This window comes from Staphylococcus sp. AtDRG32 (assembly GCF_004365845.1).
Lineage (GTDB): Bacteria > Bacillota > Bacilli > Staphylococcales > Staphylococcaceae > Staphylococcus > Staphylococcus hominis.
Genome location: NZ_SODE01000004.1, coordinates 1 through 57,671, shown reverse-complemented (window position 1 = coordinate 57,671; position 57,671 = coordinate 1). Strand labels below are relative to the sequence as shown.

Below are 57,671 nucleotides of genomic sequence, written 5' to 3'. Positions count from 1 at the left end.
AATTAACATTAAAAATATATAGTTGCAATTTCAAAATTCATTACTCTCTATATCTATTATAAAGGTTTATAGAAAAAAGGGAAAAAATTTACTCAAAATGGTTGAACTACATAAAAATTTTCAGTAAAATAATTAAGTATGTGTTAGACGTAAATAAAAAAGTTAAAGAAAAACCTTGATTTATTAGTGTTTTTCTTGTAACATATTTAATGTTGGACTTGAAGAAAGCGATGAAGCGAAAGGTTACTGACACACCCGGCCGCTTTGCCATGGCGTTGTGTGAGATAGTTTTCGTGGAGAAGTCTATCACTTCAATGTAGACGAACAAGGAGGGAAAATTATGGCAAAACAAAAAATCAGAATCAGATTAAAAGCTTATGATCACCGTGTAATTGATCAATCAGCAGAAAAGATTGTTGAAACTGCTAAACGTTCTGGTGCAGATGTATCTGGACCAATTCCGTTACCAACAGAAAAATCTGTTTACACAATTATTCGTGCGGTGCACAAGTATAAAGATTCTCGTGAACAATTCGAACAACGTACACATAAACGTTTAATCGACATTGTTAACCCAACACCAAAAACAGTTGATGCTTTAATGGGCTTAAACTTACCATCTGGTGTAGACATCGAAATTAAATTATAATAGATCAATTTAGGAGGTGGACTTTCGATGACCAAAGGAATCTTAGGAAGAAAAATTGGGATGACACAAGTATTCGGAGAAAATGGTGAATTAATCCCTGTTACAGTAGTAGAAGCAAATCAAAACGTAGTATTACAAAAGAAAACTGAAGAAGTTGATGGCTACAATGCTATCCAAGTAGGTTTTGCAGACAAACAAGCATATAAAAAAGATGCTAAATCAAATAAATATGCAAATAAACCAGCTGAAGGTCACGCTAAAAAAGCTGGCGCAGCACCTAAGCGCTTCATTCGTGAATTCAGAAACGTTAATGTTGATGAATACGAAGTAGGTCAAGAAGTCACAGTAGATACTTTTGAAGCTGGAGACATTATTGATGTTACAGGAACTTCAAAAGGTAAAGGTTTCCAAGGTGCAATTAAACGTCATGGTCAAGGTCGTGGACCAATGGCTCACGGTTCTCATTTCCATAGAGCTCCAGGTTCAGTAGGTATGGCTTCAGATGCTTCAAGAGTATTTAAAGGTCAAAAAATGCCTGGACGTATGGGCGGTAACACAGTTACAGTTCAAAACTTAGAAGTTGTTCAAGTTGATACTGATAACAATGTTATTTTAGTAAAAGGTAATGTACCTGGACCTAAAAAAGGTTTTGTAGAAATTAAATCTTCAATTAAAAAAGGTAATAAATAATAAGTAGCGAAAGGAGGAAAAAGCATAATGGCTAATTATGATGTATTAAAAGTAGACGGATCAAAATCTGGTTCAGTTGAATTAAGCGATTCAGTTTTCGCAATCGAACCAAACAACAGTGTTCTTTTCGAAGCAATCAATTTACAACGTGCTTCTTTACGCCAAGGTACACATGCAGTGAAAAATCGTTCAGCTGTTCGTGGTGGTGGACGTAAACCATGGAGACAAAAAGGTACAGGACGTGCACGTCAAGGTACAATTCGTGCTCCACAATGGCGTGGTGGTGGTATCGTTTTCGGACCAACTCCAAGAAGCTATTCATACAAAATGCCTAAGAAAATGCGTCGTTTAGCATTACGTTCTGCATTATCTTTCAAAGTTCAAGAAAACAACTTTACAATCGTTGATACTTTTGGCTTTGATGCACCAAAAACAAAAGAATTCAAAAATGTTTTAACTACACTTGAACAACCTAAAAAAGTGTTAGTAGTAACAGAAAACGAAGATGTAAACGTTGAATTATCTGCACGTAATATTCCTGGCGTACAAGTAAGTACAGCTCAAGGATTAAACGTATTAGATATCACTAGCGCTGACAGTGTAATCATTACTGAATCAGCTGCGAAAAAAGTTGAGGAGGTGCTCGGATAATGGAAGCTAGAGATGTTCTTAAGCGCCCCGTAATCACTGAAAAATCTTCTGAAGCAATGGCTGAAGATAAATATACTTTTGACGTAGATACTCGTGCTAACAAAACTCAAGTTAAAATTGCAGTTGAAGAAATCTTCGACGTTAAAGTTGAAAGTGTAAATATTATCAACTACAAACCAAAGAAAAAACGTATGGGCCGTTATCAAGGCTATACAAATAAAAGAAGAAAAGCGATTGTAAAACTTAAAGAAGGTTCAATCGACTTATTCAACTAAAATAAAATAATATTACCATTAAGGAGGTAAGCGACAATGGCTCTTAAAAAATATAAGCCAATTACAAATGGTCGTCGTAATATGACTACGTTAGACTTCGCTGAAATCACGAAGACTACACCTGAAAAGTCATTATTACAACCGCTACCGAAAAAAGCGGGTCGTAACAATCAAGGTAAATTAACAGTTCGTCACCATGGTGGAGGACATAAACGTCAATATCGTGTAATTGACTTCAAACGTAATAAAGACGGAATCACTGCTAAAGTTGATTCAATTCAATATGATCCAAACCGTTCAGCTAACATTGCTTTATTAGTATATGCTGATGGTGAAAAACGTTACATTATCGCACCAAAAGGATTACAAGTAGGCCAAACAGTTGAAAGTGGTGCTGAAGCAGATATCAAAGTTGGTAATGCTTTACCATTACAAAATATTCCAGTTGGTACTGTAATTCATAATATCGAATTAAAACCTGGTAAAGGCGGACAAATTGCTCGTTCAGCAGGTGCAAGTTCACAAGTACTTGGTAAAGAAGGTAAATATGTATTAATCAGATTACGTTCTGGTGAGGTACGTATGATTTTATCTACTTGCCGTGCTACAATCGGTCAAGTTGGTAACTTACAACATGAACTTGTTAACGTTGGTAAAGCTGGTCGTTCAAGATGGAAAGGTATCCGTCCAACAGTTCGTGGTTCTGTAATGAACCCTAACGATCACCCACACGGTGGTGGTGAAGGTCGTGCTCCTATCGGTAGACCATCTCCAATGTCACCATGGGGTAAACCAACGCTTGGTAAGAAAACACGTCGCGGTAAAAAATCATCTGATAAACTTATCGTTCGTGGACGTAAGAGAAAATAATAACAACTTATTTGAGTGTGCGGCTTAACAGCTGCACGCACACAATAAGAAGGGAGGCGCCCAAATGGCTCGTAGTATTAAAAAAGGACCTTTCGTTGATGATCATTTAATGAAAAAAGTAGAAGCTCAAGACGGAAGTGAAAAGAAACAAGTAATTAAAACATGGTCACGTCGTTCTACAATTTTCCCAAATTTCATCGGTCATACTTTTGCAGTATATGATGGTCGTAAACATGTACCTGTTTATGTAACTGAAGATATGGTTGGTCACAAATTAGGTGAATTTGCTCCAACTCGTACATTTAAAGGACATGCAGCTGACGATAAGAAAACTAGTAGATAATAATATATATAAGTAGAGGAGGATATCCTAATGGAAGCAAAAGCGGTTGCTAGAACAATCAGAATCGCACCTCGTAAAGTAAGATTAGTTCTTGACTTAATTAGAGGTAAAAATGCTGGAGAAGCTATTGCTATTTTAAAATTAACTAATAAAGCTTCATCACCAGTAATTGAAAAAGTATTAATGTCCGCTTTAGCAAATGCTGAACATAACTATGACATGAATACAGATGAATTAGTTGTTAAAGAAGCATATGCAAATGAAGGACCAACTTTAAAACGTTTCCGTCCACGTGCACAAGGTCGTGCAAGTGCAATCAACAAACGTACAAGCCACATTACAATCGTCGTAAGTGACGGTAAAGAAGAAGCTAAAGAAGCTTAATAACTATTTAAGGAGGGAATACTGTGGGTCAAAAAATTAATCCTATCGGACTTCGTGTTGGAGTTATCCGTGATTGGGAAGCTAAATGGTACGCTGAAAAAGATTTCGCTTCTTTATTACACGAAGATTTAAGAATCCGTAAATTCATTGATAACGAATTAAAAGAAGCGTCAGTTTCTCACGTTGACATTGAACGTGCTGCTAACCGTATTAACATCGCAATCCACACTGGTAAACCTGGTATGGTAATTGGTAAAGGCGGTTCAGAAATTGAAAAACTTCGTAATAAATTAAATAACTTAACTGATAAAAAAGTACACATCAACGTTGTGGAAATTAAAAAAGTTGATATAGATGCTCGTTTAGTAGCAGAAAATATCGCACGTCAATTAGAAAATCGTGCTTCATTCCGTCGTGTACAAAAACAAGCTATAACTAGAGCTATGAAACTTGGTGCAAAAGGTATCAAAACTCAAGTATCAGGTCGTTTAGGCGGAGCTGACATCGCTCGTGCTGAACAATATTCAGAAGGAACTGTTCCACTTCATACTTTACGTGCTGACATTGATTATGCACATGCTGAAGCAGACACTACTTATGGTAAATTAGGTGTTAAAGTATGGATTTATCGTGGTGAAGTTCTTCCTACTAAGAATACTAGTGAAGGAGGAAAATAATAATGTTACTACCAAAACGTGTTAAATATCGTCGTCAACATCGTCCAAAAACAACTGGTCGTTCTAAAGGCGGTAACTTTGTAACATTTGGTGAGTATGGTTTACAAGCTACAACAACTTCTTGGATCACATCTCGTCAAATCGAATCTGCTCGTATCGCTATGACACGTTACATGAAACGTGGCGGGAAAGTTTGGATTAAAATCTTCCCACATACGCCTTACACTAAAAAACCTTTAGAAGTACGTATGGGTGCTGGTAAAGGTGCTGTTGAAGGCTGGATCGCAGTTGTAAAACCAGGTCGTATTTTATTCGAAATCGCTGGTGTATCTGAAGATGTAGCTCGTGAAGCATTACGTTTAGCAAGTCACAAACTTCCAGTGAAAACTAAGTTTGTAAAACGTGAAGAATTGGGTGGTGAAACAAATGAAAGCTAAGGAAATTAGAGACTTAACCACTTCAGAAATCGAAGAACAAATCAAATCTTCAAAAGAAGAGCTTTTTAACCTACGCTTTCAGTTAGCTACAGGTCAATTAGAAGAAACTGCACGTATTCGTACAGTTAGAAAAACAATTGCACGTCTAAAAACTGTTGCTCGTGAAAGAGAAATTGAACAAAGTAAAGCTAATCAATAAAGTATAAGAAAGAGGAGGTTACAAAAGTGAGTGAAAGAAACGATCGTAAAGTTTATGTAGGTAAAGTTGTTTCTGATAAAATGGACAAAACAATTACTGTACTTGTTGAAACTTACAAAACACACAAATTATACGGTAAACGAGTAAAATACTCTAAAAAATATAAAACTCATGATGAAAACAATTCAGCTAAATTAGGAGATATTGTTAGAATTCAAGAAACTCGTCCTTTATCAGCATCGAAACGTTTCCGTTTAGTAGAAATTGTTGAAGAATCAGTAATTATTTAATACAAGATTAGAGATAAGGGAGGTTTAACTAATGATCCAACAAGAAACGCGTTTAAAAGTAGCAGACAACTCTGGTGCTCGTGAAGTACTTACAATCAAAGTATTAGGTGGATCTGGTCGCAAAACAGCGAACATTGGCGATATCATCGTATGTACTGTTAAAAATGCAACACCAGGTGGCGTTGTTAAAAAAGGCGACGTTGTGAAAGCTGTTGTTGTTAGAACTAAATCAGGCGTACGTCGTAACGATGGTTCTTATATCAAATTTGATGAAAATGCATGTGTCATTATTCGTGATGACAAAGGCCCACGTGGTACTCGTATCTTTGGTCCTGTTGCTCGTGAATTACGTGAAGGTAACTTCATGAAAATCGTATCATTAGCACCAGAAGTACTATAATTTATTAAAACCATAATATTTAAGGAGGTGCCCACATGCATATCAAAAAAGGTGACAACGTTAAAGTTATCGCAGGTAAAGATAAAGGTAAAGAAGGTAAAGTAATCGCTACTGAACCTAAAAAAGACCGCGTCGTTGTGGAAGGTGTTAACGTTATTAAAAAACACCAAAAACCAACTCAATTAAATCCTGAAGGTGGAATCTTAGAAACAGAGGCAGCAATCCATGTTTCTAACGTACAATTATTAGATCCTAAAACAAATGAACCTACTCGTGTTGGTTACAAATTTGTAGATGGTAAAAAAGTTCGTATCGCTAAAAAATCTGGCGAAGAAATCAAATCTAATAATTAATAACTAGTTGAAAGGAGGATCCACTTTGAACCGTTTAAAAGAAAGATACAATACTGAAGTTACTCAAAACTTAGTTAAAAAATTCAACTATAGTTCAGTAATGGAAGTACCAAAAATCGAAAAAATCGTTGTAAATATGGGTGTTGGTGATGCAGTTCAAAACTCTAAAGTGTTAGATAATGCTGTTGAAGAGTTAGAATTAATCACTGGACAAAAACCATTAATCACTAAAGCTAAAAAATCAGTTGCAACATTCCGTTTACGTGAAGGTATGCCAATCGGTGCAAAAGTAACACTTCGCGGAGAAAGAATGTATGAATTCTTAGATAAATTAATCGCAGTTTCATTACCTCGTGTACGTGACTTCCAAGGTGTTTCTAAAACAGCTTTCGATGGTCGTGGTAACTACACTTTAGGAATTAAAGAACAATTAATTTTCCCAGAAATCGATTATGATAAAGTAAGTAAAGTAAGAGGAATGGATATTGTTATCGTAACAACTGCTAACACTGACGAGGAAGCTCGTGAATTGTTAACAAACTTCGGTATGCCATTTCGTAAATAATCTCTAAAAGGAGGCTAATTAAGTGGCTAAAACTTCTATGGTTGCTAAGCAACAGAAAAAACAAAAATATGCAGTACGTGAATATACTCGTTGTGAACGCTGTGGTCGTCCACATTCTGTATATCGTAAATTTAAATTATGCCGTATTTGTTTCCGTGAATTAGCTTATAAAGGCCAAATTCCTGGCGTACGTAAAGCTAGCTGGTAAGATCAAAGAGTTTGAAAGGAGGCAACAATAAATGACTATGACAGATCCAATCGCAGATATGCTTACTCGTGTAAGAAACGCAAACATGGTGCGTCACGAGAAATTAGAATTACCTGCATCAAATATTAAAAAACAAATTGCTGAAATCTTAAAAAATGAAGGTTTCATTAAAAACGTAGAATACGTTGAAGATGATAAACAAGGTGTTATTCGTTTATTCTTAAAATATGGTCAAAACAATGAACGTGTTATCACAGGATTAAAACGTATCTCAAAACCAGGTTTACGTGTATATGCTAAAGCGAACGAAGTGCCTAAAGTATTAAATGGTTTAGGTATCGCATTAGTTTCAACTTCTGAAGGTGTCATCACTGATAAAGAAGCTAGAAAACGTAACGTTGGTGGAGAAATCATCGCATACGTTTGGTAATAATAAATAAGGAGGTGCCATAACATGAGTCGTGTTGGTAAGAAAATTATTGACATCCCTAGTGACGTTACAGTAACTTTTGACGGACAAACTGCTACTGTAAAAGGTCCTAAAGGTGAATTAACTAGAACTTTTGATGAAAGAATGACTTTTAAACAAGATGAAAACACTCTAGAAGTTGTAAGACCTACTGATTCTAAAGAAGATAGAACAGTTCACGGTACAACTCGTGCGTTATTAAATAATATGGTACAAGGTGTTTCTCAAGGTTTTGTAAAAACTCTTGAACTTGTTGGTGTAGGTTACCGTGCTCAAATGCAAGGTAATGACTTAGTATTAAACGTTGGTTACTCTCATCCTGTTGAAATTAAAGCTGAAGATGGCATTACTTTCGCAGTAGAGAAAAATACAACTGTTACAGTATCTGGTGTATCTAAAGAACAAGTTGGAGCTATCGCTTCTAATATTCGTTCAGTAAGACCTCCAGAACCTTATAAAGGAAAAGGTATTCGTTACCAAGGTGAATATGTTCGCCGTAAAGAAGGTAAAACTGGTAAATAATAGATAACTCTCTAAAGAAAGGAGTAATACAATGATCAGTAAAATTGATAAAAACAAAGTGCGTTTGAAAAGACATGCTCGTGTGCGTACTAAATTATCAGGTACAGCTGAAAAACCACGTTTAAATGTATATCGTTCAAACAAACACATTTACGCACAAATTATTGATGATGCTAAAGGTGAAACTTTAGTACAAGCTTCATCTCAAGATAAAGATATCGCTAGTGATTCTACTTCTAAAGTTGATTTATCAACTAAAGTTGGTGAAGTAATCGCTAAAAAAGCTTCAGATAAAGGTATCAAAGAAATCGTATTTGATCGTGGCGGTTATTTATATCATGGTCGCGTTAAAGCGTTAGCTGAAGCTGCGAGAGAAAACGGATTAGAATTTTAATTTAAAGGAGGGACAAATACATGGCTCGTAGAGAAGAAGAAACGAAAGAATTTGAAGAACGCGTTGTTACAATTAATCGTGTTGCTAAAGTTGTTAAAGGTGGACGTCGTTTCCGTTTCACTGCATTAGTAGTAGTAGGAGATAAAAATGGTCGTGTAGGTTTCGGTACTGGTAAAGCTCAAGAGGTACCAGAAGCTATTAAAAAAGCTGTAGAAGCAGCTAAAAAAGATTTAGTAGTAGTTCCACGTGTAGAAGGAACAACTCCTCACACTATCACTGGCCGTTATGGTTCTGGTAGCGTATTTATGAAACCAGCTGCACCTGGTACAGGAGTTATCGCTGGTGGTCCAGTACGTGCCGTATTAGAATTAGCAGGTATCACTGATATCTTAAGTAAATCATTAGGTTCAAATACACCTATCAACATGGTACGTGCGACATTAAATGGTTTACAAAACCTTAAAAACGCTGAAGATGTTGCGAAATTACGTGGCAAATCAGTAGAAGAATTATATAATTAAGGAGGGAAAATAAATAATGGCTAAATTACAAATTACCCTCACTCGTAGTGTTATTGGTCGTCCTGAAACACAACGTAAAACTGTTGAAGCGTTAGGTCTTAAAAAGACTAATAGTTCAGTAGTTGTTGAAGATAACCCTGCAATTCGTGGGCAAATCAACAAAGTTAAACACTTATTAACAGTTGAAGAAAAATAATTAAGGAGGTGCCTAAATAATGAAATTACATGAGTTAAAATCAGCTGAAGGTTCACGTCGTGTACGTAACCGTGTAGGTCGTGGTGCTGGTTCAGGTAATGGTAAAACTAGTGCTCGCGGTCAAAAAGGTCAAAAAGCACGTTCAGGTGGTAGCGTAAGACCAGGATTTGAAGGTGGACAATTACCTTTATTCCGTCGTTTACCAAAACGAGGTTTCACTAACATTAATCGTAAAGAATATGCTATTGTTAATTTAGACCAACTTAATCAATTTGAAGATGGTACTGAAGTAACTCCAGCTTTATTAGTTGAAACTGGTGTGGTTAAGAATGAAAAATCTGGTATTAAAGTACTAGGCAACGGTTCACTTGATAAAAAATTGACAGTGAAAGCTCACAAATTCTCAGCTTCAGCGGTTGAAGCTATCGATGCTAAAGGTGGAGCACACGAGGTGATCTAATGTTTCAAACGTTTATGAGCTTCTTTAAAACTAAAGAAGTTCGAAACAAGATTTTCTTCACATTAGCAATGTTAGTAATATTCAAAATAGGAACTTATATTCCGGCTCCTGGAGTTAATCCTGAGCCTTTTGAACAGCAAGGTTCTGATCAAGGTGTCGCTGCTCTTCTTAATACGTTTGGTGGCGGAGCCTTAAAGAACTTTTCTATCTTTGCTATGGGTATAATGCCGTACATCACTGCTTCTATCGTAATGCAATTATTACAAATGGACATTGTCCCTAAATTTACTGAATGGGCTAAACAAGGTGAAGTAGGTAAAAGAAAACTTAGCAATGTAACACGTTATTTCGCTATTATATTGGCATTTATACAATCAATTGGTATGGCATTTCAATTTAATAACTATTTAGGCGGTAAATTGATTATTCATCAATCTGTCATGAGTTATTTATTGATTGCTGTAGTTTTAACAACTGGAACTGCATTTTTAATTTGGCTTGGTGATCAAATTACACAATTTGGTGTAGGTAATGGTATTTCAATCATTATCTTTGCAGGTATTTTATCGACGTTGCCATCATCAATTATCCAATTTGTGCAACAAGCATTTGTTGGTAATGACGATACAACGTTAGCATGGTTAAAAGTTATTGGTTTAATTGTTGGATTAATTTTATTAACAATTGGAGCGATTTATGTATTGGAAGCGAAACGTAAAATTCCAATTCAATATGCTAAAAAACAATCTGCACAACGTTTAGGATCACAAGCAACATATCTACCTTTAAAAGTAAACTCTGCAGGGGTTATTCCAGTCATCTTTGCGATGGCATTCTTCTTATTGCCAAGAACATTAACATTGTTCTTCCCTAAAGCTGATTGGGCGCAAAATATTGCAGAATATGCTAACCCTTCAAACACTTATGGTATGATTGTTTATGTCATATTAATTATTGCATTTGCATATTTTTATGCTTTTGTTCAAGTTAATCCTGAAAAAATGGCTGATAACTTGAAAAAACAAGGTAGTTATGTACCAGGAATTAGACCTGGAGAACAAACAAAAAAATATATTACTAAAGTACTTTATCGCTTAACTTTTGTAGGCTCTATTTTCTTAGCAGTTATTGCTATTCTTCCAATTATAGCGACAAAATTTATGAATTTACCTCAATCAATTCAAATTGGTGGTACAAGTTTATTAATCGTTATTGGTGTAGCAATTGAAACTATGAAATCACTTGAAGCACAAGTGAGTCAAAAAGAATATAAAGGCTTTGGTGGTAGATAATTTGTAGGAGGGCAATTTATGAATATCATTTTAATGGGTTTACCTGGAGCTGGTAAAGGTACTCAAGCGAGTGAAATTGTTAAGAAATTCCCAATACCACATATATCTACTGGTGACATGTTCAGAAAAGCGATTAAAGATGAAACTGATTTAGGTAAAGAAGCTAAATCATACATGGATCGTGGAGAATTAGTCCCTGATGAAGTTACTGTAGGTATCGTTAAAGAAAGAATTTCTGAAGACGATGCAAAAAAAGGTTTCTTATTAGATGGATTCCCTAGAACGATTGAGCAAGCTGAAGCATTAAACAACATTATGTCTGAGCTTGACAGAAATATTGATGCTGTTATCAATATTGAAGTTCCTGAGGAAGAGCTAATGAATCGTCTTACAGGTCGTCGTATCTGTGAGAAATGTGGTACAACTTATCATCTTGTATTTAATCCTCCAAAGGTTGATGGTGTTTGTGATATCGATGGTGGAAAACTTTATCAACGTAAAGATGATAATCCAGAAACAGTATCTAATCGTTTAAGCGTTAATGTTAAACAATCTAAGCCAATTTTAGAGTATTACGATGAAAAAGGCGTATTGAAAAACATTGATGGTGCGAAAGATATTGACGAAGTAACCAAAGATGTCATTGATATCTTAGATCAATTAAAATAGATCAACTAATGTGCGATCTAGATTTATGTGAACTTTGATTAGGTTTCTCTGGCAAGAATTTATTTTTTGAGTGTCGTATGACGATCATAATTCCCGCATTTTGTTAAACTTATAATAACTATTCACTATATTAGATTCGTATCGTTGAAGTTGTCTATTGACGATTACCTTACTATTGTAAAAAGGGGGAAGTTAATCAATGGCGAAACAAGATGTAATAGAATTAGAAGGTACAGTACTTGATACTTTACCAAATGCTATGTTTAAAGTAGAATTAGAAAATGGTCATGAAATTTTAGCACATGTAAGTGGTAAAATTAGAATGAATTATATTCGTATTCTACCTGGCGACAAAGTAACAGTAGAAATGTCTCCGTATGATTTATCACGCGGCAGAATTACGTATCGTTATAAATAATCGTCACTCCATAATATAGGGAGGTATAAAAATGAAAGTAAGACCATCAGTAAAACCTATTTGCGAAAAATGTAAAGTCATTAAACGTAAAGGTAAAGTTATGGTAATTTGTGACAATCCTAAGCACAAACAAAGACAAGGTTAATAAAAGAGAGGTGTAAAAATATATGGCACGTATTGCAGGAGTAGATATTCCACGTGAAAAACGCGTAGTTATTTCATTAACTTACGTATATGGTATCGGTACTTCAACAGCTAAAAAAATTGTTGAAGAAGCTAACGTATCAGCTGATACACGTGTAAAAGATTTAACAGATGACGAATTAGGTCGTATCCGTGAAGTAGTTGACGGTTATAAAGTAGAAGGTGACTTACGCCGTGAACAAAACTTAAACATTAAACGTTTAATGGAAATTTCATCATACCGTGGTATTCGCCACCGTCGTGGTTTACCAGTTCGTGGTCAAAAAACTAAAAACAATGCTCGTACTCGTAAAGGCCCAGTTAAAACTGTAGCTAATAAGAAAAAATAATAGGTAAAGGAGGCAAAATATAAATGGCACGTAAACAAGTATCTCGTAAACGTAGAGTTAAAAAGAATATTGAAAATGGTGTAGCACACATCCGTTCAACATTCAACAATACAATCGTAACTATCACTGATGAATTTGGTAATGCTTTATCTTGGTCATCAGCTGGTGCATTAGGTTTCAAAGGATCAAAAAAATCAACACCATTCGCTGCTCAAATGGCATCTGAAACTGCTTCAAAATCAGCAATGGAACATGGTTTGAAAACTGTTGAAGTAACAGTAAAAGGACCTGGACCAGGTCGTGAATCAGCTATTCGTGCATTACAATCAGCTGGTTTAGAAGTAACAGCAATCAGAGACGTTACTCCAGTACCTCACAACGGTTGTCGTCCACCAAAACGTCGTCGCGTATAATTTTTATTGATTGTTATTGTTACAAATCACTGAGCGAAACAATTTTAAAATTAATTCGACGTTATTAAGGAGGATTTTGTAAATGATAGAAATTGAAAAACCTAGAATTGAGACAATTGAAATTAGTGAAGATGCTAAATTCGGTAAGTTCGTTGTTGAACCACTTGAACGTGGCTACGGTACTACACTAGGAAACTCCTTACGTCGTATCCTACTATCTTCATTACCAGGTGCAGCCGTTAAGTACATCGAAATTGAAGGTGTTTTACACGAATTTTCAGCTATAGACAATGTTGTTGAAGATGTTTCTACAATTATTATGAACATCAAAAAATTAGCATTAAAAATCTATTCTGAAGAAGATAAAACATTAGAAATTGATGTGAGAGATGAAGGCGAAGTAACAGCAAGTGATATTACTCACGATAGTGATGTTGAAGTTCTAAACCCAGAACTTAAAATTGCAACAGTGTCTAAAGGTGGACATTTAAAAATTCGTCTTGTTGCTAATAAGGGTAGAGGTTACGCATTAGCAGAACAAAATAATACTAGTGATTTACCAATTGGTGTAATTCCTGTAGATTCACTATATTCACCTGTTGAACGTGTAAACTATACAGTTGAAAATACACGTGTAGGTCAAAGTAGTGATTTTGATAAATTAACTTTAGATGTTTGGACTAATGGTTCAATTACTCCACAAGAGTCTGTTTCATTAGCTGCTAAAATTATGACTGAACATTTAAATATTTTCGTTGGTCTTACAGATGAAGCGCAAAATGCTGAAATCATGATTGAAAAAGAAGAAGATCAAAAAGAAAAAGTACTTGAAATGTCTATCGAAGAATTAGACTTATCAGTACGTTCATACAACTGTTTAAAACGTGCAGGCATCAATTCTGTTCAAGAATTAGCTGACAAATCTGAAGCTGATATGATGAAAGTGCGTAATTTAGGTCGTAAATCTCTTGAAGAAGTTAAATATAAATTAGAAGATTTAGGATTAGGTTTAAGAAAAGAAGATTAATAAGTTAAAGGAGGTTAACTCATGGGTTACAGAAAATTAGGTCGTACTTCTGATCAACGTAAAGCTATGTTACGTGACTTAGCTACATCACTTATCGTAAGTGAGCGTATTGAAACTACAGAAGCTCGTGCAAAAGAAGTTCGTAGTGTTGTTGAGAAATTAATCACTTTAGGTAAAAAAGGTGACTTAGCATCTCGTCGTAATGCTGCTAAAACATTACGTAATGTTGAAATCTTAAATGAAGATGAAACTACACAAACTGCACTTCAAAAATTATTTGGTGAAATTGCTGAACGTTATGCAGAACGTCAAGGTGGATACACTCGTATTCTTAAAGTAGGTCCTCGTCGTGGTGACGGTGCTGAATCAGTTATCATCGAATTAGTAGATTAATTTTATATATAAATACACTAACTGCTTGTATTTAAAGCAAATGAGTGCAACGATAATGTTTGCCACATACAAATATTGTCTAGCTCAGAGTACCCCATCAACTAAATACTAATATAAAGCGTGAACTCAACTAAAATGTGATGGGGTGCGCGCTTTTTTAATTTTAATGAATCTATACTGATTAAAAAGAGTCGTGCTTTTGAGGCATGACTCTTTTTATATATGAAAGACGTTTACTCATGTACATCTAGTTTTTATTCATGTAAACTAATGTAGTAACTATTAATAAAGGAGGAAGGCTGTGAAAACTGATAATAACAATATCATCGAACTTAAACATGTACATTTTCAATATCAAAACGATGCGGCCTTCACTTTAGAAGATGTGTCATTTAATATACCAAAACATCAATGGACATCCATTGTAGGACATAATGGTTCGGGGAAATCTACAATTGCAAAACTTATAGTTGGAATAGAACAAGCAACTGAAGGAGAAATTTTTTATAACAATCATTTAGTTACGCCTGATTATTTAAGAGAGGTTAGACGCCATATTGGTATTGTCTTTCAAAATCCAGAAAATCAATTTGTAGGTTCAATTGTGGAATATGATGTAGCTTTTGGACTCGAGAATCACGCAGTATCTCATGACAAAATGAAAGCAATCGTCATTCAATCTTTAGATAATGTAGATATGAAAGAATATATGGAATATGAACCACATTCTTTATCGGGAGGCCAAAAGCAACGCGTGGCTATTGCAGGAGTCTTAGCACTAAGTCCAGATGTCATCATTCTTGATGAAGCAACCTCTATGTTAGATCCCCAAGGTAAACAGTCTTTACTTTCATTAATTAAACAAGTTAAACAAGAGAAAAATTTAACGATTATTTCTATTACTCATGATTTAAGTGAAGCGTTAGAAAGCGATCATGTCGTCATTATGAATAAAGGCAAAGTTTACAAAGAAGGTAAGCCAAACTTTATTTTTTTAAATACACAGTATTTAGTAGAGATTGGCTTAGATTTACCATTTGCAATGAAAATGAATCAAAAGCTAGGCTTTAAAGATGAATTCACTACATATGAAGGGCTGGTTGATAAATTATGACCATTCAATTTAATCATGTTTCATATATTTATCAAAAAGGCACTCCTTATGAATATCAAGCCTTAAATGATATCAATCTCAAAATTGAGCAAGGTAAATACTATGCGATTGTTGGTCAAACAGGAAGTGGTAAATCCACACTCATCCAACATTTTAATGGGCTATTAAAACCAACAAAAGGTAGTATTACGTTTGATAATAAGGAGATTACTCATAAAACAAAAGACAAGCATCTACGAGAATTAAGACAACAAGTAGGTTTGGTTTTTCAATTTCCTGAATCACAATTGTTTGAAGATAGTGTGGAAAGAGAAGTAGCATTTGGTCCTAAAAATTTTAAGATGAATGTGGAACAAGTTAAGTCTTATGCGTATCAGTTACTCTTAGATTTAGGTTTTGATCATCATATTATGGAACAATCGCCATTTGAAATGTCAGGTGGTCAGATGCGTAAAATTGCATTAGTTTCTATCCTTGCAATGAAACCGAATATAATTATTCTTGATGAGCCTACTGCTGGACTTGACCCAAAAAGTCGTCAGCAAGTGATGGAATTAATAAAATCAATTCAAGTCAATCATCATAAAACAGTCATATTAGTGTCACACGATATGAATGATGTGGCGCGATATGCAGAAGAAATCATTGTAATGAGACAAGGGAAAGTAATAGAACAGTGCTCTCCTAAATCATTATTCAGACAACACGAAAAACTGAAAGATTGGCATATTGCATTGCCTGATGTAGTACAACTGCAATATGATGTTGAAGATAAATATCAAACCATGTTTAATGATATTGCCTTAAATGAAGATGAGTTTGTAACATTGTATCAGGAGTGGCAAGAACATGAAAAATAAACTTATTATAGGACGTTATTTACCTAATAACTCTGTGATACATCGTCTTGATCCTAGAGCAAAGTTGATTTTTGTATTTGTATTTATTATTTTTATCTTTTTTGCTCATTCTTTTGCTACATTCGCTTGGGTAATATTATTAATTCTATGTTTTATGAAAATGGCTAAAATTCAATTTTGGTTTTTAATTAAAGGATTAACACCGATATTTTTCTTCTTAATCTTTACGTTTTTAATGCACATTTTCTTTACTCACGGCGGGACTACGCTATTAGAAATAGGTTTTATTAAAATTGATAGTACAGGGGTATTAGAAGGTATTTTTATTTCTTTAAGATTAATAACGATTGTTATGGTTGCAACAATTATGACATTATCAACAAGTCCAATTGACTTGACTGATGCTTTTGAAAAGTTAATGGCCCCATTGAAACTATTTAAAATTCCTGTGCATCAATTAAGTATGATTATGTCAATTGCTTTAAGGTTTATTCCAACATTGATGGATGAATTAGATAAAATTATTCTTGCTCAAAAATCAAGAGGTTCTGAAATCAGTTCGGGGAGTTTAATGACAAGAATTAAAGCTTTCATCCCATTAATGATACCGCTATTTATTTCTGCCTTTCAAAGAGCTGATGAATTAGCCATTGCAATGGAAGTTAGAGGATATGATGCTAATGTACAACGTACAAGTTATCGTAAGTTGTCATGGCATAAGAGAGATACTTTGAGTCTATTCAGTCTGATACCTATTGGAATGATATTATTTATATTAAAATATATGGGAGTGTAAGACATTGCGCATACTAGTAAATATTGCGTATCAAGGACATGGATTTCTTGGTTTTCAAATTCAACAACAAGGTAGAACTGTTCAACAACAATTTGAAAAAATTTTAAAACGTATGCATCGCCGACATGTGCGTATACATCCATCAAGTCGCACAGATCGTGGTGTGCATGCTTATGAACAGTATTTTCATTTTGACACAGAATTGAATATTGAGCCTAAACAATGGAAATATGCGATGAATAGTGCGTTACCTGAGGATATTTACGTGAATAGTGTAAAACAAGTAGATGACACGTTTCATTGTCGTTATGATTGTGTAGGTAAGAGATATCGCTATAAAGTGTATCAAGCGGAACATCGCAATCCATTTGAAAGTGGTCTTAAGACATTTATAAAAGATGACTTAGATTTAGATAAGATGAATGAAGCGGCTAAACACTTTATTGGAACTCATGATTTTACTGGATTTTGTTCACAAAAGACTGAAGTTGAAAGTAAAGAACGTACACTATACCAAAGTGAAGTTGTCAAAACGGACGAAGGTTTTGACTATATCGTCACAGGTTCTGGTTTCTTATATAATATGGTGCGCGTACTTGTAGCTTTTTTAATAGAAGTAGGTAAAGGGAAGCGACAACCTAACGAAGTTCCTGAACTGCTTAAAGCTAAAAATAGAGATAATGTCCCTTTTACAGCACCCGCTGAAGGATTATATCTTGAAAAGATATATTTAGATCCAGAAGCACTTAAAAATGACTTTGGTGAGGATGTAAAAATACATTACAAAAAATCATTACAAAATGACTAATATGCATTGACAAATGGGCTTATAAAATATAAGATAGTTAACGGTATTGTTTTATATCATCCCACGATAAGCCCCGGAAACTTATTGTGTTACAAGATATATAAGCAGATTAGACAGGAATAAAATAAATGAACATTACGCTTTGAAATCGTAACAGAATGACCTAGATTGCAGGCCTCGTTCGTAGGTTCGACTGCGATGAGTACCTGTAATCTAAGACGAAGCATTTATTTTTAGGAGGATAATTATTATGCGTCAAACATTTATGGCAAATGAATCAAACATTGAGCGCAAATGGTATGTTATCGATGCTGAAGGCCAAACATTAGGTCGTTTATCATCAGAAGTAGCATCTATCTTACGCGGTAAAAATAAAGTAACTTATACACCACACGTTGATACTGGTGACTATGTAATCATCATCAACGCTGAAAAAATCGAATTAACTGGTAAAAAAGAACAAGATAAAGTTTACTACCGTCACTCAAATCACCCAGGTGGTATTAAATCAGTGACTGCTGGTGAATTAAAACGTAACAACCCTGCTCGTTTACTTGAAACTTCTATCAAAGGAATGTTACCAAGTTCACGTTTAGGTGAAAAACAAGGTAAAAAATTATTTGTATACAGTGGCGCTGAACACCCACACGCTGCACAACAACCAGAAAACTACGAATTACGTGGTTAATTAGAAGGAGGAAATTACATTGGCACAAGTTGAATATAGAGGCACAGGCCGTCGTAAAAACTCAGTAGCACGTGTACGTTTAGTACCAGGTGAAGGTAATATCACTGTTAACGATCGTGACGTACGCGAATACTTACCATTCGAATCATTAATCTTAGACTTAAACCAACCATTCGATGTTACAGAAACTAAAGGTAACTATGATGTATTAGTTAACGTATACGGTGGTGGTTTCACTGGACAAGCTCAAGCTATCCGTCATGGTATCGCTCGTGCATTATTAGAAGCTGATCCAGAATACAGAGGTTCTTTAAAACGCGCAGGTTTATTAACTCGTGACCCACGTATGAAAGAACGTAAAAAACCAGGTCTTAAAAAAGCACGTCGTTCTCCACAATTCTCAAAACGTTAATATCATTTCAAATATATCATAGTTTTGGGCGATTATATGGTGGAAATTGGTGTAATAATCAATTAATCATCTATATATTAAGAAAAGCATCAGCATATTTGCTGGTGCTTTTTTTGAGCATTAATTGAAGAGTATATTTTTGAGTGGGCTGAATATTTACAATAGTAATTTGAAACATCTAACTCGTGTAACTAAATAGATAAAAGTTCAGCTTGGTTAAAGATATCTGTATTTAAAATATCGCATTTTGAAATATTTGGTTTTAAAGAGATTTCTTTCAAAGTAAGGTTAATTTATTATTTTACTTTAATGCCATATTTACACAAACTTTTAGTAATTAAAGCTAATAGTTCTAAACGATTCATTCATGTTTTTAAGTTTAATAATGTTAATATATTAAATTTTCCATCATGATTTTTAATTAGATATTTAAATAAATTTTTAGAAGTCAGTAATAGATAAAACAATATTTTGTTATTAACATCAATACATTTGTTTCCCTCATATAGCTTTTATTGGTTGTGTATATCCGTTAAAATAAAAGTTAGTACTTTTAATTAAGAGATTGAGACATAGTCAGGATAATTTTTGGGCATAGAAGTTATTAATTTCAGTTTGAAATATAAATAGTATTCATCTAGAAAGTAAATATATGGATATTTTTTGATTATATCAGTTTACTGTATAAATTTGTAGAAAAGTGCACATCCAATGATTTGGTTGATAGTAATAAAATACTTAAAAAGAAAGAAAGGTAGGTTAGTTACTTTGAATGATATTATAGTAAAGGCAAATCAAATTGCTAATATATATGAAAGACTCATTTTGGAGAAATTAAAAAGTCAGTCAGAGGAAATTTATAAAGTAATACAGATGAATTTAGAGAATTTATGTATAGAAAATAATATAACAACCTCTAATTCTGTATATAAAGAAATATTTCCCTTTTCTATAATTTATAGAGTAAAAAGAGGAGAGTCGCTAAAAGAAAAGGTCATTAGAAAATCATTGTTTGAAGATATATATAGTGAAAACGAAGATGAAATAAAAAATAATATCTATTATAATATTGATGATCTTATAGGCTTTACAATATTAGTGGATACAAGTAAAAAATTAGATAATTTCTTAAATTTTATTGAAAAAAAAATTGATGAAATAGAATGTCTAGATACCAAGGTTTCGAAATTAGGAGAGTTGTCTTACTATAATATAAAAGCGAGATATCAAACTGAATTATATGCTCAAGAAATTCTTATTCCTATTGAAATACAAATAAAAAGTACAATCACATCAGCTTTTACTAATATACAACACAAATTGATTTATAAAAATCAAGATGTATCCATATTGAAGAACAATAATGATTTAATGTTGAAATCAGTAACTTCATCGGTCATTGCTATTGAGAAAGTAATAGATTCAGTGGAAGAATCTTTCGTTAAATCTGATTCTGAAGTTGAAATATATCATAGGCAAAAAAAGGTACAAAATTTAATTCATGAGAGGTCTAATAATGAACAAATATTTGATGTGTTTATATCTGATGTAGATAATATTGTAAAGAGAGCATTAGAAGGGGAAATTTTATTAAGTAATTATAGTTCTAATATTGAAAAAATTACAGATGAATTTTGGGAAGCATTTTCTGAAAAAAACCGAAAAGATACTATTGAAATAAGTACGAAAAACTTTGTATTGAAAATATTAAATTCTATAACAACAATAAATCAAGAATTAGTAAAAAAAATTGTTTGCTATGACTATTATTTAAAAATGAAGGAAATGAAGATAAATATAAAATATGAAGAAGACGGAGAAAATATTAAAACAATTGAGAAGATTATGCATTATTTAGAAAAACTACATACTAATGATATAGATATATATGAACAAATACTGTTAGATACTAAATTTAGTATTATAGATTTTATTTTAGTCGTTTTATCAACTACTTCTGATTTTCTAGAAGAAGAAATATATTTTACTGAAGATGATAAGAATGAAATAACAGAACAAGCTGTTCTATTTTCTTTTGGAATTAAAGAAGCACTTAATACACAACTAGCAGATTCTTTAATTCAAGAAAAGCATTCTTTAATAGATAGGCTAGAAAAAAATGAAAAAGAGGTGTTTTCTGATGAAAAGAATAGTTAATGAATATTATCAATATAATCAGAGATTTCTAACTACTATTCTTAATTATGAGACTTTGATTGAAAAAAGTGAAGTTTTACATTATGGTAAGAATAAATATGGGTACCAGAGAGAAGTTAATAATTTACACCTAAATAGAATGGTAAATACTTTGAAAAATACAGATGAAATTCTATCTCCAACTTCCATAATATTAGGAGTGAATTCTAGTGAAATTGAGAAATGTTTAGAAGAAGTCTCTATCTGTCAAAAAATAGATTTTTACGATAAAAGAGAAAAACTTTGGATTTTAGATATAAATAAGATGAAAAATCTTAGATTTAGAATAATTGATGGTCAACACAGGATTTCAGCATTTGAAAAATATTTATCTGATGTCTCAAATGAAGGTGAGAAAGCAGATCATTTAAAAAAAACATATTTGTTTAATGTAGTTATAGTTGTTTTAGATGATGCTGATAGAATTAAGGAGGTTGAGCTGTTTAGAACAATAAATTCTAAAGCTAAACCTTTGAAAACAGATTTAGCTATGTTAGCCAAATATAATTATGAAATCTTATTTGAAAGAACTAAGGAAATAGATTTTTTAGAACATATAAAAGCAAGAATAATTTTTATGTTAAATGAAAATTATTCTCATACAAAAGATCCATATTGGACTAATGGAATTAAAGTAGATGTAAATAATAGTCAGGCTTTGGGATCTATAGGATTCAAAGCATTTTCAGAATCTATTCATGGAATTGTAAGGAAATATGTAGATAGTAAACATGAGTTCTTTGAGGAATTATTGAAGAAAGAATTCCCTGAAGTTAATTCGACTTTAGACAAATCTGCAAAAGAAATAGTTGAAGGTGTATTGCTGCCAGTTTGGAGAATAGTATTTAAAAAATGGTATAAAACAATTTTAGAGAAAAAAAATATAAAGAATGAGGAAATTGAAGTAACATATTACGATAAAAATTATTATATACAACAGACTATGGGGGTGAAGTCCCTACATGGATTATTAAATGAGTTGTTCGAAAGTTATGAAGAAATGATAGAAGATATTCATAAGTTTGAATCGATCATAGAGAATTCTTCTTTAAAGTCAGAAGATTGGAAGAAGAATGGAAAAATGAGAGGACTTAGTTCAGAGGCTGGTTTTAAGATTATTAGAGAAATAATTAAAAATCAAGAATTTAACTAACATTTATGGTTCAAGTTGGTTTAAGTTCTATCAATGAATCATCTATAAATAAAAAGGATCTATAATAAATTGGACTGATGATTTTTAGTCATCAGTCCAATTTATTATAGAGCCAATATGAGAACAAGTGGTTTATCCAATAAATTCTGTTATAATTAGGTTATTAAAAAGGATATATGTCAGGAGAAATGATATGGCTAGAAAAATGGAAAATGGTGGCGCTATAGCTATTAAAGGTTTCAATTATCAAAAAGCTTCAATAATATTAGTTATGATTAATAATTATTCTCGTGATGGTTTTAAGGTGATTCCAGAAGCTGATGATGATTTTCAAATCCTTGTTGAAGGCCAAAATATTTTTATTCAAGTAAAGGGAGAAAAGAACCTTACTCTGAAACAACTCATTAAAAAAGGAATTATTGAGAAAAATTTAGTTCCTGGACAAGATGATGATATTAGAAAAATATTTGTGTATGATATTGGAAAAACATTTCAAGGTGATTTGGAAGAGAAAAAGGTTGGACATATCATTTCTCCACTATTACAGTATTCAAGTTCGGATAAAGAGAAAATAGTTAGAGATTTGAATTTAAACTTAAATAATAAGAAAAGACTAAATAATCAATTTATTTATAAAACGCCGTTCAGTAATAATATGACAGAAGCTATTCGATGCTTGTTTGGTGAGATGGTAATTCAAGAACTACATGTTGATACTGAGAGTGGTCGTGCACTTCTAGCAGAATTATCATTGATGATTGACCAAAAAAGTGAGGTGTATTTCGATGGATATAATTATCAAGAAAAAGAAATTGATAGTGATTATTTAAGAGAAATCTTTGTAGAGGTGGAAAAAATTGAAATGTTTAGTAAAGTACTTGAGAATTTGCCGTATAACTATTTCAAGAAAGAAAATGTGAAACAGGAGAGAGCTAAAGTACCAATTGGATACTACAATACTAAAAAAAGTGTGAAGAGCAAGTGCAAAGATTTAGATATTGAAAATACGACAGAACAAGAATTAGTAAATAGAATTGTTGAAATTATTGATGATGAAAGTAATATTAGTAATGGAAATCTTAAAGTTGCTATTGCAATAGAATGTCTGTGTGAGTTATGGGAGGATAGCTGATGGAAGTAGAAACTCTTAAAATAATTGATTATATAAGTAAGACGGCAACAAGTTATAGTTTTTCTTCTGGAACAAATCTTATTGTGAGCAATGGAAATAAAAAAGGTAAGTCTAGCTTAGTAAAATCTATTTATTATACACTTGGATTTGACATTAAGCAATTTCCAAGTGGTTGGAATGTAAAAGATAAAGTGTTTCAGATAAGTATAAAAACGGCTAGTGGACATTCACATAGGATAACACGTCAGGGTGATACTTATAAAGTGGATTCTGAGAGTACTCCGTTAACCTCAAAAGATTATTCCCAGTGGTTTCAAAATATTTTAGGAACTGATATGCAGTTGCCAAATACTGTTACGAAAGAGCTACATTTGGCATACTCATCTGCGCTATTATTACCTTTTTATATAGACCAAGATGACTCATGGGATGGTGTGACTTATCGTGGGGTATCAGATACTTTGGGACAATATAGTGATATACCCAAAGCAATATTCGAATATCTTTTTTCAATTTCAGATATAGAGGTTCAAAAATTAAAAAATGAATTAACTAAGTTGACGAAGAAAATCGGAAATTGTGGTGATACCATTGATAATTTAAGTAGGGTACTAAGTGGTTATAAAGAGAAAGTCTCTGAAATACCAGAGGTTCAGGAAATTGATAGAGAGAAACTAAATGAAGAAATCAAACACTACTTGGATATACTCAATAAGTATACTGAGGAGACTTCAACCTATAGGATTAAGTTAGTAAAAAAAAGTGAGCAACTTGATTTTAAAAAACAGGATTATGAAGAACTAAACCAACTTTTAAAAATGAGTAAAAAGAGATTTAAAGAAATAGAATGTGAATGTAAATATTGTCATTCAAAATTGACAACTGAGCAATCCTTAACAAGATTAGGTTTAAATAATAATGCATTTGAGATCACGATTTTAAAAGATAAAGTATTTCAAAAAATACAGTCTCTAGAAAATGACATTGATGAGTTAAATTCTTTAAAATCCCAAGCTGATCTTCAAATTAATTATCTTAATAAGCGAATAAATAATTCAAAAAAGTTATTAACTATAGATGAATATGTTAGAGCAAGAGCTAAAACTGTTGCTATTACCGAGATAGAAAAGTCAATAAAAAGTGAAGGTATCGAAAAAACAGCCTTGGAACAAGAAAAAAGTGAAAAAAAAGCTGAAAAAGCTAGGAAAGTGAAAGAGAAAGCAGAATTAAAGAAACAATTGTCCTCTTCTTTTGAAGATATAAGAAATCAAATAAAAATTACACTGGAATTAACAGATTTTGATGAAATAGAGTTTCTAAAATTCAAAAAAATTGATGGTAGTGGAATGGATAAAAACACGAAGTATTTAGCGCTCTACCTGATTTACTTTACATTAATTGATAGATTTGGTGCTTATTGTCTTCCTTTTTGTATGGATTCATTTACTAAAAACGAAATATCAGAAGAAACTGCAATAAAGAATTTTTCAGCTGTAAGCAAACATTTTTTGACATTAAAAAATCAAGTTTTCTTTTCGGTTGTGAATGAGAATTTAAAGTACTTAGATAATATAGATGATTATAAAGTTATTCAGATTGAAGAACATCAGTTAAACGAAGAAAATTATGATGCATTAAGTTTAAGTGTATTAGAATGACCCTTTTAAGAGTGATGAATTATTTCATCAGACAGATAAAATCTCTATCTTAAATCTTAAGATAGAGATAACTAGTCTATTTTATGGTGCTATTTGGTGTCAGTTATATCTTTTACGATGGATTTTAATCTTAACATGAGTTTTTTATATTTCATAATTATTGATATGAAAGGATTTGTTAGAGTTTAATAACTTTCATTTCTGAGCGTACAATTCTCAAAACGTTAATATTGGAAATGTTACAAACTTGTTTGCTTACAAGTTCAGTATGCGAATTGCGTAAGCAATTTGTGTTCAATTAAAATGTTTACAGCACTTCTCAACTTTGAGAAGTGCTTTTTTATGTAAAAAAGGCTAGTCGTTCCAAAAAACACTAGCCACAAGTACATCTATTTATTTTTCATAACTTCTTCAACCACTTCTGTCATGTCATTATGAATAACTAAACTTGCTTGTCTATCATACGGTGTAGCGTCTCTATTAATAATTACAAGATTATCTCCTGTAAAGTTAGAAATAAAGCCTGCAGCAGGTTGTACGACTAAGGATGAACCTAACACAATGACAGTATCTGCTTTTTGAATTTTATCTAATGCTCTAAAGACAGTAGGTTGATCGAGCATTTCACCGTATAATACGATATCAGGGCGAATCACATCACCACAGTTCTCACAATATCTTAATTTGTGTTCCATAACATATGATTTCGTATATTCTTTTCCACAATTGATGCAATAAAAGCGATTCAGTGTACCATGAATTTCATCAATATGTTCACTTCCGGCATCTTCATGTAACCCATCGATATTTTGGGTAATCACACCTAAAGATTTGCCTTTTTTTTCTAACTCTGCAATCCATTCATGGACGATATTAGGCTTTTTATCTGCTACTAGTAGTCGTTTATGATAAAAGTCGATAAAGCTTTCTTTATTATCATTTAAATGATCAATACTTAATAAATATTCAGGTGAATAACCCTCTTTTGAAATTTCATCAAATAATCCACCCATTGAACGGAAATCAGGTATACCACTTGCAACCGATACACCTGCACCAGTAAAGAATACAATTTTGTTTGATTTATCAACAATTTCTTTTAATTTTTCGATTTTATTACCCAATCGGAGCACCTCATTTATCATCAATACTGTATAGTTTTTTTAAAAAATAAATCTTATACTATTATTACAACATATTTTGCTATTTATTTTCTAGTTTTCAAGAAGCAATGAATGTTGAAAAACATTAAATAATAGTGTTAAAACATATAATAGTATAGAATAAAATTGCGTTTAAAATCTTTATAAAAAATCAATTGTTCTTATAAAAAGAACTTTTTAATAAAATAGAGTTGGATGTGAAAATTTGAATGAATAAATACGATCGTTTAGAAGAAATTACTAAACTCGTAAATCAAAAAGGAACGGTTAGGACGAATGAAATCGTTGAGGAACTTAACGTATCTGATATGACAGTACGTCGTGATTTAGCTGAACTAGAAGAAAAAGGATTACTAACTAAAATACATGGCGGTGCACGTAGTAATTCAGCTTTTCAAATTAAAGAAAAGTCTCATCAAGAAAAGCACACAGAGAATATTGAAGAAAAACGTGCTGTCGCAAGGAAAGCTGTTAACTTAATTGAAGAAAACGATACGATTTTTTTGGGACCTGGAACAACAATCGAGTTACTGGCTCAATTAATAGATCGAGAGTCATTAACAGTGATTACGAATTGTTTTCCAGTATTTCAAATATTATTTGAAAAGCGTTCGCTAAATTTTAAAGTTTACTTATTAGGTGGAGAAATGAGAGAACTTACTGAATCATTTGTAGGTGAAATGACGAATACGCTCCTTAAAACAAAACGATTTAGTAAAATGTTTTTTAGTTGTAATGGAATAAAAGATGCAGATGTGCTCACTTCTACAATTGACGAAGCGTATACACAACAACTTGCACTTCATCGTTCACTTGAAAAATACTTATTAATTGATACTTCAAAAATTGGAAAAGAAGATTTTACTCAATTATGTCATTTAGAAGATTTAACAGCAGTTGTTGTAGATAAAAATGATGAAGATAATGTACAAAAATTAAAAGCTTATACAGAAGTGATACATTAATTGAATGATACCAAGATTGTTTATTTAAACAATCTTGGTATTTTTTTAGATAATTGAACGTAATTAAACATAAAAATAAATTTTTTTGTTTAAAAAAACAAAATTTCAAACAATATTCGAACATTTATTGTTGATTATTTGTTTATTTATGTTTATAATTTAGGTGTAAAGATTTGAAAGCGCTTTTTCAAACACATGTGTTTAATTATCTTATTTTCAAAGGAGAATCATTATGACAATTTTTATTGGTTCAGATGTCGCTGGTCAACGTCTTAAAGATGTTATAAAAATATTTTTAAAAGAAAATAACCATGATGTAGTAGATGTAACAGAAGGAAAAGAACTAGACTTTGTTGATTCAACATTAGCAGTTGTACACGAAGTACAAAAGAACGATGATAATTTAGGAATTGCAGTGGATGCTTATGGTGCAGGTAGTTTTATTGTCGCTACAAAAGTAAAAGGAATGATTGCTGCTGAAGTATCAGATGAACGTTCAGCATATATGACACGTAGTCACAACAATGCACGCATGATTACAATGGGTTCTGAAATTGTAGGCGATACATTAGCAAAAAATATTGCTAAAGAATTTGTAAATGGACACTATGATGGCGGACGTCACCAAATCCGTGTAGATATGTTAAATAAAATGTGCTAATTGGAGGAATAAATAATGAAAATTGCTATAGGTTGCGATCACATTGTAACTGATACAAAAATGGAAGTTTCACAACACTTAAAAGCTCAAGGACACGAAGTTATTGATGTAGGTACGTATGATTTTACACGTACACATTATCCTATCTTCGGTAAAAAAGTAGGTGAAAAAGTTGCTAGTGGAGAAGCAGACTTAGGCGTATGTATCTGCGGTACTGGTGTTGGTATTAGTAATGCAGCAAACAAAGTCCCAGGGGTAAGAACAGCATTAGTACGTGATATGACATCAGCACTTTATTCAAAAGAAGAATTAAATGCTAATGTTGTTAGTTTCGGCGGTAAAGTAGCAGGCGAATTATTTATTTTCGATATCGTTGATGCATTTATCGAAGCAGAATACAAACCTACTGAAGAAAATAAGAAATTAATTGCTAAAATTAATCATTTAGAAGCACATAACGATAATCAAGCTAATCCTCACTTCTTTGATGAATTCTTAGAAAAATGGAATAAAGGTGAATATCACGATTAAGGAAGATGTGAAATGATTCTAACATTAACTTTAAATCCTTCAGTTGATATCTCTTACCCATTAGAACAGTTTCATCTAGATACTGTGAATAGAGTTAAAAAGACGAGTAAAACTGCTGGAGGAAAAGGATTAAATGTAACACGTGTATTATCAGAATTTGGCGAAAATGTGTTAGCAAGTGGCTTTTTAGGTGGCGCATTAGGTCAATTTATTGAAGAACAATTAACAGATGCTCAAATTGAACAGTCTTTCTTCAAAATAAAAGGAGAAACGCGAAATTGTATCGCTATTCTACATGAAGGACAACAAACTGAAATACTCGAACAAGGACCAACTATTGACAAGGAAGAAGCAGAGAGCTATAAAGCACATCTTTTAGAACTATTTAAAAGAGCTAATGTTATAGCGATGTCTGGAAGTTTACCTAAAGGTCTTAATACAAATTACTACGCTGATATTGTGAAATTAGCAAATGAACAAGGTCTACCTACGATTTTAGATAGTTCTGGTCAATCATTAATGGATGTATTGTTGAGCGAAAATAAGCCTTCAGTGATAAAACCTAATATTGATGAATTATCTCAATTATTACACACTACTGTCACTACAGATATCGATAGTTTAAAAGAAGCGGTTACTCAACCCATCTTCAAAGGTATTGAATGGATTATTGTTTCTTTAGGTGGCGATGGCGCTTTCGCTAAACATCATCAAACATTTTATAAAGTAAATATCCCCAAAATAGAAGTCGTTAATCCTGTAGGGTCTGGTGATTCTACTGTGGCAGGTATTGCATCAGGTCTTGTTCATCAACAATCCGATGAGGATTTACTGAAAAAAGCGAATGCATTTGGAATGTTAAATGCAATGGAGCATCAAACAGGTCATATCAATGTAGATAAATTTAAAGAAATATTCAAACAAATTGAAGTTATAGAGGTGTAATTCATGACAAAATCACAACAAAAATTAGCATCAATCGAACAATTAAGTAATCAAGATGGTATTATTTCAGCTTTAGCATTTGATCAACGTGGGGCATTAAAAAGAATGATGGCTGAACATCAAACAGAACCTCCTACAGTTGAACAAATCGAACAATTAAAAGTACTTGTATCAGAAGAGTTAACACAATATGCATCTTCTATTCTTTTAGATCCTGAATATGGCTTACCTGCTTCTGATGCACGTAATAAAGAGTGTGGTTTATTACTTGCATATGAAAAAACTGGATATGACGTGAATGCAAAAGGTCGTTTACCTGATTGCTTAGTAGAATGGTCTGCTAAACGTTTAAAAGAACAGGGTGCCAATGCAGTTAAATTCTTACTTTATTATGATGTAGATGATTCAGAAGAGATTAACATTCAAAAGAAAGCTTATATTGAACGAATTGGTTCAGAATGTGTTGCTGAAGACATTCCATTTTTTTTAGAAGTGTTAACTTATGATGATAATATTCCAGATAATAAAAGTGCTGAATTTGCAAAAGTAAAACCTCGTAAAGTAAATGAAGCAATGAAGTTATTCTCAGAAGAGCGATTCAATGTTGATGTGCTTAAAGTTGAAGTACCCGTAAATATGAATTTTGTCGAAGGATTTACAGAGGGTGAAGTTGTATACACAAAAGAAGAAGCAGCACAACATTTCCGTGATCAAGAAGCAGCGACACATTTACCTTATATTTATTTAAGTGCTGGTGTATCAGCTGAATTATTCCAAGACACATTAACATTTGCACATGATGCAGGTGCACATTTCAATGGTGTGTTATGTGGACGTGCGACATGGTCTGGTGCAGTTAAAGTTTATATTGAACAAGGAGAACAAGCTGCAAGAGAATGGTTACGTACAACTGGTTATAAAAACATTGATGATTTAAATAAAGTACTAAAAACAACTGCAACATCTTGGAAAGCAAAATAACTTAAGGGAGGTTATTCATATGAACAGAGAAGAAGTACAATTACTTGGTTTTGAAATTGTCGCATATGCTGGAGATGCACGTTCAAAATTATTAGAGGCATTAAACGCTGCTAATGAAGGTGATTTTGATAAAGCTGAACAACTTACGGAGGAAGCAAATGAATGTATTGCAAATGCACATAAAGCTCAAACAAACTTATTAGCTCAAGAAGCGCAAGGTGATGACATTGCATTTAGTATTACAATGATTCATGGTCAAGACCATTTAATGACAACGTTATTATTAAAAGATTTAATGAAGCATTTAATTGAATTATACAAAAAAGGGAGCTGACCCCTATGAATAAGTTAATAGCATGGATAGAAAAAGGAAAGCCGTTCTTTGAAAAAATATCTCGTAATATTTATTTAAGAGCGATTCGTGATGGATTTATTGCAGCAATTCCAATTATCTTGTTCTCAAGTATATTTATTTTAATCACATATGTACCTAACGTGTTTGGCTTTACTTGGAGTAAAACGATGGAAGGTATATTGATGAAACCATATAACTATACCATGGGAATAGTTGGTTTGATTGTAGCTGGAACAACAGCGAAGTCTTTAACCGATTCCTACAACAGGAAATTAGATAAAACCAATCAAATTAACTTTATTTCTACAATGATGGCTGCGATGAGTGGATTTTTATTCTTAGCAGCAGATCCTATTAAAGAGGGTGGATTTTTAAGTGCATTTATGGGCACAAAAGGATTATTAACAGCCTTTATTTCAGCCTTTATTACCGTAATTGTTTATAATTTCTTTATTAAAAGAAATATTACAATAAAAATGCCTAAAGAAGTACCACCAAATATTTCCCAGGTATTTAAAGATATCTTCCCGTTGTCAGCGGTTATTATCATTATTTATGCATTAGATTTATTATCAAGAACATTTATTCATACAAATGTAGCGAACGCCGTATTAAAAATCTTTGAACCATTATTTACTGCGGCAGATGGCTGGATTGGTGTCACACTTATCTTCGGTGCTTTCGCATTCTTCTGGTTTGTAGGTATACATGGTCCATCTATTGTTGAACCAGCAATCGCTGCAATTACTTATGCAAATCTTGAAACAAACTTAAATTTGATTCAAGCAGGAGAACATGCAGATAAAATTATTACACCTGGTACACAAATGTTCGTTGCAACTATGGGGGGTACCGGTGCTACATTAGTCGTTCCATTTATGTTTATGTGGTTAACTAAATCAAAAAGAAATAAAGCCATTGGTAGAGCATCGGTTGTACCAACATTCTTTGGAGTAAATGAACCAATTTTATTTGGTGCACCACTCGTATTAAATCCAGTATTTTTCATACCATTTATTTTTGCACCAATAGTAAACGTATGGATCTTTAAATTCTTTGTTGATGTACTTAAAATGAATAGTTTTAGCATCTTCTTACCATGGACGACACCAGGGCCTCTTGGTATTGTGATGGGTACAGGCTTTGCTTTTTGGTCATTTGTGTTAGCGATTGTATTAATCGTAGTTGACGTTATGATTTATTATCCATTTTTAAAAGTATATGATGAACAAATTCTTGAAGAAGAACGAGGCAATAAAGAAGTAAATAATGAATTAAAAGAAAAAGTATCAGCAAACTTTGATACGAAAAAAGCAGATGCAATTTTAGCAACTGCTGGTGCAAATGAAGCGACAACAACTGAACCAGCACCTTCCGATGAGGAAGTATCGGCTAAAGAGTCATCAAATTCAATTAACGAACAAACTAACGTTTTAGTCTTATGTGCCGGTGGCGGTACAAGTGGATTACTTGCAAATGCGTTAAACAAGGCTGCTGAAGAATATCAGGTACCTGTAAAAGCGGCAGCTGGTGGTTATGGTGCACATATGGATATTATGAAAGACTATCAATTAATTATTTTAGCGCCTCAAGTTGCTTCTAACTATGAAGATATAAAACAAGATACAGATCGATTAGGTATTAAATTAGCAAAAACTCAAGGTGTTGAATACATTAACTTAACTCGTGATGGCAAAGCAGCATTAGACTTCGTTCAACAACAATTTGAAAAATAATTAGGAGATGAAAGTATAATGAAAAAATTACCAGAAGATTTTATTTTCGGTGGTGCAACAGCAGCTTATCAAGCAGAAGGTGCGACTCAAACTGACGGAAAAGGTCGTGTAGCCTGGGACACTTATCTAGAAGAAAATTATTGGTATACAGCTGAACCTGCAAGTGACTTTTATCATAAATATCCAGTTGATTTAGAATTAAGTGAGAAATTTGGTGTTAATGGTATCCGTATATCTATCGCATGGTCAAGAATTTTTCCAACAGGTTATGGAGAAGTTAATCAAAAAGGTGTAGAATTCTATCACAAATTATTTAAAGAATGTCATAAACGTCACGTTGAACCGTTTGTTACATTACATCATTTTGATACCCCAGAAACACTTCACAGTGATGGAGATTTCTTAAACCGTAAAACGATTGATTATTTTGTAGACTATGCAAAATTCTGCTTTGAAGAATTTACTGAAGTCAACTATTGGACTACTTTTAATGAAATTGGTCCTATTGGTGATGGCCAGTATTTAGTCGGTAAATTCCCACCAGGTATTAAATATGATTTTGCAAAAGTATTCCAATCTCATCATAATATGATGGTCGCACATGCGAAAGCAGTTAAACTATTTAAAGACAATGGATATAATGGGGAAATTGGAGTCGTTCATGCATTACCAACTAAGTATCCATATGATCCTTCAAATCCGGAAGATGTAAGAGCAGCAGAACTTGAAGATATTATTCATAATAAATTTATCTTAGATGCAACGTATTTAGGAAAATATTCTCGTGAAACTATGGAAGGTGTACAACATATTCTTTCTGTCAATGGCGGTAAATTAGATATTACCGATGAAGATTATGCTACATTAGATGCTGCAAAAGATTTAAATGACTTCTTAGGTATCAATTACTATATGAGTGATTGGATGAGAGGATATGAAGGAGAATCAGAAATTACACACAATGCTACTGGAGATAAAGGTGGCTCTAAATATCAACTTAAAGGTGTAGGACAACGTGAATTTGACATAGATGTTCCTCGTACTGATTGGGATTGGATGATTTATCCACAAGGTCTTTATGATCAAATTATGCGTGTTATAAAAGATTATCCTAACTATCATAAAATTTATGTTACTGAAAATGGGCTTGGGTATAAAGATGAATTCGACGAAGAACGTAAAACAGTTGATGATGATGCACGTATCGACTATGTTAAAAAACATCTTGAAGTCATTGCTGATGCGATACGTGATGGTGCCAATGTAAAAGGCTATTTCTTATGGTCACTTATGGATGTGTTCTCATGGTCTAATGGTTATGAAAAACGTTATGGTCTATTCTACGTTGATTTTGACACACAAGAACGTTATCCGAAAAAAAGTGCATATTGGTATAAAGCATTAGCTGAATCTAAAGAAATTAAGTAATTTTATAAATTTGACAGGACAGAAATGAAATTTTCTGTCCTGTTTCTTATTTTATTGAGATACTAGTATTAAAAAATAAGGAGTATAATTTTGTCGCACATTCTATGGGGAATTTATCTTTCACGTATTTTATGAAAAGTGATGGTAATCATCCACCATTTCCGACACTAAATAAAAAAGAAGTCAATATGGCTAGAACATATAATGGCGTTCTTAATTTAAATGAAAAGGTGAATGAAATTCAAGTTGATCAAAATGGCAAACCAAACAAAATGAGTGAAGATGATAAAAAGTGACTTGGATTAAAAAATATTTATAAAGGTAAACAAATAGAAGATTTAAACATTTATGAAGATAATTAAAATGGTATGCATTTTGACGTTAAAGTATCTAATAGCTCGTCTCGGCCATTAAAATCTTTGTTAGAAGCAAGTCCAAAAACGTATAAAAATTCTTAATATATAGAATCAACGACTCAACATAGCCAACTTCATGAAAATAAAGATGTTGCAAATGAAAACATTAAAGTTTATGAAACAAATAAAAATTAGGAGCGTTCATAATACTGACTCTCCTAATTATCTAGACAAGCATGAGCTATAAGTTCAATTAATTTAGTACGATGAGTATGTCCGTATACATTAGGAAGAATCATGATTTCATCGACTTCAAATTCGTTTTGTAATTGTATTAACTGCTGAGCTACTTCATGTGGTAAGCCACTAATCATTCGACGTTTATTTTTTTCTATTTTTTCTTGATCTCTTTCAGAATAATGGCGTTGTTGTGCTGTTTCAATAGAAGGATATACTTTAGGTTGTTTAAGATAGTTAATACGTATTAACCACAAATTTAATGCATCTAATAATTGTTTAATCGTTAATTCATTTTCTGCCGTAACGACAAAAGTAGCTAAAATAATATAGGGTGAATGCGAATGACCATGATACTCTGTAAAACGCGATTTATAATGTCGAATGACATGTGTTAAATTTGCGTTCGATTGACCCATATGAGCAATCACAAAAGGTAAGCCTTTTTTTGCGGCAAGCTCAGCACTTTGTTCACTCATTCCTAAAATAAACATCTCAGGTGAATGCTCTGTGTATGGAGTGGCTTCTAAAGTTTTGAAACGATGTGAATGAATAGTGTCATTCGTAAAGTATTTGTTCAAATCATCTACTTGTTGAGATAGTTTGGGTTTTTGAGTTTTAAATTCATTTAGCGCTTCGTTTACATTTTTGAAGCTAGGAGATCGCCCAATTCCCATATCAATTCGGCCAGGATGTTTGACTTCCATAATTTTAAATTGTTCTGCAACTTTGTAAGCACTATAATGGGGGAGCATAACACCGCCACTTCCAATATGAATAGAGTGTGTATGTTCAAGTAACATAGCCATTACGATTTCAGGAGCGCTTGATACAACAGAAGGAACTTGATGATGTTCTGCTACCCAATAACGTGCATAACCAAGTTTCTCTGATAGTTGAGCAAGTTCAATTGAATGATTTAAAGCTTCTTGTGGTGTATCACCTTCAAAGAGTGGTACATAGTCTAAGATACTTAATTTCAAGTTTAAGACCTCACTTTGCTTGGTATAATAAAGTATTAAGTGTTATCATACTAGACATTATAAAGTGAAAGCAGTTGAATTGCGATAAAATTGTTTGTGATATGACACTGTTTTTGAATACTGAAAGGAGTCTTTTATAATGAATAATGAGCAAGTTTTATTAGCAAAATATCCTAAAGGTATGCCCCAAGATGATACATTTAAATATGAAAATATTGACATAGTTGATCCGAAAGAAAATGAAATTCAAATTGAATCTTTATATATATCTGTCGATCCATATATGCGTGGAAGAATGACTCAAGCCGATTCTTATGTGGAGCCTTTTAAAATTGGCGAACCTATTCAAAGTCACATTGTAGGCAAAATTATTAAATCAAATTCTGAAAAATTTAATAAAGATGACATTATTGTAGGTATGTTGCCATGGAAGCGTATTAATACAGTAAATGAAGAGAAAATAAGTAAAATATCTAATACAGATGTACCACTTTATTTATATTTAAGTACGTTAGGTATGACAGGTCAAACAGCTTATCATGGTTTATTAGAGATTGGTCAACCAAAAGAAGGCGACACTGTAGTAGTTTCAGCAGCTTCTGGTGCAGTAGGTGCTGTGGTTGGTCAAATTGCTAAAATCAAAGGTGCTAGAGTAGTAGGTATAGCTGGTGGAGATAAAAAAGTGAATTATCTAACAGAAGAATTGGGTTTTGATGCAGGTATTGATTATAAAAAGGATGATTTTGCAGAAGCATTAGCAAAAGCCGTACCGAATGGCGTAGATGTTTATTTTGAAAATGTAGGTGGCACAATAGCCGATGAAGTTATGAAACATCTCAACCGTCATGCACGTATTCCTGTTTGCGGTACGATTTCTAATTATAATAATACTGAACAAGAAAAAGGTCCACGTGTACAAAGCACATTAATTAAACATCAAGCACTAATGCGTGGTTTCTTGGTAGCAGAATTTGCCGATGACTTTGAACATGCAAGTAAAGAACTGGCAACGTGGATACAAGAAGGAAAAATTAAAACAAAAGTATCTATAGAAGAAGGATTTGAATATTTACCAAAAGCGTTCAGAAACTTATTTACAGGTGAAAACTTTGGCAAACAGATTGTTAAAGTGTCAGAGAATGTATAATTTAAAATTCAGTAAAAGGTAGGTATATACTTATGAAAGCTATAGGATTTAAACAACCATTTAAATTAGAAGAAGGAAATGTATTTGAACCATTTGAATTAGATATGCCCCAGCCATCTTCTAGAGAGTTGCTTGTTAAAATACAAAGTATAAGTGTAAATCCGGTTGATACAAAACAACGCCTTACTGAAGTTAAAAATTCTCCGAGAATTTTAGGTTTTGATGCAGTAGGGACGGTTCAAAAAACTGGAACAGAGGTTACAATGTTTAAGGAAGGCGATATTGTATTTTATTCTGGTGCGCCTAATCAACATGGTTCAAATCAGGAATATCAACTTATTGATGAACGATTAGTCGCAAAAGCACCTAAAAATCTTTCGGCAGAACAAGCTGCTAGTCTTCCGTTAACTGGTATTACAGCGTCAGAAACTTTATTTGATGTGTTCAAAATTTCAGAGGATCCAAATCAAAATAAAGGGAAATCATTACTTATTATCAATGGCGCAGGTGGTGTTGGAAGCATTACGACTCAAATTGCTAAGGCATATGGTCTAAAAGTCATTACAACTGCGTCACGTCAAGAAACAATCGATTGGTCAAAAAAGATGGGTGCAGATATCGTACTCAATCATAAAGAAGATTTAAAATCTCAATTAGAACAACAGCACATTGAAGCGGTAGATTTCGTATTTTGCACGTTTGATACAGACATGTATTATGAAACAATGATAGATATAGTGAAACCAAGAGGACATGTTGCTACGATTGTAGCTTTTAAAGGATCACAAGATTTAAATTTATTAAAAACAAAAAGTGTTTCCTTTACACATGAATTTATGTTTACAAGACCTATTTTTCAAACAGAAGACATGATTAAACATCATTATTATTTAGAGGATATTGCTAAAAAAATTGAGAATGGTACGTATCAAAATACAACGACAAAAGTCATCAATGGCTTAACAGCAGAACATTTATATGAAGCACATCAAATATTAGAATCCAATTCAATGATAGGAAAACTTGTTATAAATGTAGAAGAATAGAGAATGATTTAACACCTCTTAGTGTCTATAAATAAGACATTAAGAGGCGTTTTTATTATTTTATAATATATCAATTTGATTAATTATAAAAATTCCAATATATCGTTAGATATAACATGAATAGGGTATAGTATTTCTAACTATCAGAAAGGAGAATAATATAATGCGAAAAAAATCTATAAGCATTGTATTTTGGATTGCATTAGCTATCTGTACATTATTTGTAGTGTATGGAGCGATACTACCCAAGCAATTAGAAGCAATCACGCAAAATATTACATCGTTTATTGCAGTTAATTTTTCTTGGTATTATCTTTTACTAGTTTTAATTATATTTTTTATTTGCGTATACTTATTATTTTCAAGATATGCATCCATTACGTTAGGTGTGGAAGGAGAAGAGCCAGAATTTTCATTACTTTCTTGGTTTGCTATGTTGTTCAGTGCAGGAATGGGAATAGGATTAGTGTTTTGGACTACAGCTGAGCCAGTTAGTCATGCCTATAAAGCAACGCCTATACATAAAATTGGTACACAAGCAGCAATTAATGATGCGTTCCAGTTTGCTTTCTTCCATTGGGGAATTCATGCGTGGGCAGTGTATGGCATTGTTGCATTAGTTTTTGCTTATTTTAATTTTCATAAAGGATATCCAGGTTTAGTAAGCGCAACGCTTGTTCCGATTTTTGGAGAAAAAAGAATGAGAGGACCAATCGGAAGTGCTATAGATGTTTTAGCTGTTATTGCAACGGTTACAGGTGTAGCAGCTACCCTAGGTTTTGGTGCTTTACAAATTAATGAAGGTCTTCACTACTTGTTTAAAGTACCGAGTCATTTCGGCACACAAGTCATTATTATTATTATTGCAACTATTTTATTTAGTTGGTCTGCATGGTCCGGAATTGATAAGGGAATAAAAACTTTAAGTAATATTAATATGATTTTAGCTTTTATTGTATTAATAGGATTATTTCTAGTAGGACCTACTTTATATATTTTAAATACATTTACTAACGGATTAGGAAATTATATTTTTAATTTCTTTAGTATGAGTTTGCGTATTCCAATGGATGGTGGCGCAAAATTTCAATGGGTACAAAACTGGACTATATTTTACTGGGCATGGTGGGTGTCTTGGGCACCATTTGTAGGAATATTCATTGCACGTGTATCACGTGGTAGAACAATTAAAGAATTTATTTTAGGAGTGTTATTTGTTCCAGCTCTTGTATCTTTCTTTTTCTTTGCAGTGTTCGGAGGAGCAGCAGTGTATCTTCAGCATAGTGGAATTGCTAATATTGCTAAAGAAGCAACAGAGACTGCAACATTTGCCACTTTAGAGCATTTTCCATTGGGATTTGTATTAAGTATTGTTAGTTTAATCGTTATTATGATTTTCTTTGTAACTTCTGCAGATTCGGCTACTTATGTTCTTGGAATGTTAAGTAGTAAAGGAAATATTAATCCTAGCTCTTTCGTTAAAGTAAGTTGGGGGATTATTATGGCCTTATTTGCGATGATAATGATTTATACCGGAGGAACACAAGCAATTCAGAACTTATTAATTATTGCAGCACTCCCATTTTCCGTAGTTATTATTCTTATGATATGGTCTTTATTTAAAACGTTGAGTTTAGATCATCCGCGGGTATCAAAGAAAAATGTTTTAATGAAAAAAGATAATTTACAATACAATAAAACGAATAATATAAAAAACGAAAATAATTATGAAAAATAGGTTTTTATTGTGTTAAATTTGGGAATATTTAATCTAGAAGGTAAACTTTAATAAATTTAAAAAAATTAAATAAAAAATTTTAATGTTAACGTTTTAAAAAATTTTTAAAGGGTACTTAAATTTTATAATTAAATAATTTCAACAATGACTAAGGAGGTGTGTTTAGAGGTGCATAGATTTAAAAACTTTATCCTTGGCCTATTAATAGTTGCGATTGTTGGTTTCTTATTGTTTATGTACATAGATGATAGTCGTATTAAGCGTTATCAAGACTATTTCTTACAATTCAATTGGTTCCAACCATTATTAATTGGTTTATCTGCTTTACTCGTATTAATTGGTATTATATTGGTATTTAGCATCTTTAAACCAACATATAGAAAACCAGGTCTTTATAAAGACTATAATGATGGACATATTTATGTATCACGTAAAGCAGTCGAAAAGTCTGCATACGATACATTAACTAAATACGATGAAATCAGACAACCAAACGTGGTTACTAAACTTTACAATAAGAAAAACAATTCTTACATTGACATTAAAGCTGATTTCTTAGTGCCTAATGATGTGCAAGTAAAATCATTAACTGAGAGCATTAGATCTGACATTAAACATAATGTTGAGCATTTTACTGAAATGCCTGTTAGAAAATTAGAAATTAATGTTAGAGATCAAAAATCTGCCGGACAACGCGTACTATAAGGGAGGGATAACATGGCTGATAATAATCAAAATAGTCAAGATTCTACTCAACAAATTATCGACTTCCTAAAGTCGTATAAATGGCGAATTATAGGTTTCTTTGCATTCTTAATTATTGCAATCTTATTCCTGACTTTAGGGTTCTGGAAAACAATTTTAATTATTGTTTTATGTTTAATCGGAATTGGCGTTGGGTATATGAAAGACCGTACACAAGATTTCATGAACTTCTTAAATCGATGGAGTTAACATTCATTATTTAAGAATTCATATAAATTAAAAAATTAAGTATTAAAAATTAAATTTTATTTAAAAAGGAGAATTCACATGGCTGTAGATAATAACAAAGCTAAACAAGCATATAATAACCAAACTGGAGTAAATGAAAAAGAAAGAGAAGAACGTCAAGAACAAGCACAACAATACAGAGAAGAACGTCAAAATAATCAACAACATTTTGAAAATAAATTAACGTTCTCTGATGAAGTTATCGAAAAAATTGCTGGTATCGCTGCTCGTGAAGTAAGAGGTATCTTAGATATGAAAGGCGGATTCACTGACAGTATTTCTAGCGCATTCTCAAGCGGTAACAACGTAACACAAGGTGTTTCTGTTGAAGTTGGTGAAAAACAAGCGGCTGTAGACTTAAAAGTCATCTTAGAATACGGTGAATCAGCTCCAAAAATCTTCCGTAAAGTAACTGACTTAGTTAAAGAACAAGTTAAATACATTACTGGTTTAGATGTTGTTGAAGTTAACATGCAAGTTGATGACGTAATGACTAAAAAAGAATGGGCACAAAAAAACCAAAAAAATAACAACAACAATAACAATAATAACAACAATAATAATTTCGAAAGATCAGATTTACAATAAGTTTATTGAAAAAAGACCTTGGAATGTTCCAAGGTCTTTTTTATAGTTAATATCATTTTTTAACAAGAGACGGAATAACATTCAATTTTAATGTTATTCCGCTTCTTAATTTTAATGTAGTGGATTATTAACTTTAATATAAGTGTAATGATGTGCTTCATCTTCTAAACGCATAGTGGTTACACACTTATAATCAATTGTTGCAGCAAATAAAGTATGAGTAATCTTTTGTATACGTCCTGTATCAACGTCAGTCAACTTAGCTAATATATCTTGAATAATATGACTGATATGATGCCACATTATTTTTTCAAAATCCATATTTTCTACTTTTTCAGTAATTGTTAATATTAATTCAGCTAGATGATTTTGAACAGTTGAATAGAATACTTTATTAAAAACAGATGTAGTGGATTGAGTAAGAATTCTAGATTTCTTATGGAAATGTGATGTTTTATACCCCATTTTGTTTAATTGAGTTTCATCAATACGTAATCCTTCGAAATCTCGAATATAGATTTTACTTAAACTACCGTCTTGATTAAATGTAGCAATAGAATTTTGTAAATGTGCCTCTAGCGCGATTCCATATTTTACATATAGTGGCATAACTATTCCTAATAATTGAGTCGCATAATCTTGAATCCATGCATAAGCCGCTTTTTCAAATGACTTAAATTGACGTGTAAGTTGATATCGTTTTATTAAGCTTTCAATTGGCGGTTCAGTATTGTTTGGATAATAAGCAACCAGACTAGAAGGTATGACAGGTATTGTATCTTCTTCGATTAATGTATAAATATTTTCTCTAAATAATGTTCCCAGTTGTTCACTACGTTCAGTTTGGATTGTTGAATGATCTTTAGAATTATAAAAATGAATGCCAGCAATTTCATCTAATGTTTCTATGCGATAAGGTTGAAAATCAGGGTCGTTTTTTAAAATATCATTCACAATTTTAGTAACTAAAGGTCCATTATGCGTTGTTTGTTCAGAAAGCGTCCGTATTTCTCCAGTAATATGAACATTTGTAGAAAGTTTAATATGCGGGAATAGTTTAGGATATTTTGGCATTAATGTTCTGAATGATAAGCCAGCATAATAAGGTAAGGTCATATCAATAGGAATAATAAGTTGTTCATCTAGTTCTTGTTGATATTGACTAAGTAAAATATGTTCGAATTGCCAAGGATGGACCACCATTAAATGATAATCTTCAATTCTTATATTATTATAGTTATTTAAAAGGTGAGTAAATAATTTATGAAAAGATTGGTGAAGTATATCATTATAGGTTGAAGATAAAGATTGAACATTTGCTATACTATTATGTATGAATACACATTTTAATTGGATTTCTTGACCGTATTCTGAACTATAATGAATATTCTCTTTAGCACTCATCCCTTTACGAAGCTTTGCGCCTGGATGAAGGGGATGACCTTCTATAACTGATTGTTCCGAACGTAAATAACTATCGTCACTTTTTGCAATCAATTCCCATAAGGATTCGTAGTTTGAATGCATATGTTTAGCTTGATAACTTAGTGCCAGAATCATATTAGCAGCACTATTATTTAAATCTTCTCTAAATTGTTCACTAGCAGCGTTATCAAGCTTTGGCGCTTCAGCTAAAATTAAATCTAGAATATCATTTGGATGTTGGATTCTTTCATATTCGTGATTACGATGTTTTAAGATATAAAAGGGGCCTTCCACATCTACCCGGTCGAAGGCATATCTACCTTTTATTTGACTGTAAATATCGATATTTGATTTTGGAAAATGAATACATAATACGTCTTTATCTTTAGAAAACATAGAGACGGTTAATTTGGTAGGTCTAATAATCTGACTATTATCTTTAGCGTGTATTAAGTTTTCACGATATAAAGATGTAATAAGACGTTGAGAAATTTTATCTCTACCTATTAAAATATATTGTTTAAAATGATCGATTAAATCAGGATAAAATTCATTTAAATATGTATAAACATCATATTCTTCATTAGTAAGTTGTAAGTTATGATTATTAATGGTTGTATTTTGATTCATATAACACCTCATCCACATTCTACAAAATTATAAATAGTTTGTATAATATCTAACTCTAAAATTAAACCTTTTTAAAAGATAGTTTAAATTTAAGACACAATATTTTAATAAATTCTAAGTTCATGTCATTGCTAGTACCCTTAATTAAATTTATAATTATTAAACTAGTTAAACTTAATTATGAAAACGAATGATAAGGCGGAGGATTTAAAAATGTTAAACGAGTGGAAGCATGCAGATAGAAATATGCAATACAGAGTGTTAAATGCTCTAATAAAGGAAAATATATGGACTCATTCAACTACCATTTTTAAAGAAAATCATTATATAACGATTGAGTTCGAACAAGTGCTTCTAAACGTTCATTATAAATACGAAAGTGCATTATCTCGATATGAATTTGATGGGCCGATAATATATATAAATCATCAACATAAAGAATCAGTGGATAGTCTAGAAAAACTATTAGACATACTAGTAACAGACTTTCATATTGATATACCATTCCATTTAAAAAGTGAACTTATTCATAGCAGAGATAGTTTCATTGAAGTATATAAAGCATTCGATACACGTCATGAGTATCTTCAAAGACATGATAAATATATAAATGCCTCAGAACGTTTAAATTTTTTTACTTGGCTAGAAAAGTTGAAAAAAGATAATGATATAGATGACGTACTATATTCTGAAAGCTTAATATTTGAAGGTCATCCTACACATCCACTTACTAAAACAAAATTACCTTTATCATTGGAAGAAGTGAGAACCTATTCGCCAGAATTTGAAAAGATTATTAATTTGAAAGTGATGCTAATACATAATGAGTATGTAAATGTTACAACCATTCTTGATCATTCTCAGTTCATTTTAAATGAGGTTATTCCTGAATATATTGACGAATTACATACATTCATGAATGATAGAGAACGTTTGCTTAAAGACTATAAAGTCATTTTAGTTCACCCATGGCAATATGAACATACTATTCGTAATAAATATAAGGAGTGGCTACAAGATTATATTTTGATATCTACTCCATTTCAGGTTCCATCTAAAGCAACATCTTCTTTTAGAACAATGTCGCTAATCAATCATCCTTATCATGTGAAATTACCAGTCAATGTTCAAGCTACTAGTGCAGTTAGAACAGTGTCCCCAGAAACAACAATTGATGGACCCAAATTAAGTCAAGCATTACATCGTGAATTAAATCAGTATACACAATTAGATGTTGCACTTGAGCCCTATGGTTTATTTGCTAAAACAGACAGTGACGATGCTAGACAACTTGCTTGTATTATTCGTGAAAAACCTTTTACAAAAGATGATGGTATTTTATTAGTTACAGGTGCATTAGTAAATAAAAATGTAGTAGATAATGAAATCACAGTAGATAGTTACCTTAAATGGATTAATGATGACATTAATCAACATACCATTCGTCAGTTTATGCGAAATTATACTCGTCAGCTGGTAACACCTTTATTAGCTTTAATACAAGATTATGGTATAGCTTTAGAAGCACATATGCAAAATACACTAGTGCATTTAGGACCAAAGTATCAAATACAATTTATAGTGCGAGATCTCGGTGGCTCTCGAATAGATATTAAAACACTAAGTCAAAAATTAAAGCATATAGAAGTGGAAAATAAAAGTTTACTTGCAGACTCAATTGAAGAAGTCATTATGAAATTTCAACACGCAGTCGTTCAAAATCAACTGGCAGAATTAATTTTTCATTTTAAAAAGTATGACTTTATAAAAGAAGAAGAACTTTTTAATATAATTCAAGAAGAAATAGAAGTAGCAATTAATGATACTAAGCCTCATGCAGATACATTAAGAAAAGTTTTATTTGGACCTACAATTACAGTAAAAGCATTGTTGAAAATGAGAATGAAAAAGAAAGTGAAAAAATATCTGAATATTAGTTTAGATAATCCAATAAAAAGAGAGGTGAATTAAGTGTCTCGTATTGTAATCAATTTATCAAGGATTGAATATAATGCACATGTATTAAAAATATTGTTTGATAGTAAAAATATAGCTATTATACCTGTGATAAAAAGTATTGCTGGAGATGAACATATCATTAAACGATTAATGAAAGTAGGATTTAACTACTTTGCAGAATCTCGACTAGAAAATATACCTCAGCAATTTACAAAAGATTGTCAATTTTTACTTTTGAGATCTCCTTTAAAGCGTCAGTATGAAGATTTAATTAAAAAGAGTTACATAAGTATTCAAACAGAGATGGTAACAATACGACAGTTAAATCATATTGCAACTGAAATGAGTCATGAACATCAAGTTATATTGATGGTTGATTGGAAAGATCAACGTGAAGGTGTATTACCTTGTCATATGGTTGAATATATTAATGAAATAAAACGAATGAATAATATAAAACTTATAGGTCTTGCATTTAATTTCATGTGTTTTAAATCTAAAGCCCCAACATTAAATGATATCGACAAAATAAATCAATTTGTTCACCATGTACAATACAAGACAGGGGTATCATTTGAAGTTATTTCTGGAGGTAACTCAAGTATGCTTCCATTGTTAAAACAATATGATTTAGGATGTATTAATGAGTTGAGAATAGGAGAAACATTATTTCGTGGTGTGGATACAACTACTAATGAAAATATACCTGAGTTATTTCAAAATGCAATATTACTTGAAGCGGAAATTATTGAAATTAAACCTAGGTATACAAAGACAAAAGAAAGTTACTTACAAGCTATTGTAGATGTGGGATATATTGATACTGTGATTGAAAAAATAAAACCACTCAATCATCGAATAGAAATTATGGGTGCTTCAAGTGATCATTTAATGATAGATTTAAAAGAAGAAATTAACTACAAAGTAGGTGATTGCATACTATTTTCATTAGAATACGAAGCGCTATCACAACTAATGTATCATCAGAGAATGGAAAAGTATTATAGTGAAGAACTTGCTATTTCTCAACGTATTAACAATTTGAATCAATCAAAACATACCAACAATATATAATTCATTATATAGAATCTGAGACAACAATAGTGTCTCAGATTTTTTTATGCGTTAGCTGTCAACGTTTTCGGGATGAGACAACGAATTCAAAATGAATTCTGTGTCAATTCCTATTTTTTATTTTTATTGACAATGATAATCGTTATCACTAAAATAAGAATATACATCAATACATATTAAGGAGTGTCATCATGAAAAGAACAACAATTTTTGGAATCATTTCAATATTATTGACTTTAATATTAATAACTGCATGTGGAAAGGTAAGTAACAATGGTTCAAAATCATCTAATCACACATCATCTTCTAAAGATACTATTGAAATTAAGCATGATTTAGGTACAACTAAGGTATCAAAAGGTGCTAAGAGAATAGTAGCTTTAGAATTCTCATTTGTTGATGCATTAGCAGCTTTGAATGTTAAGCCTGTAGGAATAGCAGATGATAATAAAAAGAATAGAATGATTAAACCGTTAAGAGATAAAATTGGAAATTATACATCTGTTGGTACGCGTAAACAACCAAATTTAGAAGAAATAAGTAAATTAAAACCTGATTTAATTATTGCCGACAGTAATCGACATAAAGGAATTTATAAGGAATTAAGTAAAATTGCTCCAACAATAGAATTAAAAAGCTTTGACGGCGACTATAATGAAAATATCGAAGCGTTTAAAGTTATAGCTAAATCTCTCAATAAAGAGAAACAAGGTGACAAACGTTTAGACGAACATAAGAAAAAAATAGTTCAATATAAACAAGAGATTCAATTTGATAAAAATGAAAAGGTACTTCCAGCTGTAGCTTCTAAGTCTGGATTACTAGCGCATCCAAGCGAATCTTATGTGGGACAGTTATTAGGTGAATTAGGTTTTAAAGAAGCATTAAATAAAGATGTGACGAAAGGATTAAGTAAATATTTACAAGGACCTTATTTACAACTCAATTCAGAAACATTATCTGAAATCAATCCAGAACGCATGTTTATTATGACAAATGGTGCAAGTTCTAATGAATCTTCTTATCAAGAATTGAAAAAAGATCCTATTTGGAACAAACTTGATGCAGTTAAAAATCATAAAATAGATGTGGTTGATCGTGATACATGGGCCCGCGCACGTGGTTTAATCTCTTCAGAAGAAATGGCTAAAGAAATCGTAGAAATTTCAAAAAAAGACAGAAATAAATAGGGTGGATTGACAATGGCTATACAAAAAAGTAATCGTCTTTCTACTAATAAAAGGTCAATCAAGAAGCGTATGACACTCACCTTTTCAGTGAGTGTTTGCCTTCTTTTTATTTTTGCTTATCTTAATTTAGCCACTGGAACTTTAAATATTCAAACTAAAGATATGTATCATTACTTTTTTACTTCAATTGAAAACAAGCAGACGTTTATCATTCAAAATGTTAGAATGCCAAGGATGATTGTTGGCATACTTGTGGGAGGAGCCTTAGCTCTAGCTGGTTTACTCATGCAATCTATAACTAGAAATCCATTAGCATCTCCGCAAATATTTGGGGTAAATGCGGGTGCTTCATTTATTATCGTATTAGTGACAGTATTAATGCCTACGATGGGAAACTATGCAACCTATTTAGCGTTTATTGGGGCATTTATTGGTGGGTTAACTGTGTATTTATTATCTGGTTCTACGAAAAAAATAACACCAGTGAAATTAGCTTTAGCAGGAATGGCAGTACATTTGTTTTTTAGTAGTCTTACACAAGGTATTATTTTACTTAATGAAGATTCTAATTCTACTGTTATGTTTTGGTTAGTTGGCTCTTTAAATGGAATGAAATGGAAAGATGTAATGATAATTTGTCCTTGGATTCTTATGGGACTTATCATACTAATTGGATTTGCAAGACAACTTACAATAATGGAATTAGGTGATACACTAGCCAAAAGTTTAGGTCAAAAAACTGAAGTGATAAGAATCATTATCGGATTACTTGTTATTATATTTGCTGGGACATCTGTTTCTATTGTAGGACCTATTGGATTTATAGGATTAATCGTGCCACATATAGTAAAACGTTATGCACCGCATAATTACTTCATTTTAATTCCGTTAACATTTATAGTTGGCGCAAATTTATTGTTATTATCTGATACATTGAGTCGTTTAATTACATATCCTTATGAATCACCAGTTGGAATTGTTACTTCATTTATAGGAGCATTTTATTTCTTATTTATTACTTTAAGGAGAGTGAAACGAATATGACACACCACTCATTAGCTATTCGTTATGCACTTGTCGTTACTATATTAATCATAAGTATATTTATTAGCTTATGCGTCGGCGCAACAATGTATCATCCCATTAAAGTAATAAATAGTTTATTGATACAAGATGATTTTATTCTAAATGAATATCGTATACCTAGAACACTTTTAGGATTAATAGTAGGAAGTAGTTTAGCTATTTCAGGAACAATCATACAAGGGGTAGTAAAAAATCCTCTCGCTTCTCCAGATGTTATTGGAATGACTAAAGGTGCGAGTTTAGCAGCGATTATTATTATTATGGTTTTTCCTAATGCTCCTTTAATCATTTTACCTATAGGTTCATTTGTTGGTGCACTAATAATCAGTTTAATTTTATCTTTTTTAATATCTCAATTTAATATTAAAGGGTCTACCTTGGCATTAATTGGCTTAGCAATTGGTGCTATATGTACAGCAATTGTACAATTTTTACTAATACGAAATCCCATGGATGCAAATAATGCGCTTATATGGTTAACAGGTAGTCTCTATGGTCATACGATAGAAAATGTATATTCAATTTTACCTTGGTTTATTATTACGATTCCAATCGTCATTGCTTTAAGTCATCAACTCGATATCTTAAACCTAGGAGATTCAATAGCGATAGCATTAGGTACACGAATAAAACGTATTAAAATGATATTGTTGATTTTATCAGTGATGTTAGCAGGAGCATCTATTTCAATAGTTGGAGGAATCAGTTTTCTTGGATTAATTGCGCCACACATAGCTCGAAAAATTGTCGGATATCGTCATGTTCACGTAGTGATGATGTCTGGTTTAATTGGAGCAATCCTTATTTTATTTAGTGATGGATTAGCAAGAGGTATTCATCCACCACTTGATATACCAGTAGGCGTAGTTATTGCCATTGTTGGTGTTCCATACTTTTTATTGTTACTTAGAAGAATTTAAATATTAAAAGAGTGAGATCGTATTCACAGTGAATGCTATCTCACATTTTTTTTGTGAAATTTTAAACTTTTGTATATTGCAAGTTATTTGAAAATAAGATATAGTAAAGTACATATTATTTATAAAAATACATATAAAGTTATATTTATATAATTAATAGATGTTAATTTCGATGAAAATACAAAATGAATGAATAAATACAATTACCTATATAAATAGAAAGAAGGGTGAATATTGGAGAATTATAACAAACAGGAGAAAATAAAAGGAAGAATAAAATTTATATCGATGTCAATCATTGGTATTATGTTATTTTTAATACCCATTCCAATTGTACAAGGTGGGGAGAAACAAACGACATTACCAGTGGCATTTTTGGCAAATTGGTTAAAAGATTTATTAGGACCTGCAATGTCAATTCTCATTATTACAATCATTACGTTATCGACTATTTTGACTATTTTATTTTCAACAATTTTAAAGAATAAAGTAAAACCAGGTGGTCTTATCGCGAATGCATTTCAAGTTGGCCCAGTGTGGATGATATTAAGAGTACTTGCAGTTGTATTTGTCTGGATGACTTATTTTAAAATTGGAAGTAAAGTGATCTATTCAGAAGATACGGGCGGATTAGTATTTAATGATTTATTACCTACATTAGTAGCAGTATTCCTTTTTGCTGCCTTATTTTTACCTTTATTAATGGAATACGGTTTATTAGAATTTTTAGGACCATTGTTTAGACCAATCATGAGACCATTATTTACTTTACCAGGACGATCAGCAGTTGATAATTTAGCCTCATTTATAGGAGATGGAACAGTAGGCGTGCTTATTACAAGTCGTCAATATGAAAAAGGTATTTATTCAAAAAGAGAATCAATAGTCATTTCTACAACTTTTAGTGTTGTATCAATCACGTTTGCTATTGTTATTGCTCAAACTATTGGATTACAACAAAAGTTTTTTGTATTTTATTTAACAGTGATCGTTTCTTGCTTAGTTGCAGCGATAATCATGCCAAGAATATGGCCACTAAATCAAATTCCCGATGATTTTACGAAAGAAGTATCTGAAAGTACACGACTTGAAAAACTTCCAGAAGGAAAAACTGCATTAGCTCATGGTTTTGATGAAGCTACAATTGTAGGGCTAAAAGCACCAGGAGTTAAAGAATTTTTTAAAACGGGAATTAAAACGGTGATTGATATGTGGTTTGTTATTTTACCAGTAGTTATGAGTATAGGGACTATTGCCACGATAATAGCAAATTATACGCCAGTATTTGAAATCATAGGAAAACCATTTATTCCTATATTACAATTACTTCAAATTCCTGAAGCTGCAAAAGCGTCTGAAACTTTACTTATTGGTTTTGCAGACATGTTTTTACCTTCTATCTTAATAGCGACGGTACACAGTGAATTGACACGATTTGTGATTGGTGCTTTAAGTATATCTCAATTAATTTATCTATCTGAAGTGGGCGGTGTGATTTTAGGTTCTAAAATCCCGGTCAGTCTCGGAAAATTATTTATGATATTTTTAATCAGAACTGCAATCACATTACCAATTATTGCTTTAATGGCACATTTATTACTATAAAAAAAGAAGCAGGGTAAGGATTGATGAATGCAATTCCAATTCCTTCCTGCTTCTTTTTTCTATTCTAAAGTTGATAGTACGTTTGCTTTTACAATTTCACTTGTTACTACTGGTGAATCTTCTGTTGAAGATTTTCCAGTATTTTTATGCGCTTCTTTAAACGCATCACTTTGGGTCCAAGCTTTGAAGTTTTCTTCACTATCCCACCATGTATTAACATACATATTTTCAGTATCATTAGTATTATCAATTTGCCAAACTTCAATTTTTCTGAAACCTTCTAGTTGTTCAATCTTACCACCTTTAGTGAAACGTGGTGCCATTTTTTCAGCAAATCCTTTTTTTACAGTAATACGATTTGTAACAACAAACATAGTCAGACCTCCTTACTTATTTATTTTAATAATATACAAATTCAAAGATATATCAAATAAAATACTTGTAATAAATAAGAAAAATAAACGTTTAAAGAAAGGTATCTATATACCGAAAATATGTTCGTATTTTAAGGCTATTTATGTTAATATATTTTTAATAAAGGAGAAGATAAATGACAGGAAAAACGCATGTAGCTGCTGGTTTGCTTGTAGGAGCAATAACAGTTGACCATTATCATACAGATCTATTTTCTACTGTAACAGTAATTTGTTTAGCAATATCAGGAAGTTTACTTCCAGATATTTGTCATACAAGAAGTAAGGTTGGAAGACAATTTAAAATTCTTAGTTTGCTCGTTAGTACTATCTTCGGACATCGAACATTTACGCATTCATTGTTATTTTTAGGTATGATAGGTTTTTTACTTATTTTAATTCAAACTCCGACTTATTATTTAGTTACTATTATCGGTGCAATGGCTTCTCATGTTATACTAGATATGTTGACACCTAGAGGGGTAAAGTTACTTTATCCAATACCTTTATCGATTAAGTTTCCTTTTACTTTCAAAACTGGTGGTTTTTTAGATGCATCTTTATCAACAGCTTTTAGTATTGGAGCAATATACATAATATTTCAAGAGTTTATAAATGAAATCTTGAAATATGTGAGCCATTCATTGTCCGGATGATATCAATGAATATGATGGATCATCTTTCTTGTCTTAATATCAAATTTATAATTAATATGATAAATATATTTGAATGACACGAACTATCTATAAGGAGAGTTAGTAATGCTAGATCAAAGTAAATTAGAAAAATACAATCAAGAACATTTAATTGAATATGAGAAAATGATGAGTAGTAATGAAAAAGAACAATTAGATGAAAAAGTGAACTCATTAGATTTAGAATTTATTCAAGAACTTTATCAAAGTTTATATGTTAATCGTAAAACAATTACAGATGTTACTGCAGTTTCTGAAGTTGATTATAAAATTAAGGAAGCATTCACGGAGCAAGATCGTGAATATTATGAACATAAAGGAATAGAAGCAATAAGAAATGGAGAATTTGCTGTTGTTCTTATGGCTGGTGGTCAGGGCACACGTTTAGGTTATAAGGGACCTAAAGGTTCTTTTGAAATTGAAGGTATAAGCTTATTTGAACTTCAAGCAAGACAACTATTGCATCTAAAAAATGAAACAGGACATTGTATTAATTGGTATATTATGACTAGTGATATTAATCATGAGGAAACATTACGTTATTTTGAAAACCATGATTATTTTGGTTATAACCCAGAACGTATTCACTTTTTTAAACAAGACAACATTGTGGCTCTAAGTGAAAATGGTAGACTTATTTTTAATGAAAAAGGCTATATTATGGAAACACCTAATGGTAATGGCGGGATATTTAAATCGCTAGAACATTATGGTTATTTAGATAAAATGGAGAAAGATGGCGTAAAGTTCATTTTCTTAAATAATATTGATAATGTGTTAGTAAAGGTTCTTGATCCTGTATTTGTAGGGTTTACAGTAGTAAATGATAAAGATATCACATCTAAATCTATTCAACCTAAAAAGGGTGAAAGTGTCGGACGATTAGTTAGTAAAGATAATAAAGATACTGTACTTGAATACTCAGAACTTGATGGAAATGTAGCGAATACATTTGATAATGCAAATATTGGCATTCACGCATTTAAGTTATCGTTTATAAATCAAGTGGTAAATAATGATTTACCATATCATTTAGCCATTAAAAAATTGAAACAACTGGATGATGACTTTGGTTTAATTGAAAAAACATCTTTAAAATTTGAACTATTTTATTTTGATATTTTCCGATATGCGAATAGCTTTATTACATTACAAGTTCCAAGAAAAGAAGAATTTTCACCTTTGAAAAATAAAGAGGGAAAAGACAGTGTAGAAACTGCAACTGATGATTTAAAACGAATGAATGTAATTTAAAGGATGGTGGAATACGATGTCTAAATCATCTCAGCATACAAAAGATAATGTAATTGAATCATTTAAAGACATCATTCCACTATCTTTTGGCGAGGAAATTGGTAATGCAACTTCACATGGTGTTGCTGCACTAATGACTTTATTTTTACTGCCTTATGTAGCAGTACATAGTTATAATGAGTATGGAACACTAAGTTCTATTAGTGTTTCTATCTTTGTTATTAGTATTTTCATGATGTTTATTTCTTCTACTGTATATCATTCAATGAAAAATAATACATCGCATAAGTATATATTAAGAATTATTGACCATAGTATGATATATGTAGCAATTTCTGGAACGTATACACCTGTCTTACTAACAGTTGTTGGAGGTTGGTTAGGATGGCTGGTCTTTTTGTTATTATGGGGAACAACAATATGGGGTATTCTATATAAGTCAATTTCAACTCATGTAAATCCCAAATTAAGCTTAATCGTATACTTAGTTATGGGATGGGTTGGCATTATATTTTTACCTGTGATTATTATTAGAACATCTTGGTTATTTATTTTATTTATCGTATTAGGTGGTCTTTCTTATACCATTGGAGCATGGTTTTATGCACAAAAAAACCGTCCATATTTTCATATGATATGGCATATTTTTATTGTTATCGCATCACTCTTTCATTTTATAGGAATCGTATATTTTATGTAGACCTAGCTGAAAGGTTATATCATTGAGAATAACTTAGTTTATTAAGTGCTTATTTAGAAACAGGACTATGAATTCAAAAAGAATTCTACCCTGTTTTTTCTTTTTTTAATAATACATTAAAGTTGTTTACGAATATAATTAAGAATATTCTATATTATGAACTTTTTAAATACATAGGAGGGCAAAGATGAAATTAAAATCAATAGGTATTGTAGTGACTTTGGTTTTAACAATGTTTATGGCAGCAATTGAAAGTTCAATTATTTCACTAGCATTGCCTACCATTCGTAAAGATTTGAATGCTGGTACAGCAGTGCCATTAGTCTTTACCGTTTATTTTATAGCACTTGTTGTAGCAAATCCTATTGTGGGTGAACTTCTCACAAGATTTAAGATTCTATATATAACTGTAGTCGGCATACTATTATTTGGTATTGGAAGTTTTATGTCAGGTATGAGTGAAACGTTTACAATGTTAATTATTTCAAGAGTCATACAGGGACTTGGCGCAGGAGTTATGATGTCTTTGACTCAAATTGTACCAAAACTAGCATTTGAAATTCCGCTTCGTTACAAAATAATGGGCATCGTTGGAAGTGTCTGGGGAATTTCAAGTATTCTTGGACCGTTATTAGGTGGTGGAATATTAGAAGTTGCAACATGGCATTGGTTGTTTTATATCAACATACCCATAGCATTGATAGCTATTGTTTTAGCTTTTCTTACTTTTCATTTTCCAGAAGAAGCGGAAGTACAACACATACACTTTGATGCAAAAGGATTATCTTTGTTTTATATATTTATCGGACTTCTTATGTTTAGTTTATTAAATAAAACAGGTGTTACTTTTAATATTATTGCATTTATACTAGCAATAGTTATATTATTCGTTTTATTCAAATATGAAAATAAAAAAAATATGCCTTTTTTACCAATAAGTGAATTTAATAAATCAATTTCACTGGTATTTATAACTGATTTACTTATAGCAATATGTCTAATGGGGTATAACTTATATATACCTGTTTATTTACAAGATTATTTAAAATTATCTCCAATACAAAGTGGATTAGTTATATTTCCACTTTCTGTTGCATGGTTAGCTTTAAACTTCAATTTAGCTAAGGTAGAATCAAAATTTTCAAGAAAAAAATTATATATCGGAGCTTTCATATCATTAATTTTAAGTAATATGATTTTAGTATTTGGACTTCATATTCCTCTTATTATTGCGGGAGCTGTGATTCTTGCAGGATTGAGTTTTGGTTTCGTTTATACTAAAGACAGTGTAATTGTGCAAGAAGAAACAAGTCCTAAATATATGAAAAAAATGATGTCATTCTATGCATTAACTAAAAATTTAGGATCATCTATAGGATCTACATTGATGGGGTCATTATATGCACTTCAATTTGGTTTATTAGGAGGTAACTTTTATAATATATTAACTGTAATCACAATTGTTGCGCTTATATTAATTTTAATGTGGGTATTTTTATTTAAAGAGAATAAAGAAAGTATAAAATAATAATTTTAAGTTACTATATATAAATGATAAAGTATCATTATAAAGTATTATTGATGAAAAGAGGAGGAAAGAGAGGAATGAAATTTTCTAATCAAAAATTTAACGGTATCTTTCCGGCTCTTCTTATTCTTATTATTTTTATTCTATCAGGTTGTATATTTTTAATATTTTTAGGATTTGGGTTATTTGGATTAAGTCGAATTCTTATTTTTTTAAAATTAGGATTTTTTACATACAATAGGGATTTATTCAGCAATTTAGTATATTACGGTAGCTATATAGTATTTGGATACTTTTTGCTATTTGCTATTGAGCATTTAATGGATTACTTTAGAAAACAATTACCTAATAATCCATATTTTAATGGAACACTATTTCATTTAATTTCATATGTAATTACGACTATCCTATTCTATTTTGTTATTCATATTCATTACGTATATATTAAAATTGAATTTTGGGTTATTGCATTAATTATTGGAATACTATATTTATGTAAAATGATTTTTTATCCAGATAGCGAAGACTTGAATGATAAGAAGTAGATATAAGTTATAAATTCTTGATAAATTCAGCACAGATTGTAAGTAAATTTGTTAAAATATGAATATAAAGAAACTTAAGGGGGATAATGAGTTGTTAACGGTAGAACAAGTGGAAAAAATAGTGGGAAACTTAAAAGATCCAATTATTAATGTGCCTTTAAAAGAAACAAAGGGAATTGTAGAAGTAAAAATAAAAGAAGAAATTCAACATGTAAGTGTTAAAGTTGCTATGGCTCAATTAGGTGGACAACCACAGCTTGATTTGCAAATGTCAGTGGTTAAAGCTTTAAAAGAAAATGGTGCAAATACAGTGGGCATTCGTTTTGAGGAACTACCTGCTGAAGTTGTGGAAAAATATACAGGAAAAGAAAAAGAAAAACCTAAGACAATTGAGGGATTATTGTCACAGAATAATCCAGTGGAGTTTATTGCAATTGCTTCTGGTAAAGGGGGAGTAGGAAAATCAACTATAGCCGTAAACTTAGCAGTAGCATTAGCAAGAGAAGGTAAAAGAGTAGGACTCATAGATGCTGACATTTATGGTTTTAGTGTTCCAGATATGATGGGTATAGATGAAAAGCCTGGTGTTCAAGGAAAAGAGATTATTCCTGTAGAACGTCATGGTGTTAAAGTGATTTCAATGGCATTTTTCGTTGAAGAAAATGCACCAGTTATTTGGCGTGGTCCTATGTTAGGAAAAATGTTGACGAATTTCTTTGTTGAAGTTAAATGGGGAGAGTTAGATTACTTATTACTTGATTTACCTCCTGGAACAGGGGATGTAGCTCTTGACGTTCATTCAATGTTACCAAGTAGTAAAGAAATAATAGTAACCACACCACATCCAACAGCAGCATTTGTAGCAGCAAGAGCTGGAGCTATGGCTAAGCATACAGAGCATTCTATTTTAGGTGTTATTGAAAATATGAGTTATTTCGAAAGTAAAGAAACTGGAAAAAAAGAGTATGTATTTGGTAAAGGTGGAGGACGTAAACTTGCGGACGAGCTAAATACCCAATTGTTAGGAGAACTACCTCTTGAACAACCTTCTTGGAATCCTAATGACTTTTCACCATCTATTTATCAAGAAGAAGATCGATTAGGAAAAATCTATAAAACAATTGCGCAAAAAGTAATTGCTGCAACAATAAAATAATAAATAAAAATTAGTGTAAAAGTGTTCGAAAAAAAATATCATTTCGAGCGCTTTTTCTATTGCAAAATATAAAAATTCTGATAGAATATTTTTTTGTGAGCAAGTTAAAAGAATTGCTTAAAACAAAAATAAAATTATTAAAATAATTTGTTGACACTAAATGAATTGTTTGATAAGATATAAAAGTCGTTCTCAAGAAATGTTAATACATTTTAAAAAATGTAAATTCGGTGTAAAATTTACCATTGCGAAATCTTGGAAAACGATATAAAATATTAAAAGTAATCAAAATTAGTTATTGACTTTCGAAATTGAAATTGATACAATTTGATAGATTACATTTTAAATGAACATTGAAAACTGAATGACAATATGTCAACGTTAATTCCAATAAAGTAACTTAAATGTTACAAACACTATTTAGTATGATGAGCTAATCAAACATCATAAATTTTTATGGAGAGTTTGATCCTGGCTCAGGATGAACGCTGGCGGCGTGCCTAATACATGCAAGTCGAGCGAA

The 57,671-nt window shown here is 31.7% G+C and carries 69 protein-coding genes, 1 rRNA gene and 1 pseudogene; 67 read left to right on the top strand and 4 right to left on the bottom strand.

What is annotated here, in order from left to right; all coding sequences use genetic code 11:
* Positions 1-340: 340 nt before the first annotated feature.
* The 39 genes from rpsJ to BDW25_RS07130 all read left to right on the top strand — a co-directional run bounded on the left by rpsJ (position 341) and on the right by BDW25_RS07130 (position 25,115).
* Positions 341-649, top strand: coding sequence for a 30S ribosomal protein S10 (rpsJ, locus tag BDW25_RS07320; RefSeq protein ID WP_001118667.1), 309 nt, complete (start codon positions 341-343; stop codon positions 647-649).
* A 27-nt stretch (positions 650-676) separates the two neighbouring features.
* Positions 677-1,339: a 50S ribosomal protein L3 gene (gene rplC / locus BDW25_RS07315; protein ID WP_002448523.1), complete on the top strand. Its 663-nt coding sequence runs from the start codon at positions 677-679 to the stop codon at positions 1,337-1,339.
* A 27-nt stretch (positions 1,340-1,366) separates the two neighbouring features.
* Positions 1,367-1,990, top strand: coding sequence for a 50S ribosomal protein L4 (gene rplD, locus BDW25_RS07310; protein WP_002448327.1), 624 nt, complete (start codon positions 1,367-1,369; stop codon positions 1,988-1,990).
* Positions 1,990-2,265, top strand: a complete 276-nt coding sequence (rplW, locus tag BDW25_RS07305) for a 50S ribosomal protein L23 (RefSeq protein WP_002448403.1) — start codon at positions 1,990-1,992, stop codon at positions 2,263-2,265. The genes rplD and rplW overlap by 1 nt, the downstream gene beginning before the upstream one ends.
* 36 nt (positions 2,266-2,301) lie before the next feature.
* The gene (gene rplB / locus BDW25_RS07300; protein ID WP_133945276.1) at positions 2,302-3,135 is read left to right on the top strand and encodes a 50S ribosomal protein L2; all 834 of its coding nucleotides are present in this window, start codon (positions 2,302-2,304) and stop codon (positions 3,133-3,135) included.
* A 64-nt stretch (positions 3,136-3,199) separates the two neighbouring features.
* Positions 3,200-3,478 carry a 30S ribosomal protein S19 gene (gene rpsS, locus BDW25_RS07295; protein WP_002448348.1) on the top strand — a complete coding sequence of 93 codons (279 nt, stop codon included), beginning with the start codon at positions 3,200-3,202 and terminating at the stop codon, positions 3,476-3,478.
* Between the two features lie 30 nt (positions 3,479-3,508).
* A complete protein-coding gene (gene rplV / locus BDW25_RS07290; RefSeq protein ID WP_001829734.1) occupies positions 3,509-3,862 on the top strand; it encodes a 50S ribosomal protein L22 in 354 nt (117 codons plus the stop codon).
* Between the two features lie 23 nt (positions 3,863-3,885).
* Positions 3,886-4,539: a 30S ribosomal protein S3 gene (gene rpsC / locus BDW25_RS07285; RefSeq protein ID WP_002448525.1), complete on the top strand. Its 654-nt coding sequence runs from the start codon at positions 3,886-3,888 to the stop codon at positions 4,537-4,539.
* A 2-nt stretch (positions 4,540-4,541) separates the two neighbouring features.
* The gene (rplP, locus tag BDW25_RS07280; RefSeq protein WP_002448374.1) at positions 4,542-4,976 is read left to right on the top strand and encodes a 50S ribosomal protein L16; all 435 of its coding nucleotides are present in this window, start codon (positions 4,542-4,544) and stop codon (positions 4,974-4,976) included.
* Positions 4,966-5,175, top strand: coding sequence for a 50S ribosomal protein L29 (gene rpmC, locus BDW25_RS07275; RefSeq protein WP_000644737.1), 210 nt, complete (start codon positions 4,966-4,968; stop codon positions 5,173-5,175). Before rplP ends, rpmC begins: the two co-directional genes overlap by 11 nt.
* Positions 5,176-5,201: 26 nt before the next feature.
* Positions 5,202-5,465, top strand: a complete 264-nt coding sequence (gene rpsQ, locus BDW25_RS07270; RefSeq protein WP_002448443.1) for a 30S ribosomal protein S17 — start codon at positions 5,202-5,204, stop codon at positions 5,463-5,465.
* A 31-nt stretch (positions 5,466-5,496) separates the two neighbouring features.
* Positions 5,497-5,865 carry a 50S ribosomal protein L14 gene (gene rplN, locus BDW25_RS07265; RefSeq protein ID WP_002432661.1) on the top strand — a complete coding sequence of 123 codons (369 nt, stop codon included), beginning with the start codon at positions 5,497-5,499 and terminating at the stop codon, positions 5,863-5,865.
* Between the two features lie 35 nt (positions 5,866-5,900).
* A complete protein-coding gene (rplX, locus tag BDW25_RS07260; protein WP_002448459.1) occupies positions 5,901-6,218 on the top strand; it encodes a 50S ribosomal protein L24 in 318 nt (105 codons plus the stop codon).
* Between the two features lie 25 nt (positions 6,219-6,243).
* Positions 6,244-6,783: a 50S ribosomal protein L5 gene (gene rplE, locus BDW25_RS07255; protein WP_002448593.1), complete on the top strand. Its 540-nt coding sequence runs from the start codon at positions 6,244-6,246 to the stop codon at positions 6,781-6,783.
* A 22-nt stretch (positions 6,784-6,805) separates the two neighbouring features.
* Positions 6,806-6,991: a type Z 30S ribosomal protein S14 gene (locus BDW25_RS07250; RefSeq protein ID WP_001140799.1), complete on the top strand. Its 186-nt coding sequence runs from the start codon at positions 6,806-6,808 to the stop codon at positions 6,989-6,991.
* Positions 6,992-7,022: 31 nt separating this feature from the next.
* On the top strand, positions 7,023-7,421 hold the full coding sequence (gene rpsH / locus BDW25_RS07245; protein ID WP_002448514.1) for a 30S ribosomal protein S8: 399 nt from the start codon (positions 7,023-7,025) through the stop codon (positions 7,419-7,421).
* 24 nt (positions 7,422-7,445) lie between these two features.
* Positions 7,446-7,982 carry a 50S ribosomal protein L6 gene (rplF, locus tag BDW25_RS07240; protein ID WP_002448579.1) on the top strand — a complete coding sequence of 179 codons (537 nt, stop codon included), beginning with the start codon at positions 7,446-7,448 and terminating at the stop codon, positions 7,980-7,982.
* A gap of 31 nt (positions 7,983-8,013) precedes the next feature.
* Positions 8,014-8,376, top strand: coding sequence for a 50S ribosomal protein L18 (rplR, locus tag BDW25_RS07235; RefSeq protein WP_002448369.1), 363 nt, complete (start codon positions 8,014-8,016; stop codon positions 8,374-8,376).
* A 20-nt stretch (positions 8,377-8,396) separates the two neighbouring features.
* On the top strand, positions 8,397-8,897 hold the full coding sequence (gene rpsE, locus BDW25_RS07230; RefSeq protein WP_002448405.1) for a 30S ribosomal protein S5: 501 nt from the start codon (positions 8,397-8,399) through the stop codon (positions 8,895-8,897).
* Positions 8,898-8,913: 16 nt separating this feature from the next.
* Complete coding sequence (gene rpmD / locus BDW25_RS07225) at positions 8,914-9,093, top strand: 50S ribosomal protein L30 (RefSeq protein ID WP_001096576.1); 180 nt, start codon at positions 8,914-8,916, stop codon at positions 9,091-9,093.
* A gap of 19 nt (positions 9,094-9,112) precedes the next feature.
* The gene (gene rplO / locus BDW25_RS07220; RefSeq protein WP_002448533.1) at positions 9,113-9,553 is read left to right on the top strand and encodes a 50S ribosomal protein L15; all 441 of its coding nucleotides are present in this window, start codon (positions 9,113-9,115) and stop codon (positions 9,551-9,553) included.
* Entirely contained in the window at positions 9,553-10,845 is a 1,293-nt protein-coding gene (gene secY / locus BDW25_RS07215) for a preprotein translocase subunit SecY (RefSeq protein ID WP_002448596.1), read from the top strand. Before rplO ends, secY begins: the two co-directional genes overlap by 1 nt.
* Before the next feature lie 18 nt (positions 10,846-10,863).
* Positions 10,864-11,514 (top strand): adenylate kinase, encoded by a 651-nt coding sequence (locus tag BDW25_RS07210; protein WP_002448556.1) that lies wholly within the window; start codon positions 10,864-10,866, stop codon positions 11,512-11,514.
* Positions 11,515-11,713: 199 nt separating this feature from the next.
* The gene (gene infA / locus BDW25_RS07205) at positions 11,714-11,932 is read left to right on the top strand and encodes a translation initiation factor IF-1 (RefSeq protein WP_001829792.1); all 219 of its coding nucleotides are present in this window, start codon (positions 11,714-11,716) and stop codon (positions 11,930-11,932) included.
* Between the two features lie 31 nt (positions 11,933-11,963).
* Positions 11,964-12,077, top strand: coding sequence for a 50S ribosomal protein L36 (rpmJ, locus tag BDW25_RS07200; protein ID WP_001829709.1), 114 nt, complete (start codon positions 11,964-11,966; stop codon positions 12,075-12,077).
* A 22-nt stretch (positions 12,078-12,099) separates the two neighbouring features.
* Complete coding sequence (gene rpsM, locus BDW25_RS07195; protein WP_002448629.1) at positions 12,100-12,465, top strand: 30S ribosomal protein S13; 366 nt, start codon at positions 12,100-12,102, stop codon at positions 12,463-12,465.
* A 23-nt stretch (positions 12,466-12,488) separates the two neighbouring features.
* Complete coding sequence (gene rpsK, locus BDW25_RS07190) at positions 12,489-12,878, top strand: 30S ribosomal protein S11 (protein ID WP_000101625.1); 390 nt, start codon at positions 12,489-12,491, stop codon at positions 12,876-12,878.
* A gap of 82 nt (positions 12,879-12,960) precedes the next feature.
* Positions 12,961-13,905 carry a DNA-directed RNA polymerase subunit alpha gene (locus BDW25_RS07185; protein WP_002448356.1) on the top strand — a complete coding sequence of 315 codons (945 nt, stop codon included), beginning with the start codon at positions 12,961-12,963 and terminating at the stop codon, positions 13,903-13,905.
* Between the two features lie 21 nt (positions 13,906-13,926).
* Positions 13,927-14,298, top strand: coding sequence for a 50S ribosomal protein L17 (rplQ, locus tag BDW25_RS07180; RefSeq protein WP_002448491.1), 372 nt, complete (start codon positions 13,927-13,929; stop codon positions 14,296-14,298).
* Positions 14,299-14,599: 301 nt separating this feature from the next.
* On the top strand, positions 14,600-15,412 hold the full coding sequence (locus BDW25_RS07175; RefSeq protein ID WP_002448370.1) for an energy-coupling factor transporter ATPase: 813 nt from the start codon (positions 14,600-14,602) through the stop codon (positions 15,410-15,412).
* Positions 15,409-16,272, top strand: coding sequence for an energy-coupling factor transporter ATPase (locus BDW25_RS07170; protein WP_019835776.1), 864 nt, complete (start codon positions 15,409-15,411; stop codon positions 16,270-16,272). Before BDW25_RS07175 ends, BDW25_RS07170 begins: the two co-directional genes overlap by 4 nt.
* On the top strand, positions 16,262-17,068 hold the full coding sequence (locus tag BDW25_RS07165; protein ID WP_070436460.1) for an energy-coupling factor transporter transmembrane component T family protein: 807 nt from the start codon (positions 16,262-16,264) through the stop codon (positions 17,066-17,068). The genes BDW25_RS07170 and BDW25_RS07165 overlap by 11 nt, the downstream gene beginning before the upstream one ends.
* Positions 17,069-17,072: 4 nt before the next feature.
* The gene (gene truA / locus BDW25_RS07160) at positions 17,073-17,876 is read left to right on the top strand and encodes a tRNA pseudouridine(38-40) synthase TruA (protein ID WP_070508210.1); all 804 of its coding nucleotides are present in this window, start codon (positions 17,073-17,075) and stop codon (positions 17,874-17,876) included.
* Between the two features lie 250 nt (positions 17,877-18,126).
* Positions 18,127-18,564, top strand: coding sequence for a 50S ribosomal protein L13 (gene rplM / locus BDW25_RS07155; protein ID WP_002448612.1), 438 nt, complete (start codon positions 18,127-18,129; stop codon positions 18,562-18,564).
* A 19-nt stretch (positions 18,565-18,583) separates the two neighbouring features.
* Positions 18,584-18,976, top strand: coding sequence for a 30S ribosomal protein S9 (gene rpsI / locus BDW25_RS07150; RefSeq protein WP_002448344.1), 393 nt, complete (start codon positions 18,584-18,586; stop codon positions 18,974-18,976).
* 711 nt (positions 18,977-19,687) lie between these two features.
* Positions 19,688-21,133, top strand: a complete 1,446-nt coding sequence (locus BDW25_RS07145; protein ID WP_133945274.1) for a nucleotidyltransferase family protein — start codon at positions 19,688-19,690, stop codon at positions 21,131-21,133.
* A complete protein-coding gene (locus BDW25_RS07140) occupies positions 21,117-22,325 on the top strand; it encodes a DNA sulfur modification protein DndB (RefSeq protein WP_166667420.1) in 1,209 nt (402 codons plus the stop codon). The genes BDW25_RS07145 and BDW25_RS07140 overlap by 17 nt, the downstream gene beginning before the upstream one ends.
* 193 nt (positions 22,326-22,518) lie before the next feature.
* On the top strand, positions 22,519-23,457 hold the full coding sequence (locus tag BDW25_RS07135) for a hypothetical protein (RefSeq protein ID WP_133945270.1): 939 nt from the start codon (positions 22,519-22,521) through the stop codon (positions 23,455-23,457).
* Entirely contained in the window at positions 23,457-25,115 is a 1,659-nt protein-coding gene (locus BDW25_RS07130) for a coiled-coil domain-containing protein (protein WP_133945267.1), read from the top strand. The genes BDW25_RS07135 and BDW25_RS07130 overlap by 1 nt, the downstream gene beginning before the upstream one ends.
* A 389-nt stretch (positions 25,116-25,504) precedes the next feature.
* Here the strand turns inward: BDW25_RS07130 and BDW25_RS07125 are convergent, their stop codons facing one another.
* On the bottom strand, positions 25,505-26,260 hold the full coding sequence (locus BDW25_RS07125) for an NAD-dependent protein deacylase (protein ID WP_133945337.1): 756 nt from the start codon (positions 26,258-26,260) through the stop codon (positions 25,505-25,507).
* A 227-nt stretch (positions 26,261-26,487) separates the two neighbouring features.
* On the opposite strand from BDW25_RS07125, the gene BDW25_RS07120 reads away from it, so the two are divergent.
* The 9 genes and pseudogenes from BDW25_RS07120 to BDW25_RS11165 form a co-directional block, all read left to right on the top strand.
* A complete protein-coding gene (locus BDW25_RS07120) occupies positions 26,488-27,243 on the top strand; it encodes a DeoR/GlpR family DNA-binding transcription regulator (RefSeq protein WP_070860891.1) in 756 nt (251 codons plus the stop codon).
* 232 nt (positions 27,244-27,475) lie between these two features.
* Positions 27,476-27,904, top strand: coding sequence for a galactose-6-phosphate isomerase subunit LacA (lacA, locus tag BDW25_RS07115; protein ID WP_133945265.1), 429 nt, complete (start codon positions 27,476-27,478; stop codon positions 27,902-27,904).
* 15 nt (positions 27,905-27,919) lie between these two features.
* Complete coding sequence (gene lacB, locus BDW25_RS07110) at positions 27,920-28,435, top strand: galactose-6-phosphate isomerase subunit LacB (protein ID WP_053019964.1); 516 nt, start codon at positions 27,920-27,922, stop codon at positions 28,433-28,435.
* 12 nt (positions 28,436-28,447) lie between these two features.
* Positions 28,448-29,380: a tagatose-6-phosphate kinase gene (locus BDW25_RS07105; RefSeq protein WP_049434095.1), complete on the top strand. Its 933-nt coding sequence runs from the start codon at positions 28,448-28,450 to the stop codon at positions 29,378-29,380.
* A 3-nt stretch (positions 29,381-29,383) separates the two neighbouring features.
* Positions 29,384-30,361 (top strand): tagatose-bisphosphate aldolase, encoded by a 978-nt coding sequence (gene lacD, locus BDW25_RS07100; RefSeq protein ID WP_133945263.1) that lies wholly within the window; start codon positions 29,384-29,386, stop codon positions 30,359-30,361.
* 19 nt (positions 30,362-30,380) lie between these two features.
* The gene (locus tag BDW25_RS07095) at positions 30,381-30,695 is read left to right on the top strand and encodes a PTS lactose/cellobiose transporter subunit IIA (RefSeq protein WP_002448512.1); all 315 of its coding nucleotides are present in this window, start codon (positions 30,381-30,383) and stop codon (positions 30,693-30,695) included.
* 5 nt (positions 30,696-30,700) lie between these two features.
* Positions 30,701-32,452 (top strand): lactose-specific PTS transporter subunit EIIC, encoded by a 1,752-nt coding sequence (locus BDW25_RS07090; protein WP_049420255.1) that lies wholly within the window; start codon positions 30,701-30,703, stop codon positions 32,450-32,452.
* Between the two features lie 15 nt (positions 32,453-32,467).
* Positions 32,468-33,880 carry a 6-phospho-beta-galactosidase gene (lacG, locus tag BDW25_RS07085; protein ID WP_029376784.1) on the top strand — a complete coding sequence of 471 codons (1,413 nt, stop codon included), beginning with the start codon at positions 32,468-32,470 and terminating at the stop codon, positions 33,878-33,880.
* 77 nt (positions 33,881-33,957) lie between these two features.
* Positions 33,958-34,431: pseudogene (locus BDW25_RS11165) on the top strand (alpha/beta hydrolase); the annotation flags it as partial.
* A gap of 23 nt (positions 34,432-34,454) precedes the next feature.
* Here the strand turns inward: BDW25_RS11165 and BDW25_RS07075 are convergent.
* Positions 34,455-35,456 (bottom strand): LLM class flavin-dependent oxidoreductase, encoded by a 1,002-nt coding sequence (locus BDW25_RS07075; protein ID WP_002455023.1) that lies wholly within the window; start codon positions 35,454-35,456, stop codon positions 34,455-34,457.
* A 139-nt stretch (positions 35,457-35,595) separates the two neighbouring features.
* On the opposite strand from BDW25_RS07075, the gene BDW25_RS07070 reads away from it, so the two are divergent.
* The 6 genes from BDW25_RS07070 (at position 35,596) to BDW25_RS07045 (ending at position 40,968) form a co-directional block, all read left to right on the top strand.
* A complete protein-coding gene (locus BDW25_RS07070) occupies positions 35,596-36,603 on the top strand; it encodes an NADP-dependent oxidoreductase (protein WP_133945261.1) in 1,008 nt (335 codons plus the stop codon).
* 32 nt (positions 36,604-36,635) lie between these two features.
* The gene (locus BDW25_RS07065; protein WP_133945259.1) at positions 36,636-37,649 is read left to right on the top strand and encodes a zinc-binding alcohol dehydrogenase family protein; all 1,014 of its coding nucleotides are present in this window, start codon (positions 36,636-36,638) and stop codon (positions 37,647-37,649) included.
* A gap of 163 nt (positions 37,650-37,812) precedes the next feature.
* Complete coding sequence (locus tag BDW25_RS07060) at positions 37,813-39,387, top strand: BCCT family transporter (RefSeq protein WP_049432348.1); 1,575 nt, start codon at positions 37,813-37,815, stop codon at positions 39,385-39,387.
* A gap of 168 nt (positions 39,388-39,555) precedes the next feature.
* Positions 39,556-40,092 carry an alkaline shock response membrane anchor protein AmaP gene (gene amaP, locus BDW25_RS07055; protein WP_002448415.1) on the top strand — a complete coding sequence of 179 codons (537 nt, stop codon included), beginning with the start codon at positions 39,556-39,558 and terminating at the stop codon, positions 40,090-40,092.
* Positions 40,093-40,104: 12 nt separating this feature from the next.
* Entirely contained in the window at positions 40,105-40,341 is a 237-nt protein-coding gene (locus tag BDW25_RS07050; RefSeq protein ID WP_002448488.1) for a DUF2273 domain-containing protein, read from the top strand.
* A gap of 78 nt (positions 40,342-40,419) precedes the next feature.
* Entirely contained in the window at positions 40,420-40,968 is a 549-nt protein-coding gene (locus BDW25_RS07045) for an Asp23/Gls24 family envelope stress response protein (protein WP_002448598.1), read from the top strand.
* Positions 40,969-41,079: 111 nt separating this feature from the next.
* Here the strand turns inward: BDW25_RS07045 and BDW25_RS07040 are convergent, their stop codons facing one another.
* Positions 41,080-43,023 (bottom strand): IucA/IucC family protein, encoded by a 1,944-nt coding sequence (locus BDW25_RS07040; RefSeq protein ID WP_133945257.1) that lies wholly within the window; start codon positions 43,021-43,023, stop codon positions 41,080-41,082.
* A 213-nt stretch (positions 43,024-43,236) separates the two neighbouring features.
* Here BDW25_RS07040 and BDW25_RS07035 point away from each other — a divergent pair, with 213 nt between their 5' ends.
* The 6 genes from BDW25_RS07035 to BDW25_RS07010 all read left to right on the top strand — a co-directional run bounded on the left by BDW25_RS07035 (position 43,237) and on the right by BDW25_RS07010 (position 50,857).
* Positions 43,237-44,994, top strand: coding sequence for an IucA/IucC family protein (locus tag BDW25_RS07035; RefSeq protein ID WP_133945255.1), 1,758 nt, complete (start codon positions 43,237-43,239; stop codon positions 44,992-44,994).
* Positions 44,995-46,056 carry an alanine racemase gene (locus tag BDW25_RS07030; RefSeq protein WP_133945253.1) on the top strand — a complete coding sequence of 354 codons (1,062 nt, stop codon included), beginning with the start codon at positions 44,995-44,997 and terminating at the stop codon, positions 46,054-46,056.
* Positions 46,057-46,247: 191 nt separating this feature from the next.
* The gene (locus BDW25_RS07025) at positions 46,248-47,246 is read left to right on the top strand and encodes an ABC transporter substrate-binding protein (protein WP_049417823.1); all 999 of its coding nucleotides are present in this window, start codon (positions 46,248-46,250) and stop codon (positions 47,244-47,246) included.
* A gap of 12 nt (positions 47,247-47,258) precedes the next feature.
* Positions 47,259-48,290, top strand: coding sequence for a FecCD family ABC transporter permease (locus BDW25_RS07020; RefSeq protein WP_002455029.1), 1,032 nt, complete (start codon positions 47,259-47,261; stop codon positions 48,288-48,290).
* Positions 48,287-49,252: a FecCD family ABC transporter permease gene (locus tag BDW25_RS07015; RefSeq protein WP_107623355.1), complete on the top strand. Its 966-nt coding sequence runs from the start codon at positions 48,287-48,289 to the stop codon at positions 49,250-49,252. The genes BDW25_RS07020 and BDW25_RS07015 overlap by 4 nt, the downstream gene beginning before the upstream one ends.
* A 288-nt stretch (positions 49,253-49,540) precedes the next feature.
* The gene (locus BDW25_RS07010) at positions 49,541-50,857 is read left to right on the top strand and encodes a YjiH family protein (protein WP_411912927.1); all 1,317 of its coding nucleotides are present in this window, start codon (positions 49,541-49,543) and stop codon (positions 50,855-50,857) included.
* A gap of 59 nt (positions 50,858-50,916) precedes the next feature.
* On the opposite strand, the gene BDW25_RS07005 is transcribed toward BDW25_RS07010, so the two are convergent.
* A complete protein-coding gene (locus BDW25_RS07005; RefSeq protein WP_049432335.1) occupies positions 50,917-51,231 on the bottom strand; it encodes a heme oxygenase in 315 nt (104 codons plus the stop codon).
* 176 nt (positions 51,232-51,407) lie between these two features.
* On the opposite strand from BDW25_RS07005, the gene BDW25_RS07000 reads away from it, so the two are divergent.
* The 7 genes from BDW25_RS07000 to BDW25_RS06970 form a co-directional block, all read left to right on the top strand.
* A complete protein-coding gene (locus BDW25_RS07000) occupies positions 51,408-51,926 on the top strand; it encodes a metal-dependent hydrolase (RefSeq protein WP_133945249.1) in 519 nt (172 codons plus the stop codon).
* Between the two features lie 105 nt (positions 51,927-52,031).
* Positions 52,032-53,219, top strand: coding sequence for a UTP--glucose-1-phosphate uridylyltransferase (locus tag BDW25_RS06995; protein ID WP_133945247.1), 1,188 nt, complete (start codon positions 52,032-52,034; stop codon positions 53,217-53,219).
* 16 nt (positions 53,220-53,235) lie between these two features.
* The gene (gene trhA / locus BDW25_RS06990; RefSeq protein ID WP_002448539.1) at positions 53,236-53,919 is read left to right on the top strand and encodes a PAQR family membrane homeostasis protein TrhA; all 684 of its coding nucleotides are present in this window, start codon (positions 53,236-53,238) and stop codon (positions 53,917-53,919) included.
* 187 nt (positions 53,920-54,106) lie between these two features.
* Complete coding sequence (gene sdrM, locus BDW25_RS06985) at positions 54,107-55,447, top strand: multidrug efflux MFS transporter SdrM (RefSeq protein WP_002448601.1); 1,341 nt, start codon at positions 54,107-54,109, stop codon at positions 55,445-55,447.
* Between the two features lie 77 nt (positions 55,448-55,524).
* Positions 55,525-55,992, top strand: a complete 468-nt coding sequence (locus tag BDW25_RS06980) for a SepA family multidrug efflux transporter (RefSeq protein ID WP_002448546.1) — start codon at positions 55,525-55,527, stop codon at positions 55,990-55,992.
* Positions 55,993-56,083: 91 nt separating this feature from the next.
* A complete protein-coding gene (locus BDW25_RS06975; protein ID WP_002448502.1) occupies positions 56,084-57,148 on the top strand; it encodes an Mrp/NBP35 family ATP-binding protein in 1,065 nt (354 codons plus the stop codon).
* A gap of 453 nt (positions 57,149-57,601) precedes the next feature.
* A 16S ribosomal RNA gene (locus BDW25_RS06970) occupies positions 57,602-57,671 on the top strand; the annotation flags it as partial.

Coding starts and splice junctions, on each gene's coding strand:
- rpsJ (WP_001118667.1), top strand. CDS start 341: ATGGCAAAACAAAAAATCAGAATCAGATTAAAAGCTTATGATCACCGT.
- rplC (WP_002448523.1), top strand. CDS start 677: ATGACCAAAGGAATCTTAGGAAGAAAAATTGGGATGACACAAGTATTC.
- rplD (WP_002448327.1), top strand. CDS start 1,367: ATGGCTAATTATGATGTATTAAAAGTAGACGGATCAAAATCTGGTTCA.
- rplW (WP_002448403.1), top strand. CDS start 1,990: ATGGAAGCTAGAGATGTTCTTAAGCGCCCCGTAATCACTGAAAAATCT.
- rplB (WP_133945276.1), top strand. CDS start 2,302: ATGGCTCTTAAAAAATATAAGCCAATTACAAATGGTCGTCGTAATATG.
- rpsS (WP_002448348.1), top strand. CDS start 3,200: ATGGCTCGTAGTATTAAAAAAGGACCTTTCGTTGATGATCATTTAATG.
- rplV (WP_001829734.1), top strand. CDS start 3,509: ATGGAAGCAAAAGCGGTTGCTAGAACAATCAGAATCGCACCTCGTAAA.
- rplP (WP_002448374.1), top strand. CDS start 4,542: ATGTTACTACCAAAACGTGTTAAATATCGTCGTCAACATCGTCCAAAA.
- rpmC (WP_000644737.1), top strand. CDS start 4,966: ATGAAAGCTAAGGAAATTAGAGACTTAACCACTTCAGAAATCGAAGAA.
- rplN (WP_002432661.1), top strand. CDS start 5,497: ATGATCCAACAAGAAACGCGTTTAAAAGTAGCAGACAACTCTGGTGCT.
- rplX (WP_002448459.1), top strand. CDS start 5,901: ATGCATATCAAAAAAGGTGACAACGTTAAAGTTATCGCAGGTAAAGAT.
- rpsH (WP_002448514.1), top strand. CDS start 7,023: ATGACTATGACAGATCCAATCGCAGATATGCTTACTCGTGTAAGAAAC.
- rplF (WP_002448579.1), top strand. CDS start 7,446: ATGAGTCGTGTTGGTAAGAAAATTATTGACATCCCTAGTGACGTTACA.
- rplR (WP_002448369.1), top strand. CDS start 8,014: ATGATCAGTAAAATTGATAAAAACAAAGTGCGTTTGAAAAGACATGCT.
- rpsE (WP_002448405.1), top strand. CDS start 8,397: ATGGCTCGTAGAGAAGAAGAAACGAAAGAATTTGAAGAACGCGTTGTT.
- rpmD (WP_001096576.1), top strand. CDS start 8,914: ATGGCTAAATTACAAATTACCCTCACTCGTAGTGTTATTGGTCGTCCT.
- rplO (WP_002448533.1), top strand. CDS start 9,113: ATGAAATTACATGAGTTAAAATCAGCTGAAGGTTCACGTCGTGTACGT.
- secY (WP_002448596.1), top strand. CDS start 9,553: ATGTTTCAAACGTTTATGAGCTTCTTTAAAACTAAAGAAGTTCGAAAC.
- BDW25_RS07210 (WP_002448556.1), top strand. CDS start 10,864: ATGAATATCATTTTAATGGGTTTACCTGGAGCTGGTAAAGGTACTCAA.
- infA (WP_001829792.1), top strand. CDS start 11,714: ATGGCGAAACAAGATGTAATAGAATTAGAAGGTACAGTACTTGATACT.
- rpmJ (WP_001829709.1), top strand. CDS start 11,964: ATGAAAGTAAGACCATCAGTAAAACCTATTTGCGAAAAATGTAAAGTC.
- rpsM (WP_002448629.1), top strand. CDS start 12,100: ATGGCACGTATTGCAGGAGTAGATATTCCACGTGAAAAACGCGTAGTT.
- rpsK (WP_000101625.1), top strand. CDS start 12,489: ATGGCACGTAAACAAGTATCTCGTAAACGTAGAGTTAAAAAGAATATT.
- BDW25_RS07185 (WP_002448356.1), top strand. CDS start 12,961: ATGATAGAAATTGAAAAACCTAGAATTGAGACAATTGAAATTAGTGAA.
- rplQ (WP_002448491.1), top strand. CDS start 13,927: ATGGGTTACAGAAAATTAGGTCGTACTTCTGATCAACGTAAAGCTATG.
- BDW25_RS07170 (WP_019835776.1), top strand. CDS start 15,409: ATGACCATTCAATTTAATCATGTTTCATATATTTATCAAAAAGGCACT.
- BDW25_RS07165 (WP_070436460.1), top strand. CDS start 16,262: ATGAAAAATAAACTTATTATAGGACGTTATTTACCTAATAACTCTGTG.
- rplM (WP_002448612.1), top strand. CDS start 18,127: ATGCGTCAAACATTTATGGCAAATGAATCAAACATTGAGCGCAAATGG.
- BDW25_RS07145 (WP_133945274.1), top strand. CDS start 19,688: ATGATTTGGTTGATAGTAATAAAATACTTAAAAAGAAAGAAAGGTAGG.
- BDW25_RS07140 (WP_166667420.1), top strand. CDS start 21,117: ATGAAAAGAATAGTTAATGAATATTATCAATATAATCAGAGATTTCTA.
- BDW25_RS07135 (WP_133945270.1), top strand. CDS start 22,519: ATGGCTAGAAAAATGGAAAATGGTGGCGCTATAGCTATTAAAGGTTTC.
- BDW25_RS07130 (WP_133945267.1), top strand. CDS start 23,457: ATGGAAGTAGAAACTCTTAAAATAATTGATTATATAAGTAAGACGGCA.
- BDW25_RS07125 (WP_133945337.1), bottom strand. CDS start 26,260: ATGATAAATGAGGTGCTCCGATTGGGTAATAAAATCGAAAAATTAAAA.
- BDW25_RS07120 (WP_070860891.1), top strand. CDS start 26,488: ATGAATAAATACGATCGTTTAGAAGAAATTACTAAACTCGTAAATCAA.
- lacA (WP_133945265.1), top strand. CDS start 27,476: ATGACAATTTTTATTGGTTCAGATGTCGCTGGTCAACGTCTTAAAGAT.
- lacB (WP_053019964.1), top strand. CDS start 27,920: ATGAAAATTGCTATAGGTTGCGATCACATTGTAACTGATACAAAAATG.
- BDW25_RS07105 (WP_049434095.1), top strand. CDS start 28,448: ATGATTCTAACATTAACTTTAAATCCTTCAGTTGATATCTCTTACCCA.
- lacD (WP_133945263.1), top strand. CDS start 29,384: ATGACAAAATCACAACAAAAATTAGCATCAATCGAACAATTAAGTAAT.
- BDW25_RS07095 (WP_002448512.1), top strand. CDS start 30,381: ATGAACAGAGAAGAAGTACAATTACTTGGTTTTGAAATTGTCGCATAT.
- BDW25_RS07090 (WP_049420255.1), top strand. CDS start 30,701: ATGAATAAGTTAATAGCATGGATAGAAAAAGGAAAGCCGTTCTTTGAA.
- BDW25_RS07070 (WP_133945261.1), top strand. CDS start 35,596: ATGAATAATGAGCAAGTTTTATTAGCAAAATATCCTAAAGGTATGCCC.
- BDW25_RS07065 (WP_133945259.1), top strand. CDS start 36,636: ATGAAAGCTATAGGATTTAAACAACCATTTAAATTAGAAGAAGGAAAT.
- BDW25_RS07060 (WP_049432348.1), top strand. CDS start 37,813: ATGCGAAAAAAATCTATAAGCATTGTATTTTGGATTGCATTAGCTATC.
- BDW25_RS07050 (WP_002448488.1), top strand. CDS start 40,105: ATGGCTGATAATAATCAAAATAGTCAAGATTCTACTCAACAAATTATC.
- BDW25_RS07045 (WP_002448598.1), top strand. CDS start 40,420: ATGGCTGTAGATAATAACAAAGCTAAACAAGCATATAATAACCAAACT.
- BDW25_RS07040 (WP_133945257.1), bottom strand. CDS start 43,023: ATGAATCAAAATACAACCATTAATAATCATAACTTACAACTTACTAAT.
- BDW25_RS07035 (WP_133945255.1), top strand. CDS start 43,237: ATGTTAAACGAGTGGAAGCATGCAGATAGAAATATGCAATACAGAGTG.
- BDW25_RS07025 (WP_049417823.1), top strand. CDS start 46,248: ATGAAAAGAACAACAATTTTTGGAATCATTTCAATATTATTGACTTTA.
- BDW25_RS07020 (WP_002455029.1), top strand. CDS start 47,259: ATGGCTATACAAAAAAGTAATCGTCTTTCTACTAATAAAAGGTCAATC.
- BDW25_RS07015 (WP_107623355.1), top strand. CDS start 48,287: ATGACACACCACTCATTAGCTATTCGTTATGCACTTGTCGTTACTATA.
- BDW25_RS07010 (WP_411912927.1), top strand. CDS start 49,541: ATGTCAATCATTGGTATTATGTTATTTTTAATACCCATTCCAATTGTA.
- BDW25_RS07005 (WP_049432335.1), bottom strand. CDS start 51,231: ATGTTTGTTGTTACAAATCGTATTACTGTAAAAAAAGGATTTGCTGAA.
- BDW25_RS07000 (WP_133945249.1), top strand. CDS start 51,408: ATGACAGGAAAAACGCATGTAGCTGCTGGTTTGCTTGTAGGAGCAATA.
- BDW25_RS06995 (WP_133945247.1), top strand. CDS start 52,032: ATGCTAGATCAAAGTAAATTAGAAAAATACAATCAAGAACATTTAATT.
- trhA (WP_002448539.1), top strand. CDS start 53,236: ATGTCTAAATCATCTCAGCATACAAAAGATAATGTAATTGAATCATTT.
- sdrM (WP_002448601.1), top strand. CDS start 54,107: ATGAAATTAAAATCAATAGGTATTGTAGTGACTTTGGTTTTAACAATG.
- BDW25_RS06980 (WP_002448546.1), top strand. CDS start 55,525: ATGAAATTTTCTAATCAAAAATTTAACGGTATCTTTCCGGCTCTTCTT.